General features: G+C 70.3%; 54 protein-coding genes (2 of these 54 only partly in view). 32 read left to right on the top strand and 22 right to left on the bottom strand.

Annotated elements, in window-relative coordinates; all coding sequences use genetic code 11:
- From ACIBHY_RS40710 to ACIBHY_RS40670, 9 genes are all read left to right on the top strand, one after another.
- Nucleotides 1-958, top strand: the 3' portion of a protein-coding gene (locus ACIBHY_RS40710; protein WP_397309534.1) for an AMP-binding protein. It extends 593 nt beyond the left edge of the window; the window shows 958 of its 1551 coding nt (coding positions 594-1551); its start codon lies beyond the left edge, outside the window; it ends in the stop codon at nt 956-958.
- A 14-nt stretch (nt 959-972) separates the two neighbouring features.
- Nucleotides 973-1824: an SDR family NAD(P)-dependent oxidoreductase gene (locus tag ACIBHY_RS40705; protein ID WP_397254244.1), complete on the top strand. Its 852-nt coding sequence runs from the start codon at nt 973-975 to the stop codon at nt 1822-1824.
- 25 nt (nt 1825-1849) lie between these two features.
- Nucleotides 1850-2368 (top strand): cupin domain-containing protein, encoded by a 519-nt coding sequence (locus ACIBHY_RS40700; protein ID WP_397254242.1) that lies wholly within the window; start codon nt 1850-1852, stop codon nt 2366-2368.
- 28 nt (nt 2369-2396) lie between these two features.
- Complete coding sequence (locus ACIBHY_RS40695; protein ID WP_397254241.1) at nt 2397-2969, top strand: TetR/AcrR family transcriptional regulator; 573 nt, start codon at nt 2397-2399, stop codon at nt 2967-2969.
- 146 nt (nt 2970-3115) lie between these two features.
- Nucleotides 3116-3934, top strand: a complete 819-nt coding sequence (locus ACIBHY_RS40690; protein ID WP_397254239.1) for an ABC transporter ATP-binding protein — start codon at nt 3116-3118, stop codon at nt 3932-3934.
- Nucleotides 3931-4692: an ABC transporter permease gene (locus ACIBHY_RS40685; protein ID WP_397254238.1), complete on the top strand. Its 762-nt coding sequence runs from the start codon at nt 3931-3933 to the stop codon at nt 4690-4692. Before ACIBHY_RS40690 ends, ACIBHY_RS40685 begins: the two co-directional genes overlap by 4 nt.
- A 72-nt stretch (nt 4693-4764) precedes the next feature.
- The gene (locus tag ACIBHY_RS40680) at nt 4765-5973 is read left to right on the top strand and encodes a cytochrome P450 (RefSeq protein WP_397254236.1); all 1209 of its coding nucleotides are present in this window, start codon (nt 4765-4767) and stop codon (nt 5971-5973) included.
- Between the two features lies 1 nt (nt 5974).
- A complete protein-coding gene (locus tag ACIBHY_RS40675; protein WP_397254234.1) occupies nt 5975-7309 on the top strand; it encodes a serine hydrolase domain-containing protein in 1335 nt (444 codons plus the stop codon).
- Between the two features lie 24 nt (nt 7310-7333).
- A complete protein-coding gene (locus tag ACIBHY_RS40670; RefSeq protein ID WP_397309533.1) occupies nt 7334-9226 on the top strand; it encodes a CocE/NonD family hydrolase in 1893 nt (630 codons plus the stop codon).
- A gap of 545 nt (nt 9227-9771) precedes the next feature.
- On the opposite strand, the gene ACIBHY_RS40665 is transcribed toward ACIBHY_RS40670, so the two are convergent.
- Nucleotides 9772-10446 carry a GntR family transcriptional regulator gene (locus tag ACIBHY_RS40665; protein ID WP_397254228.1) on the bottom strand — a complete coding sequence of 225 codons (675 nt, stop codon included), beginning with the start codon at nt 10444-10446 and terminating at the stop codon, nt 9772-9774.
- Between the two features lie 240 nt (nt 10447-10686).
- Here ACIBHY_RS40665 and ACIBHY_RS40660 point away from each other — a divergent pair, with 240 nt between their 5' ends.
- The 10 genes from ACIBHY_RS40660 to ACIBHY_RS40615 are packed head-to-tail and all read left to right on the top strand — an operon-like array spanning nt 10687 to nt 20038.
- The gene (locus tag ACIBHY_RS40660) at nt 10687-12336 is read left to right on the top strand and encodes an ABC transporter substrate-binding protein (protein WP_397309532.1); all 1650 of its coding nucleotides are present in this window, start codon (nt 10687-10689) and stop codon (nt 12334-12336) included.
- A 9-nt stretch (nt 12337-12345) separates the two neighbouring features.
- Entirely contained in the window at nt 12346-13308 is a 963-nt protein-coding gene (locus ACIBHY_RS40655) for an ABC transporter permease (RefSeq protein ID WP_397309531.1), read from the top strand.
- A complete protein-coding gene (locus ACIBHY_RS40650) occupies nt 13305-14165 on the top strand; it encodes an ABC transporter permease (RefSeq protein WP_397254222.1) in 861 nt (286 codons plus the stop codon). Before ACIBHY_RS40655 ends, ACIBHY_RS40650 begins: the two co-directional genes overlap by 4 nt.
- Nucleotides 14162-15115: an ABC transporter ATP-binding protein gene (locus ACIBHY_RS40645; protein WP_397254220.1), complete on the top strand. Its 954-nt coding sequence runs from the start codon at nt 14162-14164 to the stop codon at nt 15113-15115. The genes ACIBHY_RS40650 and ACIBHY_RS40645 overlap by 4 nt, the downstream gene beginning before the upstream one ends.
- Nucleotides 15112-15879 carry an ABC transporter ATP-binding protein gene (locus tag ACIBHY_RS40640; RefSeq protein WP_397254218.1) on the top strand — a complete coding sequence of 256 codons (768 nt, stop codon included), beginning with the start codon at nt 15112-15114 and terminating at the stop codon, nt 15877-15879. The genes ACIBHY_RS40645 and ACIBHY_RS40640 overlap by 4 nt, the downstream gene beginning before the upstream one ends.
- 23 nt (nt 15880-15902) lie before the next feature.
- A complete protein-coding gene (locus ACIBHY_RS40635; RefSeq protein WP_397309529.1) occupies nt 15903-16733 on the top strand; it encodes a nitrilase-related carbon-nitrogen hydrolase in 831 nt (276 codons plus the stop codon).
- Nucleotides 16726-17655, top strand: a complete 930-nt coding sequence (locus ACIBHY_RS40630; RefSeq protein ID WP_397254214.1) for an acetamidase/formamidase family protein — start codon at nt 16726-16728, stop codon at nt 17653-17655. The genes ACIBHY_RS40635 and ACIBHY_RS40630 overlap by 8 nt, the downstream gene beginning before the upstream one ends.
- Nucleotides 17656-17666: 11 nt before the next feature.
- Nucleotides 17667-18515 carry a hypothetical protein gene (locus ACIBHY_RS40625; RefSeq protein ID WP_397309528.1) on the top strand — a complete coding sequence of 283 codons (849 nt, stop codon included), beginning with the start codon at nt 17667-17669 and terminating at the stop codon, nt 18513-18515.
- Between the two features lie 48 nt (nt 18516-18563).
- Nucleotides 18564-19127 carry a hypothetical protein gene (locus tag ACIBHY_RS40620; protein ID WP_397309527.1) on the top strand — a complete coding sequence of 188 codons (564 nt, stop codon included), beginning with the start codon at nt 18564-18566 and terminating at the stop codon, nt 19125-19127.
- Nucleotides 19124-20038, top strand: a complete 915-nt coding sequence (locus tag ACIBHY_RS40615; protein ID WP_397309526.1) for a hypothetical protein — start codon at nt 19124-19126, stop codon at nt 20036-20038. Before ACIBHY_RS40620 ends, ACIBHY_RS40615 begins: the two co-directional genes overlap by 4 nt.
- A gap of 277 nt (nt 20039-20315) precedes the next feature.
- Here the strand turns inward: ACIBHY_RS40615 and ACIBHY_RS40610 are convergent, their stop codons facing one another.
- Both ACIBHY_RS40610 and ACIBHY_RS40605 read right to left on the bottom strand, forming a co-directional pair.
- Nucleotides 20316-20591, bottom strand: coding sequence for a hypothetical protein (locus ACIBHY_RS40610; RefSeq protein WP_397309525.1), 276 nt, complete (start codon nt 20589-20591; stop codon nt 20316-20318).
- Nucleotides 20588-20884 (bottom strand): hypothetical protein, encoded by a 297-nt coding sequence (locus tag ACIBHY_RS40605; protein WP_397254205.1) that lies wholly within the window; start codon nt 20882-20884, stop codon nt 20588-20590. Before ACIBHY_RS40605 ends, ACIBHY_RS40610 begins: the two co-directional genes overlap by 4 nt.
- Before the next feature lie 649 nt (nt 20885-21533).
- Here ACIBHY_RS40605 and ACIBHY_RS40600 point away from each other — a divergent pair.
- Both ACIBHY_RS40600 and ACIBHY_RS40595 read left to right on the top strand, forming a co-directional pair.
- The gene (locus tag ACIBHY_RS40600; protein ID WP_397309524.1) at nt 21534-21980 is read left to right on the top strand and encodes a hypothetical protein; all 447 of its coding nucleotides are present in this window, start codon (nt 21534-21536) and stop codon (nt 21978-21980) included.
- 810 nt (nt 21981-22790) lie between these two features.
- A complete protein-coding gene (locus ACIBHY_RS40595) occupies nt 22791-23099 on the top strand; it encodes a DUF6355 family natural product biosynthesis protein (protein ID WP_397309523.1) in 309 nt (102 codons plus the stop codon).
- A gap of 65 nt (nt 23100-23164) precedes the next feature.
- Here ACIBHY_RS40595 and ACIBHY_RS40590 read toward each other — a convergent pair whose 3' ends face one another.
- Nucleotides 23165-23713 carry a hypothetical protein gene (locus tag ACIBHY_RS40590; RefSeq protein ID WP_397254199.1) on the bottom strand — a complete coding sequence of 183 codons (549 nt, stop codon included), beginning with the start codon at nt 23711-23713 and terminating at the stop codon, nt 23165-23167.
- Nucleotides 23714-24146: 433 nt separating this feature from the next.
- Here ACIBHY_RS40590 and ACIBHY_RS40585 point away from each other — a divergent pair, with 433 nt between their 5' ends.
- The 8 genes from ACIBHY_RS40585 (at nt 24147) to ACIBHY_RS40550 (ending at nt 36964) form a co-directional block, all read left to right on the top strand.
- Entirely contained in the window at nt 24147-25943 is a 1797-nt protein-coding gene (locus ACIBHY_RS40585; RefSeq protein ID WP_397309522.1) for a hypothetical protein, read from the top strand.
- A 208-nt stretch (nt 25944-26151) separates the two neighbouring features.
- Nucleotides 26152-26838, top strand: a complete 687-nt coding sequence (locus ACIBHY_RS40580; RefSeq protein WP_397309521.1) for a hypothetical protein — start codon at nt 26152-26154, stop codon at nt 26836-26838.
- Nucleotides 26839-26847: 9 nt separating this feature from the next.
- Nucleotides 26848-27345 (top strand): nucleotide exchange factor GrpE, encoded by a 498-nt coding sequence (grpE, locus tag ACIBHY_RS40575; RefSeq protein ID WP_397309520.1) that lies wholly within the window; start codon nt 26848-26850, stop codon nt 27343-27345.
- A complete protein-coding gene (locus ACIBHY_RS40570; RefSeq protein WP_397309519.1) occupies nt 27346-28929 on the top strand; it encodes an Hsp70 family protein in 1584 nt (527 codons plus the stop codon).
- A gap of 3 nt (nt 28930-28932) precedes the next feature.
- Complete coding sequence (locus tag ACIBHY_RS40565) at nt 28933-31455, top strand: hypothetical protein (RefSeq protein WP_397309518.1); 2523 nt, start codon at nt 28933-28935, stop codon at nt 31453-31455.
- 4 nt (nt 31456-31459) lie between these two features.
- Nucleotides 31460-32620 carry a hypothetical protein gene (locus tag ACIBHY_RS40560; RefSeq protein ID WP_397309517.1) on the top strand — a complete coding sequence of 387 codons (1161 nt, stop codon included), beginning with the start codon at nt 31460-31462 and terminating at the stop codon, nt 32618-32620.
- A 4-nt stretch (nt 32621-32624) separates the two neighbouring features.
- Nucleotides 32625-34856 (top strand): hypothetical protein, encoded by a 2232-nt coding sequence (locus tag ACIBHY_RS40555; RefSeq protein WP_397309516.1) that lies wholly within the window; start codon nt 32625-32627, stop codon nt 34854-34856.
- Nucleotides 34856-36964, top strand: coding sequence for a hypothetical protein (locus ACIBHY_RS40550; protein ID WP_397309515.1), 2109 nt, complete (start codon nt 34856-34858; stop codon nt 36962-36964). The genes ACIBHY_RS40555 and ACIBHY_RS40550 overlap by 1 nt, the downstream gene beginning before the upstream one ends.
- Before the next feature lie 157 nt (nt 36965-37121).
- On the opposite strand, the gene ACIBHY_RS40545 is transcribed toward ACIBHY_RS40550, so the two are convergent.
- From ACIBHY_RS40545 to ACIBHY_RS40530, 4 genes are all read right to left on the bottom strand, one after another.
- Entirely contained in the window at nt 37122-37538 is a 417-nt protein-coding gene (locus ACIBHY_RS40545) for a hypothetical protein (protein WP_397254182.1), read from the bottom strand.
- Nucleotides 37539-37849: 311 nt separating this feature from the next.
- Nucleotides 37850-39148: an FAD-dependent oxidoreductase gene (locus ACIBHY_RS40540; protein ID WP_397309514.1), complete on the bottom strand. Its 1299-nt coding sequence runs from the start codon at nt 39146-39148 to the stop codon at nt 37850-37852.
- A gap of 28 nt (nt 39149-39176) precedes the next feature.
- Nucleotides 39177-39749: a TetR/AcrR family transcriptional regulator gene (locus tag ACIBHY_RS40535; protein WP_397254178.1), complete on the bottom strand. Its 573-nt coding sequence runs from the start codon at nt 39747-39749 to the stop codon at nt 39177-39179.
- A 90-nt stretch (nt 39750-39839) separates the two neighbouring features.
- Nucleotides 39840-40454, bottom strand: a complete 615-nt coding sequence (locus ACIBHY_RS40530) for an MBL fold metallo-hydrolase (protein ID WP_397309513.1) — start codon at nt 40452-40454, stop codon at nt 39840-39842.
- Between the two features lie 238 nt (nt 40455-40692).
- On the opposite strand from ACIBHY_RS40530, the gene ACIBHY_RS40525 reads away from it, so the two are divergent.
- Nucleotides 40693-40926: a DUF4235 domain-containing protein gene (locus tag ACIBHY_RS40525; RefSeq protein WP_397254173.1), complete on the top strand. Its 234-nt coding sequence runs from the start codon at nt 40693-40695 to the stop codon at nt 40924-40926.
- Between the two features lie 230 nt (nt 40927-41156).
- Here ACIBHY_RS40525 and ACIBHY_RS40520 read toward each other — a convergent pair whose 3' ends face one another.
- Genes ACIBHY_RS40520 through ACIBHY_RS40490 form a run of 7 tightly spaced genes read right to left on the bottom strand, consistent with a single transcriptional unit; the run spans nt 41157 to nt 48824 of the window.
- A complete protein-coding gene (locus tag ACIBHY_RS40520) occupies nt 41157-42158 on the bottom strand; it encodes an Lrp/AsnC family transcriptional regulator (protein WP_397254171.1) in 1002 nt (333 codons plus the stop codon).
- Nucleotides 42159-42213: 55 nt separating this feature from the next.
- Complete coding sequence (locus tag ACIBHY_RS40515) at nt 42214-43053, bottom strand: alpha/beta fold hydrolase (protein WP_397309512.1); 840 nt, start codon at nt 43051-43053, stop codon at nt 42214-42216.
- Nucleotides 43054-43062: 9 nt separating this feature from the next.
- Nucleotides 43063-44232, bottom strand: a complete 1170-nt coding sequence (locus ACIBHY_RS40510; protein ID WP_397254167.1) for a M24 family metallopeptidase — start codon at nt 44230-44232, stop codon at nt 43063-43065.
- Nucleotides 44229-45083, bottom strand: a complete 855-nt coding sequence (locus ACIBHY_RS40505; RefSeq protein WP_397254165.1) for an ABC transporter permease — start codon at nt 45081-45083, stop codon at nt 44229-44231. The genes ACIBHY_RS40510 and ACIBHY_RS40505 overlap by 4 nt, the downstream gene beginning before the upstream one ends.
- Nucleotides 45080-46033: an ABC transporter permease gene (locus ACIBHY_RS40500; protein WP_397254163.1), complete on the bottom strand. Its 954-nt coding sequence runs from the start codon at nt 46031-46033 to the stop codon at nt 45080-45082. The genes ACIBHY_RS40505 and ACIBHY_RS40500 overlap by 4 nt, the downstream gene beginning before the upstream one ends.
- A gap of 5 nt (nt 46034-46038) precedes the next feature.
- Complete coding sequence (locus ACIBHY_RS40495) at nt 46039-47616, bottom strand: ABC transporter substrate-binding protein (protein WP_397309511.1); 1578 nt, start codon at nt 47614-47616, stop codon at nt 46039-46041.
- Nucleotides 47616-48824: a dipeptidase gene (locus tag ACIBHY_RS40490; protein WP_379615983.1), complete on the bottom strand. Its 1209-nt coding sequence runs from the start codon at nt 48822-48824 to the stop codon at nt 47616-47618. The genes ACIBHY_RS40495 and ACIBHY_RS40490 overlap by 1 nt, the downstream gene beginning before the upstream one ends.
- A 128-nt stretch (nt 48825-48952) precedes the next feature.
- Between ACIBHY_RS40490 and ACIBHY_RS40485 the strand changes: the two genes are divergently transcribed.
- Together ACIBHY_RS40485 and ACIBHY_RS40480 are read left to right on the top strand one after the other, a co-directional pair.
- On the top strand, nt 48953-49945 hold the full coding sequence (locus tag ACIBHY_RS40485; protein WP_397254159.1) for an ABC transporter ATP-binding protein: 993 nt from the start codon (nt 48953-48955) through the stop codon (nt 49943-49945).
- Nucleotides 49935-50891, top strand: coding sequence for an ABC transporter ATP-binding protein (locus ACIBHY_RS40480; RefSeq protein WP_397309510.1), 957 nt, complete (start codon nt 49935-49937; stop codon nt 50889-50891). The genes ACIBHY_RS40485 and ACIBHY_RS40480 overlap by 11 nt, the downstream gene beginning before the upstream one ends.
- 255 nt (nt 50892-51146) lie before the next feature.
- On the opposite strand, the gene ACIBHY_RS40475 is transcribed toward ACIBHY_RS40480, so the two are convergent.
- The 7 genes from ACIBHY_RS40475 to ACIBHY_RS40445 all read right to left on the bottom strand — a co-directional run.
- Nucleotides 51147-51788 (bottom strand): response regulator, encoded by a 642-nt coding sequence (locus ACIBHY_RS40475; RefSeq protein ID WP_397254153.1) that lies wholly within the window; start codon nt 51786-51788, stop codon nt 51147-51149.
- A complete protein-coding gene (locus tag ACIBHY_RS40470) occupies nt 51785-53047 on the bottom strand; it encodes a sensor histidine kinase (protein ID WP_397309509.1) in 1263 nt (420 codons plus the stop codon). The genes ACIBHY_RS40475 and ACIBHY_RS40470 overlap by 4 nt, the downstream gene beginning before the upstream one ends.
- Before the next feature lie 8 nt (nt 53048-53055).
- A complete protein-coding gene (locus ACIBHY_RS40465) occupies nt 53056-54069 on the bottom strand; it encodes a hypothetical protein (protein WP_397309508.1) in 1014 nt (337 codons plus the stop codon).
- A 113-nt stretch (nt 54070-54182) separates the two neighbouring features.
- Nucleotides 54183-54554, bottom strand: coding sequence for a DoxX family protein (locus ACIBHY_RS40460; RefSeq protein ID WP_397254147.1), 372 nt, complete (start codon nt 54552-54554; stop codon nt 54183-54185).
- A gap of 23 nt (nt 54555-54577) precedes the next feature.
- Nucleotides 54578-55375, bottom strand: a complete 798-nt coding sequence (locus ACIBHY_RS40455; RefSeq protein ID WP_397254145.1) for an ABC transporter permease — start codon at nt 55373-55375, stop codon at nt 54578-54580.
- Nucleotides 55372-56139, bottom strand: coding sequence for an ABC transporter permease (locus tag ACIBHY_RS40450; RefSeq protein ID WP_397309507.1), 768 nt, complete (start codon nt 56137-56139; stop codon nt 55372-55374). The genes ACIBHY_RS40455 and ACIBHY_RS40450 overlap by 4 nt, the downstream gene beginning before the upstream one ends.
- Nucleotides 56129-56793 carry the 3' portion of an ABC transporter ATP-binding protein gene (locus ACIBHY_RS40445; RefSeq protein WP_397309506.1) on the bottom strand. Its footprint extends 253 nt past the window's final position, so 665 of the gene's 918 nt are visible here — the last part of the coding sequence; its start codon lies off the right edge, out of view; its stop codon occupies nt 56129-56131. The genes ACIBHY_RS40450 and ACIBHY_RS40445 overlap by 11 nt, the downstream gene beginning before the upstream one ends.

Genomic DNA, 56793 nt, shown 5'->3' with positions numbered 1-56793 from the left:
GGTGCAGATCGCCGCGGCGCCGCTGACCCACGCCGCCGGCGGGCTCACCTTCCCGCTGCTGCTGCAGGGCGGCACCACCGTGGTGCACCAGGGGGTCGATCCCGGCGCGATCCTGGAGTCGATCGAGCGCGATCGCGTCACACGGCTCTTCCTGCCGCCCACGGCGATCTACGCGCTGCTGGCTCACCCTTCGGTGCGCGAGCACGACTACTCGACGTTGCGCTATTTCCTGTACGGCGCGGCGCCGATGTCGGTCGACCGGCTCCGCGAGGCGCTGGAGGTCTTCGGCCCGGTCATGGCCCAGTTCTACGGGCAGGGGGAGGCGCCGACGATCTGCACCTGGCTCGGGCCCGGCGACCACGCCGAGGCGATCGCCGACCCGGGCAAGGCGGGCCGGCTGGCGAGTTGCGGGCGGCCGTCTCTCGTGGCGCGGGTGGCGATCCTCGACAGCGAGGGGCGTCATCTGCCGCCCGGCCGGACCGGCGAGATCGCGGTGCGGACGGAACTGCGCATGAGCGGCTACCTGGACGCGCCGGAGGCGAGCGCCGAGATCGACCGCGGCGACGGCTGGCAGGGGACCGGCGATGTGGGCCACGCCGACGAGGACGGGTTCGTCTACATCGTGGACCGGCTGCGCGATCTGATCATCACCGGCGGGTTCAACGTGTTCCCGAGCGAGGTCGAGCAGGTGCTGTGGGGGCATCCGGCCGTCGGCGACTGCGCCGTGATCGGGGTGCCCGACGACCGCTGGGGAGAAGCGGTCACCGCGGTCGTGGAGCTCAAGCGCGGCGCGTCCGTGGAGGAGGCGGAGCTCATCGGGCTCTGCCGGGACGCGCTGGGCGGCGTGAAGGCGCCCAAGCGCGTGATCTTCCGAGACCTGCCGCGCAGCCCGGTCGGGAAGGTGCTGAAGAAGGATCTTCGCGCCGAGTACTGGCACGGCAGAACCCGATCCATCTGAGAAAGGAGAGCACCATGGCCGACATCCCAGACACCCTGCCCGCCGAGGCCCGCGGACAAGCCCTCGGCCGGGGACGGCTCGACGGGCGGCGCATCCTCGTGGTCGGCGCCGGCCAGAAGGACTACCGGCTCGACGAGGTGCCACCGGTCGGGAACGGCCGGGCGATCAGCGTGCTGTGCGCCCGTGAAGGCGCGGCGCTGGCGCTCGCCGACATCGACGAGGTCTCCCTGCGCGAGACCGCGCGACTGGTCGAGGCCGAGGGAGCCGTGGCCTGCCTCACGGCCGCCGACGCCAGTGACGAGATCGGCGTCCAGCGCGTCGTGCGGGAGTCGGCGGAACGGCTCGGCGGCCTCGACGGGCTCGTCCTGGTCGTGGGCACCGGGCGCCCCGGTGACCTGCGATCGACGACGGTCGAGGACTGGGACTGGACGTTCGCCACCAACGTCCGCTCGCACTTCCTCGCCGTCAGGCACGCGCTGCCGCTGCTCCGGCCCGGGGCGTCGATCGTGTTCGTGTCCTCGATCGCCGCGTACACGCCGATCCACGAGATCGTCGCCTATCACGCCTCGAAGTCGGCGCTGGAAGGGCTCAAGAACGTCGTCGCGCGGAAGGCGGCGGCGGACGGCGTCCGGGCGAACATCGTGGTCCCGGGCTACATCGACACCGCGGCCGGCCGTTGGGGGTCGGTGATCAGCCCCGAGCGCAGGGCCGCGGTCGAGACGAGGAAGAAGTCGATCCCCCTGCAACGGCAGGGCACGGCGTGGGAAGTGGCCTACCCGACCGTCTTCCTGCTGTCGGACGAGTCCAGCTACGTGACGGGCCAGACGCTCGTCATCGACGGGGGACATCTGTCCCTTCGCGCCTAGAACCTCTACCAGAACAGGCAATGGCATGAACACTCGCAACATCCGCCGGGTCGTCACCGGCTTCGGCACAGGCGGCCGATCCACCGTGGTCGCCGACGGACCGTCCCCCACCGTCATCAGCGCGCCGGCCTTCACCGCGGTCATGGCCTGGCGTGTCGGCTCCACCCCCGCCGATCTCGGACCCGCCGAGACGGTCGACGGCGGCCCGGTGAACATGAACCCGCCACAGCACGGCGCCGTGTGCTGGGTCTGCTACATCGAACCGGACGACGCCTGGACCTCGGGCGAGGCCGGGACCGGCGCGGAGGCGTTCGCCGACACCGAGGGCGGCGCCGACCCCATGCACGTGACCGACGCCGTGGACTTCGTCCAGGTGATCTCGGGGGAGGTGTACGCCGTGCTGGAGGAGACGGAGACCCGGCTGGGCCCGGGTGACGTCCTCATCCAGCGCGGCACCCCGCACGCGTGGAGCAACCGTTCCGGCGAGGTGTGCGTGCTGGCCTGCGTGGCGATCGGCGCGGACGCGGCCACCAGGCCACAGTAGGGTTCTGGCCGGGACGAAGGGGGAGCGGGTGCAGCCCAGCGGCGACAGGCGTGAACTGATCATCCGGCAGGCGGCACGCCTGTTCGTCGCCCAGGGCTACCACGCGACCGGCATGGACGAGATCGGCGAGGCGGCCGGCGTCACCGGGCCCGCGATCTACCGCCACTTCACCGGCAAGGACGACTTGCTGCTGGCGATCGTGGCGGCCGACACCGCACGGGCGGAGGCCGAGGTCCGCGAGGTCTACCAGGAGTCCGGCTCCCCGGAACACCTGCTGCGGGCGCTGGTCGGCAGGCGCGTACGCCGGGCGCTCACCGACGCCCACCTCATGATCGTCGCGGCCCGCGAGGTGGGCAACCTGCCCCCCGGCCCGCGGCTGCCCATGGTCCGCCGCCGGCGCCTGATGCGCGAGGAGTGGGCCCATCTGGTCGCGGAAACGCACCCCGGGCTGCCCGACCCCGAGGTCCGCGCGATGGCCGAGGGCGTCATGGCGCTCATCTCCGGCCTCGTCACCGCCGACGCCGGAGGCGATGAGGACCGGCTCCAGCGCCTGGCGTATGAGGCGGCACTGGCCGCGTTGCGCCCTTGCGGGGACCGCTGACAGCGGGACGAGCTACTCGGTGTTGCTATCTACCGGTAGTCGGTGTTACTTTATACCGGTAGCTAGCGCCACCGAGTAGTTGGCGCGCTGGCCGTGGCGCGTTCCGCCCCCGGCGACCGGCCGTAAATCAGAGAACGGATATCCGGATGACAGTCCATCAGGCCCGAGGGCCCGCGATCCGCGTACAGGGCCTGACGAAGGCCTACAAGGAACTCCAGGTGCTGCGCGGTGTGGACTTCGAGGTGACGCGGGGCAGCATCTTCGCCCTGCTCGGCTCGAACGGGGCGGGCAAGACCACGGTGGTGCGGATCCTGGCCACGCTGCTCAAGGCCGACGGGGGCGCGGCTCACGTGCACGGCTTCGACGTCGCCAAGCAGGCCGCGCAGGTGCGGGAGTCCTTCAGCCTCACCGGGCAGTTCGCCGCGGTGGATGAGATCCTCAGCGGCCGGGAGAACCTGGTGCTGGTCGCCAAGCTGCGCCACCTGGCGAACCCGGGCAAGGTCGCCGACGACCTGCTCGCCCGGTTCTCGCTGATCGAGGCCGGCGCGCGCAAGGTGTCGACGTACTCCGGCGGCATGCGCCGCCGCCTGGACATCGCCATGAGCCTCATCGGCGACCCGCCGGTCATCTTCCTCGACGAGCCGACCACCGGGCTCGACCCCGAAGCCCGCATCGAGGTCTGGCAGGCCGTCAAGGAACTCGCCGACAACGGCACCACCGTCCTGCTCACCACCCAGTACCTGGACGAAGCCGAACAACTCGCCGACCGGATCGCGATCCTGCACCAAGGCCGGATCATCGTCAACGGCACCCTGGCCGAGCTCAAGCAACTGCTGCCGCCCGCCAAGGTCGAGTACATCGAAAAGCAGCCCACCCTCGAAGACGTCTTCCTCGCGCTGGTCGGCGGCGACGGCAAGGACGCCAAGCACCGCGTGTCCGTCCAGACGAACAAGGACCCCCGATGACCAAGCACTTCTTCGGCGACACCACCGTCCTGCTGGGACGATCCCTGCGCCACATCACCCGCAGCCCCGACACCATCGTCACCACCGCGATCATGCCGATCGCCATGATGCTGATGTTCGTCTACGTCTTCGGCGGCGCCATCAAGACCGGCTCCGACTCCTACGTGAACTACATGCTGCCCGGCATCCTGCTCATCACCGTCGCCTCCGGCATCGCCTATACGGCCTTCCGCCTGTTCACCGACATCAAGAGCGGCATCTTCGAACGTTTCCAGTCCATGCCGACCGCGCGCTCGTCGGTGCTGTGGGCACACGTGCTGACCTCGCTGGTCGCCAACTCGGTCTCCCTCGTGGTCGTCCTGCTCGTCGCCCTGCTCATGGGTTTCCGCTCCAGCGCCGCGGTGGGGGCCTGGCTCGCGGTCGCCGGCATCCTGATCCTGTTCACCCTGGCCCTGACCTGGATCGCCATCATCCCCGGTCTCACCGCCAAGACCGTGGACGGCGCGAGCGCGTTCTCCTTCCCGCTCATCTTCCTGCCGTTCCTCAGCTCGGCCTTCGTCCCCACCAGCACGATGCCCGGCCCGGTCCGCTTCTTCGCCGAACACCAGCCGGTGACCTCCATCGTCAACGCCATCCGCGCCCTGCTCACCGAACAGCCGGTCGGCAGCGACATCTGGATCGCCCTGGCCTGGTGCGTCGGCATCCTCGTCGTCGCCTACGGCTTCGCCATGAACACCTACCGCCGCAAGATCGCCTGACAGCCGGAACAAGGAAAACCCTCGCGGCACCCGGCCTTCATCAAACGCGACATATCGCGAGATGGGAACGTCATGAGTGAATCCCTCCCTACCGTCACGACGATGCCGGCGGCCCGTCAGCCCGGCTGTCCCTTCGACCCGCCCAAGGAACTGCTCGACCTCCGCGAGCACGGCCCGATCGCTCGCTACTCCTTCCCCGACGGGCACCAGGGCTGGCTGGTCACCGGGTACGACCTGGTCCGGTCCGTTCTCGCCGACTCGCGGTTCAGCTCGCGCAAGGAGCTGATGCGCCACCACCCGACCATCGACTTCGGCGACATCGAGGTGCCGCCGGCGCCGCCCGGCGAGTTCCTGCTGATGGACGATCCGCAGCACAGCCGCTACCGCAAGCCGCTCGTGGGCAAGTTCACGGTACGGCGGATGCGCCAGCTCACCGAACGGGTCGAGCAGGTCACCGCCGAGCACCTGGACGCGATGGAGAAGGCAGGGCCGCCGGCGGACCTGGTGACCGCCTTCGCCAAGCCGATCCCGGCCGTCATGATCTGCGAGCTGCTGGGCGTGCCGTACGAGGACCGGGGCTCCTTTCAGGAGAACATCGACACGTTCATGAGCGGGGAGACCGGCGACGAGGAACTGATCGCGGCCTACACCGCGGTGCAGATCTACCTCGCCGAACTGGTGGCCGCCAAGCGCGCGCACCCCACCGACGACATCCTCAGCGAGCTCACCGACAGCGACCTCACCGACGAGGAGCTGAAGGGGATGAGCCTGATCCTCCTGGCGGCCGGGCTCGACACCACCACGAACATGCTCGCGCTGGGCACCTTCGCCCTGCTGCGCAACCCGGCCCAGCTCGCCGCGCTGCGCGCCGGCCCCGAGCTCGTCGACAGCGCCGTCGAGGAACTGATGCGCTACCTCAGCGTCGCCAAGGGCTTCGGGAGGGTCGCGCTGGAGGACGTCGAGCTCGGCGGCCAGACCATCGAGGCCGGGACGACGGTCCTCCTGTCCTACAACGCCGCCAACCGGGACCCCGCGCGCTTCTCCGACCCTCACCTACTCGACCTCCGCCGGCAGGACGGCGGGCACCTGGGCTTCGGCCACGGCATCCACCAGTGCCTCGGCCAGCAGTTGGCCCGCGTCGAGATGCGGGTCGCGTTCACCGCGCTGGTCAGGCGCTTTCCCACGCTGCGGCTGGCCGTACCGGCTGACGAGGTTGCTCTTCGGCCGGAGACCGCCGACATCTACGGCGTCAAGAGCCTCCCGGTCACCTGGGACGCCTGAAATGACGAGCAGCAGCGACCTCACGACCTCTCCCGAGGACGGCCCGTCCCGCCGTTCGGTGCTCGGCGCGCTGGGCGCCGTCCCGCTGGCGGCCGGTGGCCTCGTGGCCGGGGCGAGCACCGGCCCGATCCCCCATGCGGGGCTGCGCAGACTGCGTGACGTTCTGGCGGGGCATGTCGAGTCCGGGAGGATTCCGGGGCTCGTCGCCCTGGTCAGCCACGGTGGGCAGACGCACGTCGAGGCGATGGGAACCATGCGCGCCGAAGGCGGCGCGCCGATGCGCCGGGACACGATCTTCCGGATGGCCTCCACGACCAAGCCGGTGGCGATGGCGCCGATGATGGTTCTGCTCGACGAGTGCAAGGTGCGGCTTGACGACCCGGTGGATCGATGGCTGCCGGAACTCGCCGACCGGCAGGTGCTGAAGCGGCCCGACGGCCCCCTGAACGAGACCGTTCCGGCACAGCGGCCGATCACCGTGCGGGACCTGATGACCGCCACGTTCGGTCTCGGCATCGATCCAACGGTGCTGAGCTTTCCGATCACGGCCGCGATCTTCGAGCGGGGTCTCTACCCGCAGGAGGGCGTGCCGATCCTTGAGCCGGACGAGTGGATGCGCCGCCTGGGCACGCTTCCGCTGATCTATCAGCCCGGAGAGCACTGGCAGTACAACATCAGCCACGATGTCCTCGGCGTGCTGGTCGCGAGGGTCGCGGGCAAGCCGTTCGAGACGTTTCTGCGCGAGCGCGTCCTCGACCCGCTGGGCATGAAGGACACCGGGTTCCACGTGCCCGCGGGCAAGATCGGCCGGCTTCCGCCCCTCTACGCGCCCGATCCGAAGACGGGAAAGCTCAACGTCTGGGACGAGGCGGCGGGCGGAAGGGTGAGCAAGCCTCCGGTCTTCCCGTCCGGCGGCGGTGGGCTGGTCTCCACCGTCGACGACTACCACGCCTACTTCCGGATGCTGCTCAACGGCGGGACGCACGCCGGCCGGCGCATCCTGTCCCGGCCCGCCGTCGAGATGATGACCACCAACCGCATGACGCCCGAGGAGACGGCGCTCCGGACCGCCCTGGCCAAGAAGTTCGTCCATGCGTCCTTCGGCCAGGGGCAGCACGGCGGCTGGGGTTTCGGGATGGCGGTGCGCACCTACCGCGCCGACTACGCCTCCGTCGGCCAGTTCGGCTGGGACGGCGGAGCCGGGACCTCGACCTACGGCGACCCGGACAAGCAGCTCATCGGCATCCTGCTCACCCAGGTCGGCACGACCAACCCGGACTCGACCCGAGCCATCCTCGACTTCTGGAACACGCTCTACCAGGTGATCGAGCACTGACCATCAACCCCAAAGGAAAGACGCATGTCCAGCACGCGACGGCGAGGGTTCCTCGCCACGGTCACGCTCGCGACCACACTCGTGATCGCCGGCGCTCCCGCCGCATCCGCGGCGGCGAAACCGGAGATCAAGGTCTCCGGCGGCACCACACAGCCGGTCTTCTCCTACGAGGACGCCATCCGTGAGCACGTCCGGGTGCGGTCCTCGGTGGACAGCGACGGCGACGGCAAGAAGGACCTGGTCCGGGTGGACATCATCCGGCCGAAGGAGTCCGGTTCCGGGCTCAAGGTTCCGGTGATCATGCAGGAAAGCCCGTACTACGACAACCCCGGCGTCGGCTTCGAGATCGAGAAGAAGAAGTACGACGCTGATGGGAACGTGACGAAGTTCCCGATGTACTACGACAACTACTTCGTGCCGCGCGGGTACGCGTTCGTGTCCGTCGACATGATCGGCACCAGGCTGTCCGACGGCTGCCCGATGTCCTACGGCGCCTCCGACGTGCTCGGCGGCAAGGCGGTCGTCGACTGGCTCAACGGCCGGGCGACCGCCTACGACGCCAAGGGCGATCCGGTCAAGGCCACCTGGACCACCGGGCGTACCGGGATGATCGGCCACTCCTACGAGGGGGCGCTCGGCGTCGGCGTGGCCGGTACCGGCGTGGAGGGGCTGGAGACGATCGTGCCGCTCTCGGCCTACACGAGCGGATACGAGAACGGCCACGTCAACGGCGTCCTCACCTGGTTCAGCGGCGGGGCGAGGTGGCAGTCCGAGCATGTCGACAAGGATCCGGCGGAGAAGTGTGAGGCCGCGCGTCGGAAAATGGACGCCGAATCCGGCGATGAGACCGGCAACTACACCCCCTATTGGGATGAACGCAACTACCGGACCGGGCCGATCTCGAAGGCGCGCAACGTCCGCGCCAGCGTCTTCGCGGTGATGGGCACGCAGGACCGCAACGTGGTGGGCAGCCAGTTCTCCGAGTGGTGGAGCGCGTTGCCCCGCGACGTACGGCGCAAGGCGTGGGTGACCCAGTACGGGCACATCGACCCGTTCTGGGCCCGTCGCGAGGTGTGGCTCACCACCCTCAACAAGTGGTTCGACCACGAACTGATGGGCGTCTCCAACGACATCATGCGCCGGCCGCGCGTCGACGTGCAGCTCGGCCCCGACCGGTGGATCAGCCAGGCCGACTGGCCGGCGCCGGCGCGGGAGACGACCCTGCGACCGCGGCGGGACGGCTCACTGGGCCGCGAATCCTCGACCGGAACCGGCGCCTACGTCGACCTCGCCAAGACCGAGATCGCGATGGCCGCCGACCCCGCCACCGCCAACCCGAACCGGCTGGCCTACCTGACCCCGCCGCTGAAGAAGGCGATGAGAGTGTCCGGAACGCCGACGGTGAGCCTGCGCCTCAAGCTGGACAAGCCGACCGCCAACCTGGGCGTCCTGCTGGTCGACTACGGTCAGGACACCCGGATCAACCACCGCGAACGCGGCGCGACGTCCGGGGAAGGCCTCAAGATCATCGGTGGCGAGGACTGCGTCGGCCAGAGCACGGCCGATGACGACGGCTGCTACTTCAAGGCCGCCGACAACACGGCGGTCTCCGGCTTCCACGTGGTCACCCGCGGCGTCCTGGACGCGCAGAACCACAAGTCGCTCAGCCGCCAGACGCCGTTGACGCCGGGCAAGCCGTACCAGATCACCTGGAAGATGCTGCCGCAGGACTACGAGTTCAAGGCAGGACACCGGCTCGGCCTGGTCCTGACCGGAGCCAACGACGACTTCAACCTCGACACCTCCGGCAACGGCTCCGGAACCGACGTCGAACCCGGCACCGGGGCCCGGGTCACCGTCGATCTGGCCGGCACGTCGGTGTCGCTGCCGCTGGTCACCGGCACGTCCGTCAAGTGACGGCAAGACGTGACGCCTACGGCCGCGACCGCAGGCGTCACGTCCTGTGCCCCGGGCAAGAACCAACCCGGTGCCGCGCGCATCTGATCAGGCATGAGTGAGATCGATGTCGAGCGGGCGGCGGGCCTCTCCGCGCAAGACGTCCAAGCCGTCCGCGATCGCCTTCTCCAGGCGTGACCTTCCCCGACGGGCTCGGGAGGTACGGCAGGTGCGCCACCCTGCCCGATTGCCGGCTTCCCCTCGAACCCCGTGATCGTCCGCTGGATGCCGTGCGGGACGGCGAAGTCGAGGAAGGTGGTCGGGCGGTAGGCCTGGGCGGGTGCGAGTACTCCCGGCTTGGCGGGGTCGGCGATGAGGCGGCGGGCGCTTTCGACGGCGATCACCGCCGTCGTGCCGTAGGCGCCGGGGCCCTGGACGACCCCGGCAACACGATCGCCTGGCAGGTCGGCTCCAGCTCGCGGTACACCTTCACCCATGCCTTCAGACGCCAGTGCGGGTCACCGCCGGGAAGCCACCGGCGCCACGCCGGTCGAAGGGGCGCCGGGTCACGCCTCCAGGGGTGCCGGTTTCAGCAGTTCCTCGCCGCGCCGCAGGGAACGCAGCCAGTTGGCGCGGGCCGCTTCGGCCGCGGCCTTGGCGTCGCCGGCGCGTAGTGCGGCGAGCAGGACGCGGTGTTCCTCGTAGGCTTCCTCGTGAACGGGGACGTAGCCCCATATATGGCGCTCTATCCGGCGTAGCTGCTCGTCGAGTGATTCGAGCAGCTCGATCAGTACCGGGTTGCCGGCTCTTCGGTAGTAGACCCGGTGGAACTCCTCGTCGAGGGCGCTGAGCCGGTCGGGCGCCGTGGTGCGGGCCATCGAGTCGAGCAGGCCCTGCATGAGGTTCAGATCGGCTTCGGTCATCAGCGGGGTGGCCAGCTCGGCGGCCAGCGCGTCGAGTGGCGCGCCGGCCTGGAACAGGTGTGGCGCCCGGTCGAGGGGCAGCCCGGCGACCCGGGTCATCCGGCTGGCGCTGGCCTCGATGAGTCCTTCCTGGCCGAGCCTGATGAGCGCCTCGCGTACCGGCGTGCGGCTCACGCCGAGGAACTGGGCGATCTCGACGTCGCGTACGACCTCGTGGGGCTGCAGGACTGCGTTGAGTATCCAGCTGCGCAGCTCCTCGTAGGCGAACTGCTGAGCGCTCGTGTAGCGCCTTGCTGACTTCACTAGCGGGAGGGGCACCGCTCAAATATATCGGCTACCGCCTCCGGCCGCGATCCCTGGGGCAAATGAACGCGATGAGCGGTTGATAACAGGGGTCTTGTCCTAATTTGGCTGACCGATATACTGGCCGCCATTCCGCGACGAACCCCGGTGATCCCCCAGGTCGGCACGGCCACCGCCGGGGCGCGGCCTGGTCCACGCCCGCGAACCCGCGTGCGGCCAGAGCCTCGCGTGGGCACGGAGAAAGAAGGCAAGACGGTGAAACCTCAGACTCGGATCGCCGCGTTGTCCCTGGTCGGTCTGCTGGCCGCGGGGTGCTCCAGTGGTCAGGGCACGGCTTCCCCCGCCGCGGGGAAGGGGGGCGGCGTGCTGCGGATCGGCACCACGTTCACCTGTAACTCGATCAACCCGTTCGCGTCCACGGGGACGACCTGCGCGATGATCTTCCGGTACAACTACCCGTTCCTTGTCCAGTACATCAGTTCCGGCGCCGTGGAAGGCGACCTGGCGACGAAGTGGACCACCTCACCCGACGGCCTCACGTGGACGTTCGACCTGCGTCCGGGCGCGAAGTGGTCGGACGGCAAGCCCCTCACCGCCGCCGACGTGGCCTTCACCATCAACACGATCGTGAAATACCGCAAGGGCGCGACCGCCTCGGAAGCCGCGTCGGTGAAGAACGTCAAGAACGCCTCCGCCACCAGCCCGACCCAGGTGGCCGTCACCTACGACAAGCCGACCGCCAACGTGCTCGGCCGCCTGGTGAAGATCCCCGTGCTCCCCGCCCACGTGTGGCAGCAGTACGCCACCGGCGACGGGATGCGGCTCAAGCAGACCCCGAACGCCGCGCCGCTGGTCGCCGGTGGACCGTTCCGGCTGGCCAAGTACACCAAGGACCAGATCGCGCTCATGGAGCCCAACCCCCACTGGTACGGCGACAAGCCCAAGCCGGCCGGCTTCGGCCTGCAGTTCTTCAGCAGCCCCGACGCCATGGTGAACGCGCTCAAGACCAACAGGATCGACTACGCGGCGCCGTTGCCCATCACCGCGGCCAAGCCCGTCGAGCAGGCGGGATTCACCGTGACCCGGCAGCCCGGCTTCCGCATGCACAACCTGATCATCAACCAGTCACCCCACCAGAAGGCCCACCCCGAGCTGCGCGAGCCGAAGGTGCGTGAGGCGTTCGAGGCCGCGGTCGACAGGAAGCGCATCATCGAGGTCGCCTACCTCGGCTTCGGCACGCCCGGCAGCTCCATCATCCCGCCGGTGAGCGGCGACTGGTACGACCCGTCGGTCAAGCCCGACGCCTTCGACCTCACCCGCGCGGCCGCCCTGCTCGACGAGGCCGGATACAAGCCGGGTCCGGACGGCATCCGCGTCGCCGGAGGCGCGACCATGTCGTACGAGGTGATCATCCCCGACGTCGAGGGCGGCGAGGGAGAGCGCGCCCTGCAGATCGTCACCGAGGACTTCAAGAAGATCGGCGTCCAGCTCAAGCCGCGACCCGCCGACAACGCCACCGCCTTCGACCAGATGACCGGCACGGACAAGAAGTACGACCAGTACACCGTCGCGCAGTGGGGCTGGATCGCCCAGCGCGACCCCGACTTCCTGCTCAACGCCATGACCTGCGACCAGTGGGGCAGCTGGAACGACAGCGCCTACTGCGACAAGAAGTACGACGAGATGTACGAGCGGCAGGCGGGCACGGTCGAGGACGGGGCGCGCAAGAAGCTCGTCTGGGAGATGCAGAAGACGGTCAAGGACGCCCGGCCGTACGTCGTCACGCACTACGACGACGTCGTCGAGGCCCACACCAAGAGCTGGAGCGGGTTCGCCACCTCCGCGCTCGGCATTCTCGACTCGCAGTCCCGTTTCGGCCTGTTGTCGTCGAGTTCCGGATCCTGAGGATCGCCCGTGTCGCGTACCAGCCATCTGATCAGGCGCCTGCTGGCGGCCCTGGTAACCGTCTACGCGGTGGTGACGCTGAACTTCCTGCTCTTCCGCGTGCTGCCGGGGGACGCCGTGGCGAACATGTCACGTGTCCCCGGCGGCTCGCCGGAGCTGACCGCCGCGCTGCGCCGGCAGTTCGGTCTCGACCTGCCGCTCTGGGACCAGTACTGGATCTATCTCGGCCGCCTGGCGAGCGGTGACCTCGGCGTCTCCTTCGCCACGCAGGAACCGGTCGGCGTCCGCCTGGCCGAGGCGTTCGCCAACACGCTGCCCCTGGTCACCGTCGGGCTGCTGCTGGCCCTGGTGCTCGGCCTGGTCAGTGGCGCGCTGGCGGCCTGGTACCGGGGCGGATGGGTGGACAAACTCAGCACCAACACCGCGATCGCCTTCTACTCGGTCCCGACGCACTTCCTCGGGCTGCTGCTGATCATGATGTTCGGCGGCTACCTGCCCGCGCAGGGGATGCGCGACGAGTTCCTGGTCGACCCGACGGGGGCCGAACTCGTGGCCGACCTGGTCAAGCACATGACGCTGCCGGCCATGACGATCGCGCTCATCGTGTTCGGCCAGTACACGCTCGTGGTGCGCTCCTCGATGATGGAGACGCTCGGCGACGACCACGTGCTGACCGCGCGGGCGCTCGGCGCCGGACCCGTCCGCATGCTGGCCAGGCACGTGCTGCCCAACGCCATGCTCCCCATCACCACCCTCGTCGCGCTCTCACTCGGCGGCCTCATCGGCGGCTCGATCCTGGTGGAGAGCGTGTTCTCCTGGCCGGGCGTCGGCCGGGCCATGTACGAAGCGGTGGTCCAGCGCGACTACCCGATGCTGCAGGGAGTCTTCCTCGTGCTCACCGTCTCCGTGATCACCCTCAACCTGCTGGCCGACCTGCTCTACGTCCGGCTCGACCCGCGGGTGGCCCGATGAGACGCCTGCGCGCCAACCCCAGGGCCACCGCGGGCGTGGCCGTCCTGCTGCTGCTCACCGCCGTCGCCCTGCTGGCGGGATGGCTCGCACCGTACGGCCCGGCGGAGCAGGTGGGCCCCGTCTTCGGCCCGCCGGAACCCGCCCACCCGCTGGGTCTGGACGACGGCGGCCACGACGTCCTCAGCCTTCTGCTGTACGGCACCCGCCCCACGCTGTTCGTCGGCGCGGCGGCGGCCCTGGTCGCCATCCTGGTCGGCGGCGTCATCGGCGTGGTGGCCGGATACTTCGGCGGCTGGATCGACGGTCTGCTCATGAGAATCACCGACTACGCCATCGTGATCCCGGCCCTGCCGCTGGGCATCGTCATCGCGGCGGTGTGGGGCAGCAGCATCGGCCATCTCGTGGTCGTGATCGCGCTGCTGCTGTGGACGACCACCGCCCGCGTCATCAGGGCGGAGACCGCCTCCCTCAGGAACCGGCCCGCCATCCAGCGCGTTCTCGGGCTCGGCGCGAGCCATCTCCGCGTCATCGTCCGCTTCCTGGTGCCGCAGCTCGCGCCGCTGCTCAGCGCCATGGCCGCGCTCACCATCGCGCTGGCCGTCTTCACCGAGACCGCGCTCACCTTTCTCGGCCTCGGCGACCCCGACACCGTCACCTGGGGGACCATGATCCGCTTCGCGTTCCAGCGGACGGCGATGACGCAGGGCGCCTGGTGGGCCTTCGCGCCGCCCGGCGTCGCCATCTCGCTCGTCGTCATGTGCTGCTACTGGGTGTCCCAGTCGATCGAGGACACCCTCAACCCCAGGCTCAAGGTCGCGCACGCGTCCCGGACGTACTTCCAGGTGGTGAACAGATGAGCCTGCTCGGCATCCGCGACCTGGAGGTCGCCTTCTCCACCGGCGGCGCGGAGGTACGCGCGGTGCGCTCGGTCAGTCTCGACCTCGCCCCGGGCGAGCGGATCGCCCTCGTCGGCGAGTCGGGCTGCGGCAAGACCACGACCATGCTGGCCATGATGGGCCTGCTGCCCGCGAGCGCCACCGTCTCCGGGCAGGTGCTGCTCGACGGCACGGACATCCTGGCCGGCGGCGAGAGCACGATGCGGCCGCACCGCTGGACCGACATCGCGATGGTCTTCCAGGGCGCGATGAACGCGCTCAACCCGGTCCGCCGGGTGGGCGCCCAGATCGTCGAGGCGGTCCGCATCAACGGCGGCTCCCGGCAGGAGGGGAAGCTGCGCGCCCGCGAGGTGCTCGACCTGGTCGGCCTGCCGCAGGACGCCGTCTCCCGCTACCCGCACGAGCTGTCGGGCGGCCAGCGGCAGCGGGCGGTCATCGCGCTCGCGCTGTCGTGCCGGCCCAGGATCCTGCTGGCCGACGAGCCGACCACCGCGCTCGACGTGATCGTGCAGGACCAGATCGTCACCCTGCTGAAGGAGCTGAGCGACTCGCTCGGGCTGGCCGTCGTGCTCGTCACCCACGACCTGGCGCTGGTCCCTCGCCTGTGCGACCGGGCCGCCGTGATGTACGCGGGCTCGGTCGTGGAGAACGCGCCGTGCGCCGACATCGTACGCGGCCCGCGCCATCCGTACACCAGGCGCCTGGTCGAGGCGACCCCCGACCTGGCCGGCGAGCGCCCGCTGACCTCCATCCCCGGCGCGCCGCCCAGGCTCGACGGGCCGCTGCCCGGCTGCGCCTTCCAGCCTCGCTGCGGGGAGGCGCTGGAGCGGTGCGCGACCGCCGCGCCGCCGCTGCTCCCACTGGCCGGCGGCAGATCCTGCGCCTGTCATCTGACGGAGGTGCCCGCGTGAGTCTCGTCGCCGACGACGTCGTCGTCACCTACGGCCGCAAGGGGCGGGCCCCGGCACTGGACGGGGTCGGTCTCACCCTCGGCAAGGGGTCCATCGTCGCGCTGGTCGGCGAGTCGGGCTCGGGCAAGAGCACGCTGGCCCGCTGCTTCGTCCGCATGCAGGAGCCGGCCGCGGGCCGGGTCAGCCTGGACGGCACCGACCTGCTCACCCTGCGGGGCAGGCGGCTCAAGGACTTCCGGCGCCGTGTCCAGATGATCTACCAGGACCCCTACGAGTCGCTGATCCCACGCCAGCGGGTCAGCGACATCGTCGCCGAGGGCCTGGCCATCCACGGCGTCCCGAAGGGCGAACGGGACGAACGGGTTCGCGAGGCGCTGATGGCGGTCGGGCTCACCCCGGTCGAGTCCTTCCTCGACCGCAGGCCGTTCGAGCTGTCCGGCGGGCAGCGACAGCGGGTCGCCATCGCCGGGAGCCTCGTGCTGGAACCCGCCTACCTGATCGCCGACGAGCCGGTCTCGATGCTGGACGTCTCGGTCAGAGCGGGCGTGCTCAGCCTGTTCGGCGAACTGCGCCGCACCAGGGAACTGGGCATTCTGCTCATCACCCACGACCTTGCCACCGCCGTCCACGTCGCCGACCGGATCGTGGTCATGCACCGGGGAAAGATCGTGGAGGAGGGCCCGGCCAGGCAGGTGACGGCGGAACCCGCCCACGACTACACCCGTGCGCTCCTCGCGGCCACGCCGGACCTCGGCCGCCCGTGAAGCCACGTCAAGAACGGAGATCCATGCGCATCGCCATGGCCCAGATGTCCTCGGGGGACGACCGGGCCGACAACCTCCGCCGGATGGCGGCCACGATCGACCGGGTGGCCGGTGAGGGGGCGGAGCTCGTCCTGTTCCCCGAGGCGTGCTCCTACCGGGGCGCGCTCGCGGCCGAGCACGTCGAGGACAGGACGGGGCCCACCCTGTCGCTGCTGTCGGAGAAGGCGGCAGGGCACGGGATCGCCGTCCTGGCCGGGGGGCTCTGGCTCGCCTCCGGTGATCCCGGCCGGCCGTACAACGCCTGCGTCTTCGTCGGTCCCGGCGGCGAGCCCGCCGCGGAGTACCGCAAGGTGCACCTGTTCCGGCTGCGGGCCGCCGAGGTGAACGAGGACGAGGGCGCCTACACCACCCCCGGCGAGCACCTGGTCAACGTCTCCTACCGAGGGTTCAGCTTCGGTCTGTCGATCTGTTACGACCTGCGCTTCCCCGAGCTGTACCGGGCGCTGGCACGCTCGGGCGCCGACGTGCTGTGCGTGCCGTCGAACTTCTCCGCCGTCACCGGCGCCGTCCACTGGGAGCCCCTGCTGCGCGCGCGGGCCATCGAGAACCTCTGCTACGTGCTGGCCCCGGCCCAGGAGGGCGTCAGCCCCGACGGGTTCGTCACCCACGGCCACAGCCTGGCCGCCGACCCCTGGGGCCGCGTGCTCGCGTGCGCCCGGGACGGTGCGGGGCCGCTCATGGTCGAGCTCGACCGCGGCGCGCTCGACCAGGCGCGCGGCGCGCTCAACGCGCCGAACGAAACCGTTCCTTCCGTGTACGGCGGGCCGGTCGCGCAGGAGCGGGTCCATGGGTGAGACGGTGAAGGCGGTGCGGGTTCCGGCGGGTCCACGCCGGTTCGCCTACGACAGCGGCGTGCCCGCCGTGGCCGAGGTCGACAGCGGGACCAGCCTGGTCTTCGAGACTCTCGACTGCTTTTCCAACCTGCTGACCTCGCCCGAGCAGCGCTTCCGCACCGAGGCCGAGCTGATCGAGCTGGTCGGCGCGTTCAACCCGGTCGCCGGGCCCGTGGCCGTCCGCGGCGCCGTACCCGGGGACGCGCTGGCGGTCACCGTCGAGCGTGTCAGCCTCGGCGCGCAGGCCGTGACGGTGCTCCACGCCGATCCCGAGCTCGACCTGCCGTCCGGTGACACCCGCGTCTGCCCCGTCGAGGGCGACACGGTGTGGTTCCCGACCTCGCGGGGGCGCCTGGCGCTGCCGGCCAGGCCCATGATCGGCACCCTCGGCGTGGCCCCCGCGGGTCCCGCGTTCCCGTCGCTGCTGTCGAACGCCCGCTGCGGCGGCAACATGGACTGCCAGGCGCTGCGACCGGGAAGCGTGCTCGTGCTCCCGGTCGAGGTGCCGGGCGGGCTGGTGTCACTCGGGGACGTGCACGCGCTCATGGGCGACGCCGAGATCACCGGCACCGCGCTGGAGGCCCCGGCCGAGGTCACCGTGACGGTCGAGCTGCTGCCGGGGCTGGGCCGGGCGATGGCCGGGCCGTACCTCGACGAGCCCCATCGGATCGGCGTCGTGGGCTGTGCCCACGGCGTGAGCGTCGACCACAACCTGCGCTCGGCGATGACCGAGCTCCGGCGCAGGCTGGTCGAGGAGTGCGGCTACCTTCCCGGCGAGGCCTACGAACTGCTCGGCGCGGTCGCCGAGGTCACCGTGAACCAGTGCGTGCACGGCGGCTGGTCGTCGGTCCACGCGGCCGTACCTCGCTACGTCACTTCCTGATACGAGGGATCATGCACCAATCGCGCAAACTCTCCGTGTGGGACATAGGCCGTACCCCGCTGTACGCGTGCCAGTACGACCAGCGCTTCTCCTACTGCCTGTACGTCCCGGACGACTACGCGCCGGAGGGGGACAAGGTCTACTCCCTCGTCGTGCTCGTCCACGGCACCGAACGGGACGTCCAGTCGTACCGGGACAGCTTCGTGGACTTCGGCGGGGCCAACGACTGCATCGTGCTCGCCCCGCTGTTCCCCGCGGGCATCCCCGACCCCGGCGAGCTCGACGGCTACAAGTATCTCGAACACCGGGGCATCCGCTTCGACGAGATCCTGCTGTCCATGGTCGAGGAGATCTCCGCCTGCTACCGGGTCGAGGGGGCCAGGTTCCTGCTGTTCGGCTACTCGGGCGGCGGACAGTTCGCGCACCGGTTCGTCTACCTGCATCCGGAGCGGGTCCGCGCGGCCTCGATCGGCGCGCCGGGCGCGGTGACCCTGCTCGACGAGGATCTGCCATGGCCCGCGGGCTTCGCCGGGGCCGAGGCGGCGCTGGGCAGGAACGTGGATCCGGCCGCGCTCAGCGGTACGGCCATGCACCTGGTGATCGGCGCCGACGACACGGGAACCCAGTCGAACAGCGTGCCCGCGGGCCATCCCGCCTGGATCCCCGGCGTCAACGACGAGGGGGTCCCGCGCACCGCACGGCTGCGGGCGCTGCGGCGCAGCCTGGAACGACACGGCATCCCGGTGCGTTACGACGTCGTGCCGGGCGTCGGCCACTACGGTCCCGGCGTGGTGAGCAAGGTGAAGGACTTCTTCACCCACGTGCTCACCGTCGACGCCGAGCACGGGGTGACCTCTTGAACACAGGCCGCTCACAAAAGGTCACGAACGGTAGCGGACAATGGCTCTATGACACGACTGAGCGCGAACCTGCCGGCCCTCCTGGTTTGCCTGGTGCTGGTCAGTTGTGGTGCGCCCGTCGGGCGGGAGGCCGAGCCGCCCGCCGGGAGCGCGAACCCCACCAGGGAGGAGGCCGAGCCGCCCGCCGGTGGCGTGAACCCCACCAGGGAGGAGGCCGAGGCGCCTGGCGCCCCTACCGGTGGGGGAGGCGATGCGGAGGCGTACGGGGCCCCGATCGAGATCCCCGCGAAAGCGGATGATTCTGGCAAAACTCTCGATTACATGATGAAGGTGATCAAGGACGGCATACGGCGGCAGTGCCCTCGGCACAACCTGTGCGTCAAGGTGAGGGTCGAGGCGCGCGACAGGGGTTCTCTCTCGGCCTGTCGGTTCGACCAGACGGAGCCCAAGCAGGGGAGCAAGGTCAGGCAGGGCTCCACCGTCGTGATCATCACCGGCAGAGAGCCGTGCTCGACGCCGTCGACCTCTGACACCGGCGACTCGTCCCCGCCGGCCGTTCAGTCTCCCGCCCCAAGTTCACCCGACGTTCCAGAGCCGACGGTCAGCCCGTGACGAAGGGCTCGCCAGGATCCGGCCCCGCCGCCGATGAGACGGCGAGCTGGCTCGGGATCGACTCCCCGATCATCAGAGTCCTCGGGGCGGTCGTGGCTCCCGCCACCGCGCTCACCGCGATCTTCTTCTACTTCGGCTGGTCCCGCGCGTTCTGGTTCTACGACTACCTCGGCGTGGACTCGACACTGCTGGGCCTGACCACCCAGGACTACGTGTTCCTCAGCGTGGACGGCCTGTTCGTGCCGCTGGTCACGGCCGCCTGCGTCGGGCTGGCCGTACTCGTCCTCCGGTGGGCGCGGACCCGGCTGGGCATCCGCGTCACCCCCGCCCCCAGGGTGCTGATCCCGTTGATGGTCACGGCGGGGCTCTTGCTGTTCCTCAACGGAGTCTCCCGCATCTTCGGCGAAACGATCTTCAACAGGCAGCTGGCGGTCGCTCCGCTGAGCCTGGCCGCCGGGGTGCTGCTTCTGGTGTACGCGCCCCGGCTGACCCAGATCGCCCGCCCGCGCTGGGTCACCATCCTGGAACTGGCGACCGTGCTGGTGCTGGTCGGCATGAGCCTCTTCTGGGCCGCCAACGACTACTCCGCCGCCGTCGGCCGTTCCCGGGCCCGCGAGTTCGTCTCCCAGCTCCCGAGAGCGCCGGCGGTCGTGGTCTACAGCGCCCACGGCCTGAGCCTGCAGCACGTGCCCGGTATCCGGCGGTCCCGCTGCGGGGACCCTGACTCCGCCTACCGGTTCCGATACGACGGCCTGAAGCTCGTGCTGCGCGCCGGCGAGCAGTATCTGCTGGTCCCGGCGGACTGGTCACGCGCGGAAGGCGTCGCCCTGCTGCTTTCCCAGAGCGACACGCTCCGCTTCGAGTTCAGCCCGGCCTCCGCCCGCGCCGCCACCCGGCCACCGTCCTGCTGACCCGGCGACGCGCGTCAAGCCTGAGCGACGCAGATGCCGGGCGGACCGGCACGCACGCTCGCGGCCTGGACCTCGGAGTCCAGCCGGGGCACGGGTGCCGGCCGGGACCTGAGGACGGCCCGAAGCGGGTCGGGTGGGTGTACCTCGGGTAGTGCTCCATCCGGCCGGGGGGCTCCAGGGGACGCCCTTGACGTGCGACGCCGGGTTGAGCAGGCGGGCGTTCGTGTCGTACCCGCCGGCGTCGAAGTCGCCGAGGTCGCGGGCCGCGCCGCCCGGCTCAGCAGGAGCTGCCGAGCACCCGCCCGTCGAGGATCGAGGCCATCCGGCAGGAGAAGGTCGCCGGTGGGTTCATCACTCCGGACAGCAGGGTGACGGTGGCGGGCCCGGTTCCCGACGGGCCGGTGCATCCGCCCGCCATGATGTTCATGGTGCTGGCCAGGGGGTTGAAGTAGTAGATGCCCCAGTCGCACACGTAGGCCCGTTCGGCGGGCGGCGGTGTGGGCGCTCCCGCCGAGATCGTGGCGGCGGCGAGGGCCGCGATCAACGTCTTCACGGCGTCGCCTCCGGCCGGCAGCCGTCGGCTCCGAGGAAGCCGTTCCAGGAGAAGGCGGAGTGGCAGCGGTAGGTGCCCGCGTCCCGTCCGAACCGGAGCACGACGATGACATCGGCGCCGCCCCAGCCGTCGCAGGGGTTGGCCGAGATGTGGCCGCCGTACTGCCCCTGGGTGAGCGTGCCGCTGAAGCAGGTGTGGGTGCCCGCGGCGTGGGCGGTTCCGGCGAGGAGCGGTGAGGCGGCGAGGGCCGCCGCGGCCAGGGCGGCGACGGCGGCGCGCCGGATGAGTGGCACGGTGTTCCCTCCTAGGTATGCTGCGGTTTCCGCCCCACACGCTAGGAAGGCCGCCCGGCACCGCCCAGAGGCATGCGTCACCGGTTGGCATGGATATTTCCCCGCCGGCCACTCATGTCATCACACCCCGGGAATTCGCCCAGGCCCGGGCGGTGCTGACCGCGGATCGCGACTCCCGATGCGAGACGACCTGGATCTCTACGGCGACCTCGACCCGCCTGAGTGGCCGGGTGAGTAGGTAGCGGTCGTCGTCAGAAGGCCACCGGCCGGATCGTCGCTCTCCGATCGCCTTCAGCGCGGGCCGCGCCTGCCGAAGGCGGGCCACCGTCCGGCCGCCCGCCCCGGGCCCTCTGCCATCGCGCTGCGTCTCCGGTCCGGAGGGCGTTGGTGAGCCGTGGCCGCCTATTTCTCTCGTGCGTTCTGACTGGTTGCCGGGCGTCAGATCGTGCACGTTCTCCGGAATGAGTTGCCCAACTGGAAGACCGGCCGATCCCTTTCTTGAGTCGTATTCTTCCGCGCCATGAATGGCGGCTCCACGTCGCGCGTGTCTGAGCTGCGCCGGAGCGCCGCTTGACACTGCGCTGCCTGCGGCAGAGTGTAGAGGTGAAACAGTTATCCACTGAGACCGAAGGAAAAGAAAATGAGAGCGATGTCCGTGATCATGGCCACATTACTTTCGGCGGGAACCGTGGTCGGCGGCTCAGGCGCGGCCGTGGCGAAGATCGCGGAAGACCGTGCTGTGCCATGGGGAAGCGTGTCCGCCACATGTAGCATCGCCGGCAAACGAGGAAGCATCAGAGCTTATTATCAAATCCTTCGGACAAAGGACTACTTCAACCGATTCAACTGGCATCTGAGCGGTGGCGGCCTCGGGAACAGAAGCAATATCGAAATACGAGTGGTGCACAATCGAGCGCACGCGCCTGACAGAATCCTCTTCGATTGGAACTCGTCGGACAGCGTGCGTAAGGGGTCAGGTGGTATTTCGAAGACCGTGCGTGTGCTGCGCCGAGACCGGATCTACATCACCGCCCGGTTCGTCTTCGATCGCTGGGGACCTGATGTGCGGTGCAAGGCACGATCGAAAGACATCTAGGGCGACAGCACTCCACACGGAAAAGCACGTCGCGGTTGCACAGCGGAATGTCCCGGCTCTGCTGGCGTGAGCACGTCTCGAAGTCGCGGACGGATGCTGCGAGACGACCGCCATTGCTTCTAGGGCAACGCGCACTTGAGCCTGTCTTACGTCAAACAGCCTGCTTGTCCTGACGTGCCGCGCCTACCCGGCCTTCCCACGGGCGAGTGAGTCGACGAACGTCTCGGCTTCGACGGGGCTGAGCTGCGTCTGGTCGCGTACGACGAAGACGACCGCTGGAGACGGATCATGAGAATCCGACGCCCGGGGACCGGCGACACGCAGCCGAGATCGGGAGCGCGCCATGCCGCGGTGCCGGCACCGCGCGGTCACGGGGACCAGGCCTGGGTGACCGCGCGGCCTCACGCCTACAGCGGCCAGCGAACTTCTCATGAGCGACTCCGGAATCGCATCGGCTTGCCGGACGTCAGATATTCGTCACGCGGTCCCCGGGCGGATGTCGTCAAGCATCTGTGGTCATCGCCGCACTCACCATCGGCCCCGCCGACGGCCGTCTGAACCCCGCGGACCAGCAGGCCCCTCCTGCCTGTCCGAGGGTGGCCGCACGGTGGTCGACTTCGGCCGAGTCTGTCCGAGGACCTGTTGGACACCTCCGCCACCCGGCTTTGCTCATGCCATGCAGCGGTGATCGAACGGACACCCCACCGCAAGCAGAGGTGCGGCGAATCGCCCACCTGCCGACGCACTCTCACGCGCCTGAGCCACGGCGCCGGCACCCCTCACACACCGATCACGAGTAGGAGAACTCCCGTGCGCACTCAGCTCAAGGCGGCCCTGCTGGCCGCGACCGCCATGCTGGCCCTCGGCCCCGCCACCATCTCGCTCCCCGCCGCGGCCACCACCGGCACACCGGCGACCGCACTCCAAGCACCCGTGTGCGGCCACTTCACCAACGCGGGAACGGAGTATTACCGCAACTGCCGGAACGTGAGCGAAAGGATCTGGGTGACCAGGCGATTCAGTCGTAACGAGCACTACTGCGTCCAGCCGGGAACGCAGGTGCAGCTGGGCAACTTCGCGAACGTCTACGGCGTCTATCACGACGGCTGGAACTGCTGACGGTTCAGATCGTCCGATCCGGTGCTCACGGTCCCCGTGAGCACCGGGCCGGTCGGGGCCGCGGGTCAGTATCGGATCCAGAGCGAGCTGGTCCGGTCGTTCATGCGGTCGCCGACGTAACCCACGTTGGGCCCGTCGCCCGTGCCGTCGAACCAGTACTGCCCGTCGCCGTTCAGGTTGTAGCCGTCGTGGATGGTCACGGAACGGCAGTTGCTGTACGTGTAGAAGCCGGAGATTTCGTTGTCCCAGATGAGGTTCGGCCGCAGGCGGTAGCCGGACGAGTCGCAGGGCCCCTCCTCCGCCGACACGATGATGCGCGTGATGTTCGGCGGGTTGTTGTGCGCGTTCCAGAACCACTCCATGAGCAGCACGTCGGGCGCGGCCGCCGCCGTGAAGGCCGGCGAGGCCGGGTCGTCGCTGCACGTCTCCGACTTCACCGGCGAGAAGCCCCCGTCGACCGACTTGCCGACCTTGACCACGCAGAACTTCCCGTCGTGCGCACCGGCTGCCGTGGCGGCCCCGGTCGTGAGACCTGTGATGAGCAGGGCCGAGGCGATCACCGCCGACAGCCTGCGGGCCCCGGCGGCGGCATTTCCCCGTAAGTTGCGGTTCACGATGTCCTCCCTGATCGGATTGCTGTTCGGACCTCCCCGTCGTGAGCGCTGGCACGGGTCGCGAAGGCCTTTCAGTTCCGATCTAGCACGGAGGAGTTTGATCGGGCTCAGAGCCGAGCGCCCGATCAATCAATGGTGAACAACCGGCTCGTTCCTGACGAGCCCGCCTCATCTTTGGGTCACTCTGACCAAAAAATGACGAACCCCTTCAGGTCATGATGACCTTTTGTTACGGTGGGAAGCCTCCTGAGAGAGGCGTGACCCTCATGAGGCAACACTCACGACCGCCGGCGGCACGCTGATGCCGACCCGGTGGACGGCACATTCGCGGGTCCTTCCGTTACGGGCCGCGAGGCGTGCGGCGGTGACGGTCCGGCGTTCTGAGCTGGGACGAGAGGCCGCGGCCGGGCTGCGGCCCAGGGGGATATACGGCATGCTCAGGGAGCGCGCGCCGCTCTCGCTGATTCTCTACGCGGCGGCCCGGGACGGGCGGCTGGTGTGGCACGGGCCTGAGGCCTTCGCGCTCCTGGAGCCCCCGTACGGCTCCCGCGCCCGGGGCCGCCCGGCGGGCCTGAGCAGGATCGCCGATCGGCACTGGGAACTGCTGACGATGATGGTTCCCCCGGCGGCACTTCTGGGGCTGTCCTTGCTGCTGGTGGCGTTCCGTCAATGGTCCCCGGTGGCGTTGTGGGCGGCCCTTCTGGTGGTCCTGCTGGCGATGTTGCACGTGAGCGTGCTGATGACCGCGATGGTCGTCACGATCCTCGTCCGGTGGGCGGCGGGGCTTCCGCTGCGCCGGGAGCGGGAGTGGCGGGCGGCGGGGGATCTGCGGTTCCTGCACTGGTCCATGCCGTTGTTCCACTGTGCGGACCCCGAGGAGGCGCCGATCTTGCTGGAGCGTGCCAAGGAACGGCTGAGGGACCTGGTCAGGGCCCAGGTGGTCCAGGCCACGGAGGACGTGGCGGCGCGGACGCGCACGGTGGAGGTCAACGAACTGCTGTTGTGCCTGCCGGGTGGCGCGACGAGCGCCGCGGCCCGCGATGAGGTGGTCAGGGCGAGCGTGAACGCCGCGGCGCCCGGCGGCACCGGGGTGCGGTTCATGGCCACCGGGTCGCGACCGGCCATCAGGCTGGCCAAGCCGTTCGAGTCGGGGTCATTTCTCGGCCTGTACCTGGTGGGGCTCGCCGTGATCGTGCTGGCCGAGGCGGTGCTGGTGGCGGATGCGGAGCGGGACGCGTGCGGGACGGACTGCGCGGGCCGCCCGGCCGGCTATCCGGAGGCGGTGCGATGGCTGGCCTGGCGGCTGATCGGCGGCAATCCCGCGGATCTGATCCCGGTCACGGCGCAGGCGTGGACGGTGGGCTGGCTGACCACGATCGCCGCGTGGATGGTCCCGCTGATCCTGCTCGTCACGGCCGTGCGGATGGCGGCGGCGCACAAGGAACGGATGGCACGATTCGTGGAGAGGATGAATCCCGTGCTGGGTACGACGACGGTTCTCGTCATGGTGGCCACTCCGGTGGAGAGACAGGCCATGCTGGAGGCGATCGGCCAGGTCACGGGTGAGGCGCCGCGGCGCCGTAACCTGCACTGGCACACCGCGTTCGAGCTGGGGGTGGTGGGCGGCGCCCAGGTGCTGCTCGCGCAGACCCGGCCCGGTTCGACGGAGCCCGGCGCCGCGACGCTCACCGCGCAGTCCCTCATCGACCAGCTCGACCCGGACTACCTGCTCCTCACCGGCATCTGCTACGGCCTGGTGACGAAGAAGCAGAAGCTCGGCGACATCCTGGTCTGCACCCAGCTGCGGGTCATGGATCACAAGAAGATCGCCGAGCCGGCGCTGGGCAGGCCGGTCGAGCGCCTGCGTGGCGACCGGGTCACGCCGTCGGTGACGTTGCTGGACAAGTGTCAGAACGCCCGCCTGACGCAGGAGGGGCCGGCGGTGCACTTCGGTCCGCTGCTGTCGGGCAACGTCCTGCTGGACTCGCCCACCGAGCGCCTGCGCATGATCGAGGCCGAGCCGGAGGCGATCGGCGGCGAGATGGAAGGGCTGGGGGTCTACGCGGCGGCGGCCAAGGACAAGGTCGACTGGATCGTCGTGAAGGCCATCGCGGACTGGGGGATGGACAAGGACGACACGTGGCAGCCGATCGCCGCCAGGAACGCCGCCCAGTTCATCGTCGACGTTCTGCAGACCGGCGGCCTGAATCATCCACCTATATCACGATAAATCCGGGCAAAATATAGCGCGATAAACGCCACCCGGCATATATGGATCTCATTCCGATAACCGTGGTTGCCAATGCGAATAACTGGCATATTCTACTGATCCTTGGCACGTTCCAAAGGAGGCGAAGCGGATGGATCGCCCAAGGCTGCCGGGCAATTCCACCGGGTCCCTTCCGGGCAGGCCGGCCGGCTCCGGCCGGTTAGCCGGCGTGGCGATCGCCGCCGTCCTGCTCCTGGCACTCGGCGCCGCCGGAGTGATCTGGTACCTGAACAGCCGCCAGGACACGCTGGCCGAGGCGGCGCTGGCCGGCGCCAGGCAGACGCCGGGCATCGTCTGCCTGGACGTGGCCGGTGACTTCTCCACCTCGATGAACGACAACATCGAGACCAGGGACGAGGCGCTGGCGCTGCTGCGGCCGTTCATGACACGTGAGATGCGCCCCGACGACCTGCTGACGACGGCCAAGTTCGCCAGTACGGCGGCGCTCACCCTGGCCCCCACCCGCGCCGAGAACCTGGCCGGTGCGGCCGAATCCGATGCCGGCGTCGAACAGAACGACCACACCTTCCTGGCGCCCGCGATCAAGGCCCTCGACCGCGGCCATCGCCAGGCCCGCGCGAAATGCGCGCGGCGGATCCTGGTCGCGGTCACCGATGGCGAGGTAGCCGACCAGGATTCCGACCTCGTGCCTTTGCTTCAACATTATGACCGCGTCTATTTGGCTATTCCCGATGAGGCAGCCGATTACCGGCCGGCCGAATTCTCGCATGCGCAACGAGCCTCTGTCGTTTCCGAGGGATTCGACGGCGCCGGCGCCCTGAGCCTGCTGTACGGCAAAGCGCTGGCGGCGGCCACCGGCCAGAAACTCATTCGGAAGACCCCGCCTCCCCCTTGAGGAGCGTCCATGGATCAGGAGAACACCTCGGACGTGGCGGCCGCCCTGGCCGCCCTCACCGAGGAGATCAAGCGCGAGCACGACCGCGCCGCCCACCGCGAAGAGATCATCGACCGGCTGCAGGAGGACAACCAGCGGCTTCGCCACAGCCTGCTCCAGGAGGCGCTGCTGCCGATACGCGCCGGCCTCTATCGCCTGCACGACCAGGTGAGCCGCGAAGTGGCGCGGCTGCGCGCCGATCCGCAGGCCGACGGTCACCACGGCGCGCTGATGGCGGCCATCGCCGCGGAAGTGGCCGAGGTGCTGGCCCGTACGGGAGTCGAGCTGATGGAGGTCGAGGCCGGCCAGCCGTACGACCGAGCCAGGCATCGCGCGATCGACGTGGCCGACGGCCCGGACGGCCTGGTGGTGGCGGTGGCGGCGGCCGGTTTCGAGCAGGACGGGCGCACCGTCCGCAAGGCCGACGTGGTGCTCGGCAGGGCGCCGCTCCAGGAGGAGGACAGGTAGATGGCGGTTTACGGAATCGATCTCGGCACCACCTACTCGTGCATCGCGGGCATCAACGAGGCCGGACGGGCCGAGGTGTACCGCAACCAGGACGGCGCGGACACCACGCCCTCCGTGGTCTACTTCGAGACCCCGGGCAACATCGTGGTGGGGCAGGCCGCCAAGGACAGCGCCGTCATCGAGCCCAAGCTGGTGGTCAGCCGGATAAAGCGCGACATGGGGCAGGCCGTCCCCCGGCCGATGCACGGCCGTGACTACAGTCCCGAGGAGATCTCGGCGTTCGTGCTGCGCAAGCTGGCCGAGGACGTGCAGGCGGACGTCGGTCAGGCGGTCTCCGACGTCGTCATCACCGTGCCCGCCTACTTCGGCGCGGCCGAGCGCGACGCCACGCGCAAGGCCGGGAAGATCGCCGGGCTCAACGTCATCGACATCATCTCCGAGCCGATCGCCGCCGCGATCACCTACGGCGTGCTCAACCCTTCCGAGGACTGCCACATCCTCGTCTACGACCTCGGCGGCGGCACCTTCGACACCACCGTCATCACCCTGCGCGGTGGCAACATCGAGGTGGTCTGCACGGACGGCGACCACAGCCTCGGCGGGGCGGACTGGGACGACGTCCTGGTGGAGTACCTGGCCGAGCGGTTCCGGCAGGAACACCCGGACGTGAGCGATCCGCTGGAGAGCGACACGACGGAGCAGGACTTGTGCAAGATCGCGGAGGATCTGAAGAAGACGCTCTCCAGCAAGCTCAAGCACACCGCCCGCGTGATGCACGAAGGCCGCGTGACCACGATCGAGCTGACCCGTGAGTCGTTCGAGGCACTGACGCGGCACCTGATCGACCGCACCGTCTCCATCACCCACCGCACCATCGCGACCGCGCGCGACAAGGGGGCCGCCTCCTTCGACCACGTGGTCCTGGTCGGCGGCTCCTCCAGGATGCCCGTGGTCGCCGAGACCATCCAGAAGGAGTTCGGGATGGAGGCCAAGCCGAAGGACCCGGACCTCGCCGTGGCCAAGGGCGCGGCGCTGTACGCCTTCGAGGAGACGTACCGGCGGCTGATCAGCTCGGGGCAGCAGGCCGAGGCGGAGGCCATGGCCCTGGGGGCGGGCCTGTCCACCACCCAGCAGCAGCAGATCAAGGACCGCACGATCAAGACGGTCGCCTCGCGCTCCTTCGGCATCATCACCACGAACCCGCACAACCGCCAGGACTACGTCGCCCACCTCGTCCACGCCAACGACCCCCTGCCCGCCGCGGTGACCAAGGGGTTCGCCACCCTCGACGACAACCAGGACGCCGTGGCCATCCAGGTGATGGAGCAGGCGGGCAGCAGCGAGTCGAGGAACGTCGAGGACAACAGCGAGATCGGCGCGGGCGACCTGCGCATCCCGCCCGGCAAGCCGGCCGGCTTCCCCATCGAGGTGACCTTCTCCCTGGACACCTCCGGGCTCCTCCACGTCACCGCGCGGGAGAACGAACGCGGCCAGCAGCTCGACCTGGACATCCAGATCGGCGGCATGTCCGAGGAGGAGGCCGCCGCCTCCCGCGACTCCCTGGCCGAGATCAACGTGAGCTGACCCATGCCCTTCGAAGAGAGCGGCTACCTCCGGCAGGTGCTCGAACCCGCCCGCCTGTCGGGCGGCGTGCCCCCGCCCGACCTGCGCGAGCGCTACCAGCTGAACGAGTCCATGAGCGCCGCCGAGGTCACCGCGACCGTACGGCAGGTGCGGCAGTGCTGGCGGCGCTCACGCGGGCAGCTGAAGTACCGCAAGCTGATCGACGCGCTGGAGGCCGAGCACGGCAGCAGGTTCAGCGCGATCTTCCAGGCGGCGGCGGAGGGCGACCTCGGCCCGTTACGGGCGGAGATCGAGCAGTCGGCGGAGCGGGCCGGAAAGCGTCTGAGCGACCTGCGGCGGCGCCTGGACGACGCCGCGGGGAAGCTGCGCCTGCTGCCTCCCGACGTCGTGGCCGGGATCGCCAGGTCCGTCGGGCTCGGCGAGGGGGAGGCCAGGCGTCAGGCCGGGGAGCTGGGCATCGAGATCCGCGAGCCGGACCAACTGCCGCAGGCCCCGCCGTACGCCGCCTACGCCAAGGTGCGCGAGGCGCTCGACACGATGATCCAGCCGAACCTGGCCGTGTACGTCTTCGGCGAAGAGGCCGCCGCCATCAAGGTGCTGGGCCGGATGCCGGAGATCATGAGCAGGGTCGAGCGCCTGGAGCAGGAGGCGCACTCCCGGACGCGCGGGCCGTGGACGGTGGGCGCGGAAACCGTGCTGACCGCGCTGCGTCACGTCACCGACGCGGCCGACCTGGTGCGCTTCGACGTGATCACGCGGCTGCGCGAGCGCGTGCGCGAGCATCCCTACGACGACACGCTCATGCGGTACGCCACCGACGAGCTCAGGCTGGACGAGGGAGACGCCAAAGCGCTGATCTTCGCCATCCGCCAGGAGAGCGGTGTCCTGGGCGGGCCGGGGAGCAGGCTGCGCGAGCTGGTCGAGGCGGGCCAGATCCAGGCGGCCGCCGAGTTCGCCGAGGCGCTGCCTCCGGAGGCGCTGGCCGATGAGGCGGCCGAGCTGGCCATGGACGTGCGTGTCCGGCTGGCCAACGCGATCCGCCTCCGGGACGCCGCCCGCTCCGAACACGATCCGGATCAGGCCTGGATCATGCTGGAGCAAGCTCTCGGCCGGGTGCCCGACCTGGCCGGGGCGACGGCCATGCTCGCCGGGCTCGCCCCGCACCCTCCTGCCGGTGTGCGGGCGGCCGTCAGCGAACGGGCCGTGGTGATCACCTGGCAGCCGTCCGCGTCCCGCGCGGGGGAGATCTCGTACGAGGTGCTGCGCGACGGCTTGACCTGTGCCGAGACCGGACGGGTCAGTGCCCGCGACGAGAACCCGCCGGTGAACACGCCGGTGACGTACGCGGTCGTGGCCAGACGCGGGCAGGCCGCCTCCACCCCCGTGGCCGCGCTTCCGCTGACCCTTCGCCCGGAGCCGGACGAGGTGCGCCTGTCCGGCTCCGACGGTGTCGTCACCGGCAGCTGGCGATCCCCGGCCGAGGCCGTGCGCGTGATGGTCACCCGCGACGGCAGGCCGGTTCAGGCAGAGGGCTCGGGCTTCCGCGAGCGCGGGCTGCGCGATGGCGCGACGTACGAGTACGTGATCGCCGCCGTCTACCAGGACGGACCCAGACAGGTCACCACGCCCGGCGTACGCCGCTCGGTGGTCCCGGCGGCCCGCCCCGAGCCGGTCGCGCGCTTCACGCTCGAATCCGCGCCCGGCGCTCCGGGCGAGGTGCTGATCCGCTGCGCGGAGCCGGCGGCCGGGGTGGTGGAGTTCTTGGCGCTGGCCGCCGAGCCGCGCTGGCCGTACGAGACGGAGGTGCGCCTGGAGGAGATCCGGGCGGCGGGCAGGACGCTGCCCGCCCGGCCCGTGCGTGGCGGGTACGTGGTGTGCCCCGGGGACGGCTCGCAGTTTCTGCTGGCCGTCACCGTCGCGGGTGACCGCGCCGTCGTCGGGGCCTGCCGTGAGCACGTCAATCTGGGCGCGCCCCAGCGGGTGAGCGCCGTCCGCCGGGGGACGGCGGTTCTCATCGGGCTGGAGTGGCCGCCGGACGTCCCGGAGATCGAGGTGCGCTGGAGTTCTCGCCGGTTGCTGGTGAGCGCCGCGGCCTACCGCAGCCAGGGCGGCATCCGGCTGGAGATCCCCGAACAGGAGGCGCCCGCCATCGAGCTCGTGCCGACGACCGTCGTGAAGGGGACGCGCGTGCACGGCCCCGCGGTGCCGGCGCCCCTCGCCTCGGCTCCGCCGGTCCGCTACGACCTGCGCAGACAGGGCTGGCCGTGGCGACGGGAGCTCCAGGTCGAGGTGACCTCCGACGTCCCGGCGCGGCTGGAGCGGCTCGTGCTGGTCATCAAGGCGGGGCGGATCCAGCCCGCCTCCGCCGCCGAGGGGCGGGTGGTCGGGGAGTGGTCGGCCGTCACCACCCCGGCACTGCTGACGGTGCCCTGTCCACGACAGCGCCGGCCGTACTGGCTGCGCTGTTTCGCCGAAGGGCCGGTCGAGCTCGTCGATCCGCCCGTCCGTGTTCTGAAGGCGGGATGAGCCCGTGATCACGTGCCCCTACTGCTTCACCAAGGTGGCCCCCGGCCGCATCGCCTTCCGTTGCCTGGGCGTCGGCGGGCGGGCGAAAGGGTGCGCGCCCCAGCCCGACACGGTGCTCGGCGCGTTCCGCGGCGGGGCCAACGCCCCCGCGCTGCCGCCGGTCTTCACCGCCAGGCGCGCGGGCCGGCGCGCCACCTGCCCCTCCTGTTCCCGCGAGTCGGCCTGGCGGGTCTGCCCGTCCTGCCACAACCGGCTGCCGGCGGAGTACTGTGCGAACCCGGGCAAGATCGTCGCGCTGGTGGGCGCCAAGCACGCGGGCAAGAGCACCTACATCGCCGTGCTCGTCCACGAGCTGATGAACAGGGTGGGGGAGGAACTGCACTCCTCGATCGTGCCCTGCGACGACCGCACGATCGAGCGCTACAAGCAGGACTTCGCCGGTCCCCTGTACGGCGAGCGCAAGCTGCTGCTCAGCACCCAGTCCGCGTCGGCCAGTCCGCGTGACCCGCTGGTCTACCTGTTCACCCGCACGGTGGGGCGGCTGCGGCGGCGTACGGCCTCGCTGACCCTGGTCCTGTTCGACACCGCGGGCGAGGACCTGCGCCAGCGCGAGATGAGTGAGTTGCACCTGCGCTATCTGAGCGCGGCCGACGCCGTCATCTTCCTGCTCGATCCCCTGGAGTTGCCGGGCGCTCACGCCGCGCTCACCGGCGCGGCCAGGGCGCGCTCGGGCACGCTCGCGAGCGACCTGATGAGCGACCAGATGGACGTGGTGGCCCGGGTGACGGAGCTGCTGCGCGGCAAGAGCGGCAAGCTGACGATCCCGGCCGCGGTCGCCCTCAGCAAGATCGACGAGTTGCGGGAGTCCATGGAACGCCAGTCGGCGCTCCACCGCGCCCGCGAGCCGATCGGCGCCCTCGACCTGGACGACAGGGACGCCGTCGACGAGCAGGTCCGATCGTTGCTGCACCAGTGGGAGGCGGGAATGATCGACCGCTACCTGGAGCAGCACTACACCACCTACGCGTTGTTCGGCCTGTCGGCGCTCGGCTCCGTGCCGGAGGGCGAGGCCGTCGCCCGCAGCGGCATCCGGCCCTACCGGGTCGAGGACCCGTTGCTGTGGCTGCTGTACCGCTTCAAAATGCTCAACGGCGTCCGGAGGTAGCCCGATGGCCTGGCAACTCCACTACACCTCGGCAGAGAACGGGCCGTCAGGACGGGCCGGGTTCCAGATCGTCGCCCGGAGCCCGGGCCTTCCTCCCGAGCTCGACGCCCAGGTGACCCCGTACTTCACCTATCGCCCGCCGCCCACCACCCCGACCGCGCCCACCGGCGAGGAAATCGCGGCCATGCCCATCGCCATGTCCTACGGCCCGGCCGGCGACCGACTCACCCTGACCCGCTGCGCCTACCTCGGGCAGGACTACTCGGGCCGCTACGGCAACTTCCTCGGCCAGGCCGTCGTGGCCGACGAGGTCGAGCTGGTGGGCGTGCGGCCCGTCGAGTTCTGGCAGGCGTCCCTGTGGGCCGGGCGTCCCGCGCCGTCAGGCGCCGAGCTGCCCCACCTGGACGATCTGCTGCCGGGCACGGCGCTGGACCCCGAGTCGCTGGGGGAGTGGCTGAACGAGCACGGCGGGCTCGCCTACGAGTGGCTCGGCGTCCTGCTTGAGCTGGTACGGCGCAGCCTTTCCACCGGCCACGGCCGGATCGTCCTGGTGCACCCCGACGCCGGCGAGATCGTCCGATGGATCGCGGTGATCTCCTACTCGCTGCCCTGGGAGACGGTGCTCCGCCTGTCGTTCGTCACCTACAGCGGCGATCCGGCCGCCAACGCCCAGCTCATCGTCGGCACCACGCCGGACGTGTGGATCCCCGCGGACCTGGACGCCACGGTGCTCCAGCTGACCGGGCCGCCGGAGCCGATCGAGGCGGGCCGCTTCTCCACGACGATGCGCGAGTTGTGGCGTGCCGCCGACTTCGGCGGTATCGACGAGCTCGCGGACTTCGGCCCGGCCGACCCGGAAACGGCGGCGGCCGTGGTCGCGCTCTGCCTGGCGGGCGCCACCCTGTCCGCCGAGGAGCAGTCGGCGGTCGCCGCACTGGCAGCCGGCGGCCTTCCCGACTGGGTGTGGCCGCTGCTGGGCCGGCGGGCCGATCTGCTCGATCACCCGCTCGCCCGGACGGTCGCGGCCCATGGACCCGCGGAGGCGGCGGCGCCGTGCGCGGCCCGTTGCGCCGTCCTGGCGTTGCGCGAGCCGAGCCTGCAGCCGCCGGGCCCGCTGACCGAGGCGTTCCGGCATCGGGTGAGCGAGGTGGCGCGGGCCGAGCTGACGAGCTCGCGCGACCTCGCGCACCTGGTCGGCGTGCTGCGGGTGGCCAGGGAGTGCGCGTTGTCCCTGCCCGGCGCTGAGGTGGAGGTGGCGGTCGCCGGGCTGGCCCGGATGGGGGTGGGCGACGGGCAGGCGTTGCTGGAACGCGTGCCGTACGGCTGGCACGAAGCGGTCTTCGCCGGGCTGCTGGCGGGGCTGGAGGCGGCGCCTCGCCGCACGCGTGAGGCGGCGCTGACGCCGGAGTTCTGCCGGGATCTGGCGGGCCGGGACCTGAGCGCGGCGCCGTCGCTCGCGGCGGCCGTGCTGGCCTGGCAGGTGAGCGCGGGCGAGCTGGACCGGGCCGAGGCGAGCGTGCGGATCCTGTCCCTGGGCGGTGACGGACAGTCGGCGGAGCGGGAGGCGTCGCTGGCGGCGATCTGGAGCGCCGAGCCCACCGCCGCCGAACTGCACCGGCTGCTGCAGGCCCTGGGCAAGCGGCTGGAGGACTTCTACACGCTGGCGGAGCTGCCCGGACGCTTCTTCGTGCGCGCCGGGCTGAAGGACAAGGACGTCAGGGAGGTCGCCGCCCTGACCTCGCGGGCCGGCCTGCGCGGAAGCACCGCCGACGACGCCCACGCGGTGCTGCTGGCCGTGGGAATGGCCGCGGAACGGCCGTTCGCCCGCCTGCTCGCCGACGTCGAGCGGCTGAGCGAGCTGTCGGTGTACGCGCCGCTGCGGGAGCAGGTGCTGAAGTGGGCCGCCAAGCAACTGGCGAGGCACCCGACCGAGGTCCGGATCGACCTGCTGCGGCGCGGCTCGGACCGGGTCAGGCACTGGCTGCTCGCCGTCTGGCTCAACCCCAAGGCCGATCGCGGGGAACAGGCCGCCCTGCTGGAGATCGCCATCCGCCTGCACCGGCACAAGCTGGTGATCGGCGTCCTGGAGGAGTGGGCGCGAGCGCTGGTCAACAGCCGCTCCCGGTTCGGGGCGCTGGAGAGCCGGTTCAAAGCCGACCGCGACCTGTGGGCGGGGGTGCAGCGCCTCGTGGAGCCGCGCCGCCGTACCCTCCTCCCCTGGTGGGGAGGCCGCTGATGTGGGGGTTCCTCTTCCTGGCCGCCCTGTGGCTGGCGGCCGTCATGCTGGCCGTCTTCGTGGCCGTCATGATCTTTCCGGTCGTCCTGCTCGCCGGTACGGTGATCGCCGTCGGCATCCATCTGCTGTACGTGCACGCCACCCTCTTCCCCGACCATGCCGACGGCCCCTCGCCGGTGATGCGGCCCGACGGCAGCGCCGGTCGCGACCCCGCCTACCGGCACTACCTGGTCGGCCAGGTGTGGAAGGACTGGCGGGCGATCGTACGCGGGACCATGCCACGCGTCGTCGCGCGGGCCGAGAAGGCGGTGAGCACCGCCACCCGCGTGCTGGTCGGCGGGGAGCAGGCCTGGTTCCTGTTCCCCCTCTGGATCGGCGTCGTCGCCGGGATCGTGGCGGCCTTCGTGCCCGCCGGGCTGATCGCCCTGTTCGTCGTCGCGATGTACCTCGTGGCGATCGTGCTCGGCCTGCTGGGCTGGCTGGCCTGCGTCGCGGTCCTGCGCGCCCTTGAACAGGTCTTCATGGTGATCCGCCGCATCCTGCAGACCTGCCCCTATCCGGGCTGCTACGCGCGGTTCACCTTGCCGGTGTACGCCTGCTCCACCTGCGGGGCACGGCACGCGCGGCTGACGCCCGACACCAACGGCGCCGCCCGGCACGTGTGCCGGTGCGGAACGCGCCTGCCGACGACCATCCTGCTCGGCCGCTACCGCCTCCAGGCCCTCTGCCCGGTCTGTGACCGGCAGCTGCCCACCAGGGTGGGCAGGGTCAGGATCGAGCCGCTGCCCTTCGCCGGTGGGCCGGACGCGGGCAAGACGACGTTCATGGCGCTGGCCGTGGACGCCGTGCACAGCGCGGTGAACACCGCCGGAGGCAGCGTACTGTTCGCCCAGAAGAGCGACGAGCAGGCCTTCAGAAACCTGCGGAGGGAGCTGTCCGCGGGCCGGGTCAGCAAGACCCTGCCTGATCTGCCCAAGGCGGTGATGCTGGACGTGGCGCTGCCCGGAGGGACGGGCGGCAAGCGCATTCTCTACCTGTTCGACCCCTCGGGCGAGCACTACACCGGCGCCAGCAAGATCGAGGAAATGCGCTACCTCTCGCACGGCGAGGCGCTCATCCTGATCATCGATCCGTTCGCGCTGCCGGAGGTCCAGGACCACCTCCTGGAGAGCGAACGCAAGGCGCTCACCGCCAAGGGCGTCATGTTGTCGCGAGAAGACCCGGCCGACACCTTCAACCGGCTGCGCAATGAGCTGGCCGGCCGCGCCGATGGCGGCAAGCAGCGCCGGGTCGCGGTCGTCCTCACCAAGGCCGACCTGCTGAAGCAGACCACCTCCGGCCGCGGGATCGAAGAAGTGCGGGCGTGGCTCACGCTCATGGGGCTCGGCAATCTGGTCCGTGAACTCGACCACCAGGGCGCTCAGGTCCGCTACCTGTCCTCGGGGCTGCCGCCGGACTCGGGCCGGATCGCCGAGATGCTCGGCTGGCTGACCGGCCTGCGGCTCAGCGCCGACCTCGGTGACGCCTCCGCCCAGGAGCTGACCACGGGCGACGCCCGCCGTCCCTGGGAGGTCAGACCGCGACTGGAGGGCCGGCCGCCGCTCAGCTATCTCGTCTTCCGCCGCGCCCTCGCCGTCGCCACGATCGCCGCCTCGATGCTCATGGTGCTCGTCTTCAGCGTCCAGCTCCTGGCGCAGTGGCTTCCGAGCAGCAGGCCGGTACGGCTGGGCAGCACGTCGGCCGTCGAGTCCGGTACCCCGATCCCGATCACCAAGTCGATGGCGGGACGGTGGGGCGGAACCGTCCAGCAAGGTTCGGGGCGGTATCGGGTGCGACTCACCCTCACCAGGGGAGCGCTGCCGGGAAGCCGGGCGGGCACCGTTTCCTACCCCAAACTCGGCTGCTCCGGCACCCTCACCCGCGAGCCCGACCGGGGTGTGGCCGGCTGGATCGTGGTACGCGAGAACATCACCGACGACCCGAAGAGCTCCTGCGTGCGCATCGGATGGATCAGCCTGGAGCGCCACTCCGGTACGACCCTCGCCTACCGCTGGTACGGCACCGCCGACCTGACGGCCCCCGAAGCCACCGCCGCCCTCACGAAGTAGGCAAGCCGCCGCACACGGGAGGCTCCCGGCCGATCGTCACCGCCTCCGTGCCGAGCCGGTCGTGGCCGCGCAGGCCGCCACCGGTGGCAGCGGCCTGCGCTTGTGTCCCCGCACCCGCGTCAGGGCCTAAATGCGAGAGCGGCGCACGAAATCGTGGTCAATTAGCGGGCGAAAGCGGCTGAATGTCGACTACCTGTGTGCCCCAGGGACAGAAGCGGTCGCCGGACAGCGTGCCGTTTTCCACATCGGACGGTTTGCCGTCGCAAAGTTCCATCGATATGTCGACGAACTCCACGTCGCTGGGATCCAAGTGCCAGCTCCACCCGACATTGACATCGGTCCCCGTCAGGATCTTTCCATTGATGTGCTGACGGTTTCCCTGGCCGGACAGGTTGCGGTATGCCGCCTCGACGTCGTTGGGCTCCACGAGGCGCACGCGGAAGCTCTCCCCGCCCGTGTTGATGGTCGCCACGTACTGCGCGGCCGCGGTTCCGGCCTGAACCGGGCTGCCGGCGGCGATAAGACCGACGGCGCTGACCGCGACTGCGGCAGCCATGCGAACAGCGTTGAACATGGATTCTCCAATCTTCTGGCTCGGCAGTGAGTAAAGGGATATCGCCCGTCCATCTAACGATGAGATTTACTGGATGTGAATGCCCGGGAGCATGACAAAGATCACAACGCTCAGCGGGTTTGCAAAAGCACGAACGGCGATCGCAACGGAATGTACCCGACCTGTTTCAGAAGACGCGTTTCGCCCGTACTCCAGAATTCTCCGACCAGACGCTGTAGGGGAGGCTCATGGCCGGGCGAACTCGTGGGGCCGGGACCGCCTCAGTGGGCTGATCAAGGAATCTCCGGCCCGGCCGCGCACCTGGTGAGGAGTCAGTCCGAGAAGATCGCTCGGCGCAGTGGAGGGAGTACGCCGCACAGCCGGAAGAACGTCCGTGCGATGGCCCGGACCGCGCGGCTGCGCAGCGTGGCCAGGCGCAGGTACATGGTCGCGGCTCGCACGGCGGCGAAGCCGTTCCTCAGCATCGTGCGCTCGTACCCGGCGACGGCGGGGAGCAGGTCGTCCTCACCCCGGCCGATCGCGATCAACGCGCGGCGCAGCGCGTTGGCGTCGTACAGCGCGGCGTTGCCGCCGAGCCCGCCGACCGGTGGCATGGAGTGGATGGCATCGCCCAGCACGGTCACGTTCGTGGTCGGCCACGGCTTCACCCGCTCGGCGGTGGCGAAGTCGAAGCGCTCGATGGTGCCGGCGGGTGTCTGGGCGATCAGCTCGCGCAGGCCGGGATGCCAGCCGGTCAGGCGAGAGGCGACGAGCTCGCGCAGCCGTCGCCCGCGCCCGGCCGCGGGGGCGTCGAGGAGTACGCGCTTATGGGCGACGTAGGCCCACATGACGTAGTCGTCGTCCTTGGCGTTCTGGACGAGGAGATCCGGGTCCAGGCCGATGGCCCGCATCTGGTCGCCGATACGCTCGATCGTGGCCCGATCGGTCTCCCTGCGGCGGAACACCGCCGTGAACAGGAAGTCCCGTTTCGGCAGGAACATGTTCTTCCCGCTGATCACCTCCTCGGGCAGCCACGACGCGCCTTTACCGAGCGGGAGTTTGCCGCCGATCCCGACGCCGGGTGCGGGGGAGCGCCGCGCGTGCGGCAGCAGTTGCCGGCGTACGCGCGAGTTGGCGCCATCCGCGCCGACCAGCAGGTCACCCGTGGCGGTGGTGTCGTCGGCGAAAAGGGCGGTGACGGTGCCGTCGGCGTTGTGCCGGTAGCCGGTGAACTCCTTGCCGAAGTGGACGATGTCGTCCAGTCCGGCAAGTAGCAGCCGCCGCAACGTGATCCGGCTGACCGCGTGCGTCTGGTCGGACGGGTCACGCTCCGCGGGCGGGGCGTCCTCGCGCATCAGCAGCCGCATCCGCTCGGTGAACACCCCCATCCCGGGGCCGGGATCACCGGCGGTGGCCACCAGGATGTGCCAGAGGTGCGCGGGAAGGCAGTCGTGCAGCGCCCGGCTGCCGACCGGTTCGATGTTGAGCCGGTATCCCTGTAACCGGGCATCGGGCGCGGCGTCGCGTTCGTGGACCGTGACGTCGATCCCGGCGGCGTGCAGGCCCTGGGCCAGGCACAGGCCGCCGATGCCGGCGCCGACGATGACGACGCGGAGCGGATGTGCGGACATGAGGTTCCTCCTGAGAGGGCAGGCTGGGTCAGGCGCGGATCAGCAGCCGGTCGAGAAGGTTGAGGACGTCGCCGGCGTGGCCGGACGCAAGGCTCGCCCCCTTGACGGTGGCGATGACCAACTCCGCTCCCGTCGCCGGGCCGACGCCCGGGGCCAGCACTCCGGCAGCGGCGGCATCGCTCAGCAGGGCGCGCAGCGAGTTCCGCCAGCCCTCCTCCCGGCCGGCGATGATCTCCTGCAGCTGGGGATCGCGCCGGGCCCGCAGATCCAGCTCGCGCAGGACGATGTGGAGCTCGGGCTGGTCGATGATCTTCTGGCGGAGCGTGGCCAGGTGCTGCCGCAGGCGCTCCACCGGGCCGCCGTCCGGCGGTGTGGTCGACCAGAACTGCCGGGTGGCGTGGTCCACGACCGCCACCACCAGATCCTGCTTGGTGGGGAAGTGGTGATGGATCGAGGAGTGGTCGATGCCCACCCGGGCGGCCACGTCCCGCAGTCGCAACCGCTCGAACCCGCCTTCGGCCAGACATTGATACGCCGCCTGCACCAGCGCGTTCCAACGTTCCGGACCGGCGGGCGGCCTGCCTCGTCGCGTCGCCGTCATGTCCACCTCAATTAATTCACCAACCAGTTGGTGAATTAATATCAAGCGTGTGATGGCACGTCAACGATTCTTCTCGTTCAGCGGCTCGATCTAGAGATCGACTGCGTCGCCCGCCGAGATGCGGGCGTAGTCGGTCTCCTCCTCGAGCCACCCGTCGAAGTACTCCAGACCGATCTCGCTGAGCTGGATGTCGTGGATCGGGAACGCGCGGGCCGGCCGTACGGCACGGACGAAGGTGATGGCCTCGCCGATCTTCAGCCAGGGGCCGGCCGCCGGGACCAGCAGGGTGTCGACCTCGTCCGTGGGGACGAACAGGGAGTCGCCCGGGTGGTAGAGGCCGTCCACGATGTACCCGAGGTTCGGGCAGCCGGGCAGTCCGTCGATGACCTCGGCGTGCACGCCGCCCACGGCCTTCACGGTGAAGCCGGCGGCGGTGAAGCTCTCGCCCGCGGCGACCGCGACGGATCCCTCGCCGAGCTCGGCGGCCAGCGCCGCATGGGTGTGCACGGTCAGCGCCGGATCGCCCGCACGGGCGGCCTTGAGCGCCTCGACGTCGATGTGGTCGGGGTGCTCGTGGGAGATGAGGACGGCCGTGGCTCCGGACAGAGCCGCCTCCGCGTCGGAGAAGGTGCCCGGATCGATCACCAGCACCCGATCGCCGTCCTGGACGCGCACACACGCGTGCCCGAAATGCGTAAGCCTCACCGGATCACCCTATCGACCACCCCCGGCGTCGACGCCAGGATCGGGCTTCAGGTGCCGGAGGCGTCACAGGCGGCACATGCCGCGGGCGTCGTGCACCGCGACGTCAACCCGGCCGACATCCTCCTGGCCGACGCCGGCCGGCACCCGGTGCTGGCCGACGTCTGCCTGGCGCTTCGTCGCGGGGGATCCGGTACGGCCGGCCGACTAAGCCTGATCTGGCTGGGTAAGCGAGACCGTCATGAAACAGGTCATCGCGAAGCCGGCACGGATCGCCGGCGGTGTGCTCGGCGGTCTGGTCGCCGGCACGGTGTTCAAGCATGCGTGGAAGCTCGCCTCCGGCAAGGACGAACCGCCCGAGGCGGACTCGACCCGCTACGGCTGGGGCGAGGTGCTGGTGGCCGCGGCGCTGCAGGGAGCGATCTTCGGCGTGGTGAGGGCGGTCATCGAGCGAGCGGCGGCGCGGGACGACTGAACCGCAAGATCGGCGCGCGACGGCCGGCGGTGGTGCCCGTGGTCCACACCTGCACGAAACTGTCAAACCTGGCAGCAGCCGTCGCATCCACCTGAACCCACGAACGCCTGCCGGGGACCTGTCCATGACGTTCAGCCAAGGGCGAAGGGCGGGCGCCGGGCCGGGTTCGTTCACCTGGCCGCACGGCAGCCGCGGGGATACGAGCAGGTCGGCCGGTGAGGCACACGCGGCTAGCCGGGTGTGTCGGCGAGGGCCGCCTCGACGCGGGCCTCTGCCCATGGCCACATCAGGTAGCCGCGCTTGACCGCCAGCACCTGCACGTTCGCCGTCCACGACTGGATGCCGGGGATGGAGGCGAGGGTCCGCGAGGTGAAGTGGTGGATGTCGGCGGTGGTCGGCATGATCACCTCGCACATCAGCGACGCCTGCCCCAGCGTCGCCGTGATGAGCCGGACTCCGCGCTCGGCGTTGAGCCGTTCGGCGACGCTGTCCAGCATGGCCGGCTCGACCGACAGCCAGAAGAGGATCTCCGCCTCGAATCCCAGCGCGGCCGCCGGGATGAAGGTCGCCACGGTCGCGCAGCCCCGTTCGAGCATCGCCTCCAGCCGCCGCCTGGCCGTGCTCTCGCTGATGCCGAGGCCGTCGGCGATCGACTGAAAGCCGGCGCGGCCGTCGACGCGGGTGGCCGCGAGGATGCCGCGGTCGACCTCGTCGAGGTGGCCGGGCTCGCACGACTGCGGTTTCGGCGGTACGGCCAGCGTCTTGTCGGCCTGGTCCAGCAGTTGCAGGCTCCAGTCGTAGGTCACCTTGTAGGTGTGCAGGACCAGGTCGGCGCTGCTGTTGAGCGTGCCCGGGATGTGGTGGACGTAGTCGACGAGCATGGAGTACAGGTCGCGGGCCTTGGGCGCGACGAGCTCGAAGACGATGTCGTGGGCGCCGGTGACGATGGCGACGAACCGGATGTCGGGGTTGCGTGCCAGCAGCCCCGCCACCTGGAGCTGGCTGCCGGGGGCGCAGCTGACGCGCACCATGAAGACGTGCACCGGGCCGTCGTGCTCCAGGTTCGGCACGACCGCCACGCGGACGGCCCCGGAGGCGAACAGCTGCTGGGCACGCCGGGCCACCGTGGTGGTCGAGGTGCCGATCACCTGCGCGATGTCGGTCCAGCTGGCTCTGCCGTTCACGTGCAGTGCCGCGAGGATCCTGCGGTCGAGCTCGTCGAGATCATTCATCGGAGGCATCATCGCGCGTTCACCGCCCCGCGGGCACCTTCTGGCTGAGGCGAGTTCACCGGGCGCCGAGCGCCTTGCCCAGGAACGCGCGGACGGTCGCCTCCCACAGCTCGGCCTCCTCGACCTGGGGGGAGTGCCCGGAGTGTTCGAAGACGCGCAGTTCGGCGCCGGGTATCAGCGCGGCGATGGTCTCGCTGCACGAGACGGGGGTGATCCAGTCATGGCGGCCCACGGTGACGAGGGCGGGCGCGGTGATGCCCGGCAGCAGGTGCTTGATGTCGTAGTTCGGCTGGTTGTGGGCGAAGGCGTAGTTGTGGGTGCGGTAGTGGTACGGCGTGGCCTCGGCCCGCGCGCGCACGGCGGCCGGGTCGTAGTCGTGGTCGTACAGCGGCAGGATCTCCAGCCAGCACTCGCGCAGGTCGGCGTCGTCGCGCACGGTGCCCGCCATGATCCGGTCGAGTTTGGCCCGGTCGATGCTGACGCGCGCGGAGGCGGCGGCGTTGCGGGTGGCGAGCTCCTGGTTGGCGTTGTCGGCCGAGGTGTCGCGCAGCACCATGGCGCTGACGCGCGAGGGGTGCCTGGCCGCGTACTCCATCGCGATGAACCCGCCGTAGGAGCCGCCCGCGATCACGATCCGCTCGGCGCCCGCCCACGCGCGCAGCGCCTCGACGTCGGCGACCCACTGCTCATGCGTGTACGGCCCGGCCTCGCCGCTGGCCCCCGAGCCGCGGGCGTCGAAGACCACGACCCGGTAGGTGTCGGCCAGCCGGCCGAAGCTGGAGCGCGGCTCGGCCAGCGAGCCGAGTCCCGGCGCGCCGTGATGCGCGATGATCGTGTGCTCCCCGTCCCCGAGCACCTCGACGTTGAGCGGGTTTCCGTTGATCTCGACGAACACGTGACTCCTTCAGATGACGACGTCGGACAGCTCGCGCGGGTACGAGGTGAGGCGGCGCGGCGCCCCCTCGGTGACCAGCACGGTGTCCGAGATGCGGTACCCGGCGTGCCCCGGCACGTAGATCCCGGGCTCGCTGGACAGGATCATGCCGGGGGCCAGCACGGTCGGGTCGCCGTCCTCCAGCCAGGGCGGCTCGTGGAAGCCGAGGCCGATGCCGTGGCCCTGGCGGTGCCTGAGGTGGTCGCCCAGCCCGGCGTCCCGGATCACCGACAGGCAGCGCCCGTTGGCCTGCGCGCAGGTGCCGCCCGCGAGCAGCGCCTGGGTGCCGACCTCCTGGGCCTCGCGGACGGTCTCGTAGTAGAGGATCTGCTCGGCGGTGGGCTCGCCGATCACGAAGGTGCGCTCGCTCTCGACGAACCGGCCGCCGACGGCGCAGCCGAGCGAGAGCATGAAGGTCTCACCGCGGCGCAGCCGCTCGCCGCCGGGCAGGCGGTGGGGCTGGGCGGAGTTGGGGCCGCCGTAGACGAGGCCGCCGGTGAGCATGGGCACGACGACGACGTCGGTGTGCTCGGCGTACATGAGGCGGGAGCCGTACCCGATGACGTGGGCGGCCAGTTCGGTCTCCGCGGGCAGCTCGCCGCCGGCGGCCAGGGCGTCGCGCACCAGCTCCACGCCCGCCGCGATCATCGCGTCGGCGATCCTGGCGGCCTCCTCGTGCAGGACGACCTCCTCGGGCAGCTTGCGCTGCCGTACCGGGCCGAGCACGTCGGCCGGCCGCCAGCGGGTGCCGGGGAAGGCCCGCGCGAGCGCGTCGGCGCGGCCGACGCTCGTGGAGGACGCGTACGCGGCCGCACCGGGCGCGGGCACCTGGGCGGCCAGCACCTCGAACGGCGAGCGCACGCCGGGAAACTCCGGGTAGACCGCGATCTCGGCCTGCGCTCCCTGGTCGGCGGCGTACTCGCGCTCCAGGTCGGGCACCAGCAGCACCGCGGGGCCGTCGAGCGGCAGCCAGCAGGCGACGGGCCGCTCGTTCGGGAAGTGCGTGAACCCGGTCAGGTAGGCGACGTCGAGCGGGTCGTCGAGCAGCAGGGCGTCCAGGCCCAGGTCGTACATGGCGGTCCTGACCCGCTCGCGCGCCGTGTCGTAGAAGGAGACGGGCAGGCGCTGGGAGAAGCTCATGAGGCGCTCCGGTGGTTACGCGCGTCGTTGTAGGCCACCGACAGCAGCGTGGTCGACAGGACGAGCAGGAGGATGGCGAGAGAGGGGAAGAGCGTGGTCCACCACGCGGAGGCCAGCGCGCCCGACTGCTGCGCCTTGTGCAGAATGGTTCCCCAGGACCAGCTGTTCGGGTCGCCCAGACCGAGGAAGGAGAGCCCGGCCTCGGCGAGCACCGCCCGCGAGGTGGTCAGCACCACGGAGACGCCGACCACGGGGACGACCCCGGGCACCAGGTGCTTGCGCACGATCCAGAACGCCGACCCGCCGATCACCTTCGCCGCCGAGACGAACGGCATGGGCACGATCGCCATCGCCGACGAGCGCACCACGCGGGCCACCTCGGGCCAGCTGAACAGCGCGATCACCACGACCAGCGTCCGCACGCTGGGCCCGGCCAGCGCCGCCACCAGGATCATCAGCGGCAGCACGGGCAGCGACAACGACAGGTCGACCAGCACGCCGAGCGGGGTGTCGAGGCGGCGGAAGTAGGCGGCGCAGATGCCGACCACCAGGCCGATCACGATGGCGAGCACGGAGGCGCTGAGGCCGACCGCCATGCTCACCCTGGTGCCCCAGATGACCTGGGCGAAGACGTCCTGGCCGATGTCGTCGGTGCCGAACCAGTGCTCGGCGGAGGGCGGCTGGAAGGTGTCCTCGCCGTACCCCTCGGGGAAGGGCGCGATGAGCGGCGCGCACAGCGCGATGACCGCCAGCGCGAGCAGGATCGCGGCGCTGGCCAGGCCGAGCGGGTTGCTTCGGAAGGCGGTCCAGGTCCGCCGGCGGGGAGTGAGGTCGGTGACGACGGCCGTCATGAGGTGCGCACCCGGGGGTCGAGGATTCCGTAGGCCACGTCGGTCAGCAGGTTCGCGGCCACCACGGCCGCCGCCAGCAGCACGAACGCGCCCTGGAGGACGGGGAAGTCGAGCTGGCCGACCGCCTCGTAGATGGCCCGGCCGATGCCGGGATAGGCGTAGATCGTCTCGGTCAGCACGGCGCCGCCGACGAGCGTGCCGAGCTGGAGGCCGGCGATGGTGGTGGTCGGCAGCAGCGCGTTGCGCAGGGCGTGCTTCCACACCACCGCGCGCGGTCTGACCCCCTTGGCCTTGGCCAGCGCGACGTAGTCCTCGCCGAGCGCCTCGATGAGCGTCGAGCGCATGGTCAGCACGTAGCCGCCGAGCTGGATCAGGACCAGCGACAGGCAGGGCAGTACCAGATGGTGAAGCATGCTGAGCCAGGCGGCCGGGCCGGTGGCGTCGAGGTCGACGGCGCCGCCGATCGGGAACCAGCCGAGCGTGACGCCCATGACGTACATGAGGAAGATGCCGACGCTCGGCACGAACAACGACTGGGCGGTGATGCCGGTCAGCTGGATCACGCGGTCCACCCAGCCCTTGGCCCGGGTGGCGGCCAGCACGCCCAGCGGGATGCCGAGCACGATCGTCACCAGCATCGCCGAGCCGGTGAGGATCAGCGTCCACGGCAGCCGGTCCATGAGCACCGTGGTGACCGGGATCGACTGCCTGAAGGACATCCCGAGGTTGCCCTGGACGAGCTGGGCCAGATAGTTGAGGTACTGCACACCGAGCGGCTGGTCCAGGCCGAAGTCGGCCAGCAGCTTGGCGCGCAGTTCCTCGGTCATGTTCGGGTCGGCCACGGCCAGCACGGGATCGCCGGGCAGCAGGCGCACCAGGAAGAAGGTCACGGTGACCGCGAACCACAGGGTGAGCAGGCCGCGCAGCAGCCGGGTGACGACGAACCGCATCGGGATCAGCTCGCCGGCTTCACTGCGGCCAGCGAGAGCGGGTTGACGATGGACAGCAGCTCGCTGGGCATCGGCTTGAACCCGGTCCACTTGATCGAATGGGCGATGTTGAAGGTCTCCACGTACAGGACGTTGTCGTAGACCTGGTCATGGATGATCTTCGCGGCCTCCTGGATGGGCGCCTTGGCCTCCTGCCGGGTCAGCGCGCGCTGGCCCTCGTCGATCAGCTTGTCCAGCTTGGGGTCGCTGACCTGGGCGTAGTTGATGAACCCGCCGGTCTTGAAGGCCAGGCCGAGGTTGGCGGGAGGGTTGTCCATGATCGCCCAGGAGCCGGCGTAGATGTCGAAGTCGCGCTTGAGGGTCTTGTCCAGGTAGGTGTTGCGCTCCAGGCCCTGCAGCTTGATCTCGATCCCGGCCTGCTTGGCCGCGTCCCTGACCATGGGCGCCCAGCGGGCGATGTTCGGGTCGGCCTGGTCGTAGATCATGCTCAGGCTCAGGTTCGTGACTCCGGCCTCCTGCAGGAGCTGCTTGGACTTGGCCGGGTCGAAGGCGTACTCCGTCACGCTCGGGTCGGCGTAGTCGGGCTGGGAGGGGGTGAGCACGCTGGAGTTGGCCGACTTGGCGTAGCCCTTGAGGGCGATCTTCCTGATCGCCTCGTAGTCCACGGCGTGGGCCAGCGCCTGACGGACGCGTACGTCGTCCATGGGCTTGCGCTTGGTGTTGTACTGCAGGTGCGCCCAGCCGAGCGAGGGCACCTGCACCAGCCCGAGCTTCGGGTCGTTCTTCAGGTCGGCGGCCGTCGAGGGCGGCAGCACGTTGCCGATCAGGTCGATCTCGCCGTTGCGCAGCGCCAGCACCTCGGTGTTGACGTCGGGGAAGACCCGGAAGACGATCTCCTTCACGGTCGGCTGTCCCGGCCCGAAGGGCGCCACGCGCTCCATGATGTAGCGCTGCCCGCGCTCGACCTTGGTCAGCTTGTACGGCCCCGCGCTCACCCAGTTGGCGTCGTTGGCGAACTTCTGCACGCTGGGCGCCTTCTCGAAGACGTGCTTGGGCACGATCGGCAGCCAGAAGCCGACGTTGTCCAGGAAGGTGCCGTCCGGCCGGCTGAGCGTGAACCTGACCTCGGTCGGGGAGACCGCCTCCGCCTTCTCCATGGCGGTGATGAGCCCGGCGACCACGCCGAACTTCTCCTTCTGCACGGCCGTCACGGCGAACACCACGTCGTCGGCGGTGACCGGCTTGCCGTCCGACCACTTCATGTCGTCGCGCAGCCTGACCGTGGCGGTCTTGCCGTCCTCGGAGTAGGACCACTCGGTGGCCAGGTACGGGATGCGCTTGCCCGCCTCGTCCATCTGCGTCAGGTGCGGGTACATCAGGTTCGTCACCCACGAGTCGGTACGGCTGTTGCCGACCAGCGGGTTGTAGTTGACCACGTCGGCGGTGGTGCCGATGGTCAGGCGGTCACCCGTCGCCGGCGCCTGGGATCCGCCCTGGCCGGTGGAGCCGGGCACGCTGGGGGTGCTGCACGCGGTGAGCAGGGCGATCGCGGCCGCGGCCGCCAGGAGGAATCCACGTCGCATCAGATCCAGACCTCCTCAAGGACGCGCATGACGTTCCCGCCGACCACCTTGGTGATCTCCTCGTCGGAGTAACCGTGGGTGACCAGCCAGCCGATGATGTTCCAGAAGCACTCGGTCGGGTTCTCCAGGCCGTCGACGTACTCGACCTTGGGGTAGGTCGTGCCCGCGTGCGCCTCGTTGATCGACAGGTGCTGGGCGAAGGCGTCGTGCAGCCCGACGTGGTCGCCGAAGAGGGTGTCGGGGCCGAAGGCCACGTGGTCGATGCCGACCAGGTCCACGCAGTAGGTGAAGTGGTCCATGACCGACTCCAGCGAGTGCCTGGGGTGGTCGGGCGAGAGCGTGGTGTGGGGGGCCGCCTCCAGGCCGATGACGCCGCCGCGCTCGGCCGCCGCCTTGATGACCGAGTCCGGCTTCATCCGGTTGGTCGGCCAGACGGAGCGGGCGCCGGCGTGGGTGATCAGGATCGGCTTGGTGGAGTGGCTGATGGTGTCGAGTGAGGTCTGGTCGCCGGAGTGGGAGACGTCGATGGCGATGCCGAGCTTGTTCATGCGGCGCACGGCCCGCTCGCCGAAGGTGGTCAGGCCGCCGTCACGGCGTTCCTTCAGGCCGCTGCCCAGGGTGTTGGCCTCGCTGTAGGCGATGCCCATCTGCCGTACGCCGAAGCCGTACAGCATGTCGATCCGGTCCACCTCGTTCTCGATCATGGTCGCCGCCTCCAGGGCGAGCACCAGGCCCATCCGGCCGCTCTCGTGCGCCTCGCGCACGTGGGCCAGGCGCTCGACCTTGAGGAGGTAGTCCTGGTGGGCGAGGTCGGACAGGCGCATGCCGATGTCCGCCACCACGTCGGTCCACTTCCAGCCGGCCTGGCTGGTGATGCAGCAGGTGCCGTCCATGAGGTTGTCGAACACGACCGTAATGCCGGAGTGGGCCAGACCCTTGTATCCGGTGTGGTGGCGCGCCGTCCGGTTGTAGTCGACGGTCTGGCCGATGTCCTCGGGGAAGACCGAGGGGTGGTCGTGCAGGGAGACGACGAGGCTGTCGGTCAGCAGGCGGCGTACGCGTGTCTCCTGTTCCGCGCTCAGCTCCAGCCCCTGGTAGGCCGGGACGCGGCCGAGCTCGGGTGCGAGGTCGAAGACCCGGTAATCGGGACCCGCCTCCAGATATTCGTACGAACGGTAGCCGGTGTACCCCTTTGCCGCTTCTAGCACCCTTTGTCTCCTCTCGGCATTTTTCTTGGAGCTTGCCAGAATCATTCATAGAGGTCAATACTGAAGGTGTTTTCGTGCATGAAGCGTCGTTGACATGCAAAGTTTCGTCACTGGACAGAGGAGGCGTTGTGAGCGACACGGTTCTTGAGGTGCGTGACCTCCAGGTCACGTTCACCGCCTCGGGACGCCTGCTCCCCGCGGTGCGCGGCGTCGACCTGGTGATCGAGCGCGGCCAGACCCTCGCCCTGCTGGGCGAGTCCGGATCGGGAAAATCCGTCACGGCCAAGGCGATCATGGGGTTGCTCGACCACCCCGGGGTCCAGGTCGGCTCGCGGGTGGCCCGCCTCGGAGAGCACGACCTGCTGACCATGAGCGCCGAGCAACGGCGCGCGCTGCGCGGCAACGACATGACGATGGTCTTCCAGGACGCGCTGTCCGCGCTCAACCCCGTCCTGAGCATCGGCGACCAACTCGGCGAGCTGTTCCGGGTCCACGTCGGCGCCACGCGCGCCGAAGCCAGGGCACGCTCGATCGAAATGCTGGAGCTCGTCGGCATCCCCGCCCCCGGCAAGCGGATCGACGACTACCCCCACCAGTTCTCCGGCGGCATGCGCCAGCGCATCCTCATCGCCATGGCCGTCGCCCTCGAACCCGACCTGATCATCGCCGACGAGCCCACCACCGCCCTCGACGTGACCGTCCAGGCGCAGATCCTCGAGCTCATCGAACGGCTGCGCCGCGAGCTCGGCACCGCCGTCCTGCTCATCACCCACGACCTCGGCGTAGCCGCCGAGGTCAGCGACCGCGTCGCGGTCATGTACGCCGGGCGGATCGTGGAGACCGGCGACGTCTACGAGCTGTTCGAACGGCCCGCGCACCCCTACACCCGGGCCCTGCTCGGCGCCATCCCCGACCTGGAACGCCCCGCCAGCGAGCTGCGCGCCATCCCCGGCCAGCCGCCCAGCCCGTCCTCGCTGCCCGCCGGCTGCGCCTTCGCGCCCCGCTGCGACCGGGTCACCGCGCTGTGCACCGGGACCCGCCCGGAGCTCACCCTCCTGGACGGCGGCTCCGACCGGGCCGCCGCCTGTCACCACACCAAGGAGCTGCTCGATGTCGGCTGAGCCCGTGCTGCGCGCGGTGAACCTGCACAAGACCTACCGCGGCGGCCTGCTGTCCAAGGGCGGCGCCGTACACGCGGTGTCAGGGGTGAGCCTGGAGCTGCACGCCGGTGAGACGCTCGGCATCGTCGGCGAGTCGGGATGCGGCAAGTCCACGCTGGCCAGGATGCTCGTCGGGCTGGAGAAGCCCGACAGCGGCGAGGTCACCTTCCGCGGCCGCCCCTTCCCCGCCCGCGACGTGCGGCGCAGCGTCCAGATGGTCTTCCAGGACCCGCTCACCTCGCTCAACCCGCGCATGACCGTCCAGGACCTCGTCGCCGAGCCCCTGCAGGTGCACCGGCTGGCCGGCGGAGCCTCCGGCAGGCGGGCGCGGGTCGGCGAGCTGCTCGACCTCGTCGGCCTCGACCCCGACCGCATGAACCGTTTCCCCCACGAGTTCTCCGGCGGCCAGCGTCAGCGCATCGGCATCGCCCGCGCGCTGGCCACGGAGCCCGACGTCATCGTCTGCGACGAGCCCGTCTCCGCGCTCGACATGTCCGTCCAGGCGCAGGTCGTGAACCTCCTCGCCGAGCTCCAGCGCACCCTCGGCGTGGCGCTGGTCTTCATCGCCCACGACCTCGCCGTCGTCAGGCACGTCTCGCACCGCGTCGGCGTGATGTACCTCGGCCGCGTGGCCGAGATCGGGCCCGCCGCCAAGGTGTACGGCACGCCGGCACACCCCTACACCAGCGCCCTGCTGTCGGCCGCGCCGGTGCCCCGGCCGACGTTGAGGGGGCGTAAGCGCATCATGCTCGGCGGCGACCCGCCCAGCCCCGTCGCGCCGCCGCCCGGATGCCGCTTCCACACCCGCTGCTGGAAGGCCACCGACGAGTGCTCAAGCCGGGAACCCGTCCTGGAACCCGCCGGCGACCACTTCGCCGCCTGCCACCACGCCACCCGGCCCGCCTAGAAGATCTCGGCCTCTATGGCCTGGGCGTGTTCGCGAGAGGGCGACCTCAACCCCCGGGGCTCGAGCGGAAGGTTTCTGATCTTCATCGTCTCGCCGCAGACGATCTCGTTCGCCCGGCTCGCGAAGTCGAGCGGACCGGGTTGCTCATCATGACCGCGGCGGTCGTCACGCTGATCGTGCTCCAGCTCGGTACGGCCGACGGCTCCGCGAGAAGCCGGGACACGAGTACGGCTCTGACCCAGGCCGGGCCTCCGCTCAGCGCTCGCCCGGGGTGACGACGCCCGATTCGTAGGCCAGAACCACCGCCTGGACCCGGTCGCGCAGTCCAAGCTTGGTCAGGATGCGCCCCACGTGGGTCTTGACCGTGGTCTCCGACAGGAACAACCTGACCCCGATCTCGGCGTTGGACGCGCCACTGGCCAGGTTGAGGAAGACTTCACGCTCGCGCTCGGTGAGGACCTTGAGCACGGCCTCCGGGTCGGTGTCGGTCTTCGCGACGAGCCGTCCGATGAGCCGCCGGGTCGTGGCGGGCGCGATGATCGAGTCGCCGCGGTGCACGTGCCGGATCGCGGCGATGATCTCCTCTCCCGGCGCGTCCTTCAGCATGAACCCGCTCGCACCGGCCCGCAGCGCGGCCAGGGCGTGCTCGTCGAGGTCGAACGTGGTCAGCGCCAGCACCTTCGGCGGGTCGTTCAGCCGCTGGATCTCCCGGGTGGCGGTGACACCGTCCATCCGGGGCATGCGGATGTCCATCACCACCACGTCGACGCGCCGCGACTCCAGCGCCTTCAGGGCCGCCAGGCCGTCGGCGGCCTCGGCGGCCACCTCCATGTCGGGCTGGGACCTGACGACCATGGTCAGGCCGTTGCGCAGCAGCTCCTGATCGTCGACGATCATGATCCTGATGATGGGAGACTCCTCGGCTCATAGGGCACGGTGGCCGACAGGACGAAGCCGGCGCCGGTGCGTCTACCGGCCTCCAGGGTGCCTCCCACCATGCCGAGCCGTTCGCGCATCCCGGTCAGCCCGACGCCGGCCCCTTCGGCGGGCGGGCCGTCGCCATCGTCGGTGATGGTGATGTGCAGTCCGTCCGGGCGCCACGCCAGCGTCAGGTCGGCCGCGGCCGTCGCCCCCGCGTGCTTGATCACGTTGGTCAGCCCCTCTTGGACGACGCGATAGGCGGTCAGGTCCGCCGCGGGTCGCAGCGGGTGGGCGTCCCCGATCTCGTGTACGGCGACGCGTACCCCTGTATCGCGCACGTGGCCGAGCAGGTCGGGCAGGTCGCCGAGGCCCGGTTGCGGAGCGGTGCCGCCGTCGGCGCGCAGCACGCCCAGGAGCCCGCGCATGTCGCGCAGGGCCTCGCGCCCGACCCCGGCGATGGTGGCGAACACCTCCGCCCTGGGCGCGTCCGGAGCCGACAGCCTGCCACCCTCCGCCTGACTGACCATGACGGCGAGCGAGTGGGACACCACGTCGTGCATCTCGCGGCTGATGCGGTCGCGCTCGGACCGCGCCGCCTCCTCCCGCTCCCGCGCACGGTCGGCCTCGGCCCGCTCGGCCTTGGCTCGCAGCTCGGACAGGAACAACACCCGCATCCGGCTGAGGCGGCCCAGCGACCACAGGCACGCCGTCACGGCGACCAGGCCGGCCGACAGCCCGATCCGCCAGGCGGCCAGCTCGGAGGAACCGGACGATCCACCCCACGAGGCCGGATTCCACAGCCGCGCCAGAAGCAGGCCCACACCCGCCAGGGCGACGGCCAGGCAGACCAGGCCGGGCAGCAGGCCGAGCCGGCCGGCCGCCGTGTAGAGCAGCAGCCCGAAGACCAGCGTGCTCGGCAGCAGCACCGCCGGATAGTAGGCGCCGCCCGGATCGTGCAGCGGCGGCAGCGCCACCAGCAGCAGCATCACCGCCGCGGCCAGCCCGTACGCCGCCAGCGGGCGCAGGCGGCGCGCGACGACGCAACCATGCAGCACCAGGACGCAGAGACCCGCGAGCAGGCGGAGCGGCAGGGGACTGTCCGAGGCCTGGAGCAGGCCCCACGAGACCAGGCCGAGCGGCAGGAGGAGCAGGACGGCGAGCACGGCATCGGCGCTCACCTGATGCCGGTTGAGAAGGGAGTCCACCGCGGCGCCGGTGGACCGGGACTCTGGCACGCCCACCATTATGGTCGGAGCGCGTGAGCGGGGTGCCGGCGGCGTGCGAGGTAGGCCAGCGCGGCCACCGCCAGGGCCACACCCCACAGTGGCCACAACATCTCCGGAAGCCAGGCGCCCAGCTCGTCGGCGGCGCCCGCCGGGCCGACCTGCTCGCCGGTGAGCTTCTTGCGCGCGTACATCAGTCCGGCGGAGGTGATGGGGAGGGCAGCGGCCAGAGCCGCGCAGACCGGGAGCCGCGCCGGAATCGGACGCCCGCGCAGGAACGGCACCCAGCGCGGCCAGTTCTCACCCCACGGCCGTACCAAGCCGACGGTCAGGAACGCGCCGAGGAGACCGAGCGTGCTGAGACCGGCGCCGATCGGGGTGATCTCGGCGATGTGGGCCAGGAACTGGTCGCTGATGCCGACGGGCACGCCCAGAAGCCAGCCGAAACGGGTGACGGCGTAGACGACGGGGACGGCGACCGCGACGGCGGTCGCGTACCGCCCGATCCGCAGCGCTCCGGCGCCGCCGCCGGGCCGGCCGAACCCTCCGATCAGCGCGCGTGTCCCCAGAAACATCAGGCTGACGCCGGCCGCCATCAGAATGAGCAGGTTGACGGTCGGCCACGTCAGCATGGTCGCGATCATCGAGAACTCGGCCTGACCGGCGAGCGCGGCGACCAGCATCACCGGCAGGTAGCCGGCGGTCATCATGACGCGCACGTCCGGCAGGAGGACCGCCAGGCCGACGCCGGCCACGACGGCCACGACGGCGAGGGCCCGGTGGAGCGGACCTCTGGTGGCGAGCACGGCCACGGCGCCCGCCACCAGCGCCGACATCGCCAGCAGCCCCCCGCCGGCCGCCGCCGGAAGGGGATCGAGCAGGGTGTCGCCCGCCCCCGCACGGCCGGCGTCGAACGGATATCCGGGCCCGCCGAAGGCCCAGAGCAGGCCGAGGGCCAGATAGCTCACGGACCAGACGACGAGGATCAGGACCGGCACGATCGTCCGGCGGCTTCCTGGAGGAAAGGTGTTCACCCGCCCCAATCTGCCGCCGCGGCGATGCCCCGCACATCGTCACCGGGTCTCACCCGCCTCCTCCGGAGGTCGCGAGGCCGTCGTCCCGGCGGAGGACCTCTCAGTTCGGTAGGTCAGAGAGGGTAGGGGCCGAATCGGCCCCACGCGACGAACGCGGCCATCGCCAGGAGCACCAGATTGACGGCGAGGGCCGCCGGCTCCTTGCGCCGCGTGTGCGTGGCGGCGGCGCCGAGCATGGTGAGGGCCAGGCCGACGGCGGCCGCCGGGGTCAGGATCGGGACGACGCCGGTGACGGAGGGCAGGATCAGACCGAGGGCGCCGAGCAGTTCGGCCGCGCCGATCAGGCGGATCCGGAGCAGGGGGAAGTCGTCCACCCAGGGCGCCATGGGGCGTAGCTTCTCCTTCGGCTGGGTGGCATGCATGATCCCGGCCAGTCCGAAGACGGCGGCCAGCACGGCCTGCAGTACCCACAAGAACACATTCACGTCGGTTGCTCTCTTTCTTTCTGTCAGTAGCGGCCGAGGGTGCCGCGGCGCCGGGCGAGGTGTTCGAGCCGGTTGAACAGGATCACCCCGGCGGACACGATGAGCAGCGGCTGGGCGAGCAGCCAGGACAGTCCCCAGCCGGTGGGCAGGGCGGCGAGTGAGTGTCCGCCGAGCAGGATGTCGCGCATCGCCTCGATGCCCGGCGCGATGGGGACGATCAGGCGGCTGAGGAAGGCGATCGGGTCGGGCATGGCGGTGAGGGGGACCAGGGTGCCGCCGGCGATGGCGTAGAGGGCGACGGACAGCTGAGTGATGATCTCGATGCGTTTGAACACCAGGGTCAGGCCGCACAGGATGAGCGCGAGTCCGCAGGTGCCCAGCACGATGGCGGTCAGCGGCACGATCACCTGCGCGTCGAAGGGCACTCGCCCGCCCTGGACGACGATGGCGGTGGCCCCGGTGGCCAGGACCGCCAGCGCGGTGGGCGCGGCGGAGATCACGGCGGCGACCTGCCGGCCGAGGATGCTCGCGGCCGAGGGCAGCGGGGTCAGATACGTCTGCTCCAGTACGCCGGACTGGATGTCGCCCAGGTAGCTCCAGAACACCCGGTTGACCTGCTCGTGGATGAAGGTCAGCGCCACCATGCCGAGCAAAACCGGCAGCAGCAGGTACGCGTGCAGCTGGCCTCGTCCCATGAAGAGCACGACGAGCAGATAGAACAGCGGAAAGGTGATCATCTGGATCAGGCCTTCGCGCCATCCGGCGAGCAGGTTGAGCAGGCCTTTGCGGACTTCGGCGGCGAACCCGCGGGCGAAGATCAAGACGACTCCAGGGCTCGGCGGTGGTTGCGCGCGAACAGCAGGCCGGCGACGGCGGTGAGAACAAGGGTGTGGGCGATCAGCCAGGGCAGGGTGCCGCCGCTCCAGAGCCGGGACAACGTGCGGCCCTCGAACAGCGTCTGGGTGAGCGCCTCGACGCCGAGCGTGGTGGGCAGGGCTCTGGCCGCCGTGGCCAGCCACTCCGGGTACAGGGAGAGCGGCAGGAACGAGCCGTTGAGCAGCAGCACCAGCGAGGAGAACAACGACTGCAGGGCGCCGATCATCGGGGACACCAAGGCGAGGGCGGCCAGCAGGAACGTGAAGGCCAACGCGTTGATCCCCAGGAGCGCTGCGGGCAGGATCGCCGCCCAGCGCACGGGGATCGTGATCCCGGCGACCAGCATCGGGACGATGGCGGCGACGGCGGCCACGGCCAGTCCGAACAACGACGCGGTGATCAGCCGGCCGAGCATGGGCAGCCAGGGCGGCGCCGTGGCCATCTGGGCCTGGGCGAAGGTGCCCGCGCGCTTCTCCTCGATGAGGTCGGCCACCATCACCAGGCCGGCGTACTGCAGGAACCAGTAGCCGCCGATCGCGACCAAGGTCTGCGGCAGCAGGTCCTGCCGGAGTTCGCCCTGGCCCAGGACGAACTGCAGGCCGAGGTACATCATGGTGCTGATCAGCAGCGTGATCACATGTCCGGCCGGGTGGGCGAGCTGGACGCGCAGGCCCTTGCCGATCTCCGCGCGCAGGATGTCAAGCGACATGGGACGGCTCGTTCACCAAGGCGAGGAACACGTCCTGCAGGTCGGGCTGGACCTGGGTGAGCGATTCGAGAACGGCTCCGTGCGCGCGCAGCCGCTCGACCACGTCGTAGATCTCGCGCGGACCGCCCACCCGCGCGCTGATGGTGGTGACGCCATCACGGGTGACGGCGTCGAAGCCCGGCGGCGCCGCGCCCTCCAGGCGGATTTCGTAGCGGTCGCGTTCGCGGAAGCGTGCCAGCAGGTCGCGCGTGGGCAGGTCGGCCACGAGCCTGCCCTGGCGTATCACGGCCACCCGGTCGCACAGTTCCTGGGCCACGTCGAGCTGGTGCGTGGTGAGCAGGACGGTGGTGCCCAGCTCGCGGGCTTGCTCGGCGATCCAGTTCTTGACGGTGCGTACGGCCTCGACGTCCAGGCCGAGCGTCGGCTCGTCCAGCAGCACGATCGGCGGGCCGGCGATCAGGGCGGCGGCGATCGCGACCTTCTGCTGCATGCCGCGGGAGAAGCCGCCGACCTTCTCGTGGCACCGCTCCCACAGGCCCAGATCGGTCAGCAGGTCCGTGGCCCGTTCGGCGACCCGGGACTTGCGCAGGCCCTTGAGCCGTCCGAAGTACATCAGGTTCTGCCAGGCCGACAGGCTCCAGTAGACGTTGCGCG

Origin of the sequence: Nonomuraea sp. NPDC050547, from assembly GCF_044457345.1 — a bacterium.
Classification (GTDB): domain Bacteria; phylum Actinomycetota; class Actinomycetes; order Streptosporangiales; family Streptosporangiaceae; genus Nonomuraea.
This window is presented reverse-complemented; position numbering and strand designations above follow the sequence as displayed.

What these genes read in the sequence shown, in the direction of transcription:
- ACIBHY_RS40510 (WP_397254167.1), bottom strand. Translation starts at nt 44,232, where the DNA reads ATGAGCTTCTCCCAGCGCCTGCCCGTCTCCTTCTACGACACGGCGCGC.
- ACIBHY_RS40670 (WP_397309533.1), top strand. Translation starts at nt 7,334, where the DNA reads ATGTCCAGCACGCGACGGCGAGGGTTCCTCGCCACGGTCACGCTCGCG.
- ACIBHY_RS40520 (WP_397254171.1), bottom strand. Translation starts at nt 42,158, where the DNA reads ATGAATGATCTCGACGAGCTCGACCGCAGGATCCTCGCGGCACTGCAC.
- ACIBHY_RS40685 (WP_397254238.1), top strand. Translation starts at nt 3,931, where the DNA reads ATGACCAAGCACTTCTTCGGCGACACCACCGTCCTGCTGGGACGATCC.
- ACIBHY_RS40625 (WP_397309528.1), top strand. Translation starts at nt 17,667, where the DNA reads ATGCACCAATCGCGCAAACTCTCCGTGTGGGACATAGGCCGTACCCCG.
- ACIBHY_RS40645 (WP_397254220.1), top strand. Translation starts at nt 14,162, where the DNA reads ATGAGCCTGCTCGGCATCCGCGACCTGGAGGTCGCCTTCTCCACCGGC.
- ACIBHY_RS40555 (WP_397309516.1), top strand. Translation starts at nt 32,625, where the DNA reads ATGGCCTGGCAACTCCACTACACCTCGGCAGAGAACGGGCCGTCAGGA.
- ACIBHY_RS40480 (WP_397309510.1), top strand. Translation starts at nt 49,935, where the DNA reads ATGTCGGCTGAGCCCGTGCTGCGCGCGGTGAACCTGCACAAGACCTAC.
- ACIBHY_RS40690 (WP_397254239.1), top strand. Translation starts at nt 3,116, where the DNA reads ATGACAGTCCATCAGGCCCGAGGGCCCGCGATCCGCGTACAGGGCCTG.
- ACIBHY_RS40505 (WP_397254165.1), bottom strand. Translation starts at nt 45,083, where the DNA reads ATGACGGCCGTCGTCACCGACCTCACTCCCCGCCGGCGGACCTGGACC.
- ACIBHY_RS40550 (WP_397309515.1), top strand. Translation starts at nt 34,856, where the DNA reads ATGTGGGGGTTCCTCTTCCTGGCCGCCCTGTGGCTGGCGGCCGTCATG.
- ACIBHY_RS40545 (WP_397254182.1), bottom strand. Translation starts at nt 37,538, where the DNA reads ATGTTCAACGCTGTTCGCATGGCTGCCGCAGTCGCGGTCAGCGCCGTC.
- grpE (WP_397309520.1), top strand. Translation starts at nt 26,848, where the DNA reads ATGGATCAGGAGAACACCTCGGACGTGGCGGCCGCCCTGGCCGCCCTC.
- ACIBHY_RS40500 (WP_397254163.1), bottom strand. Translation starts at nt 46,033, where the DNA reads ATGCGGTTCGTCGTCACCCGGCTGCTGCGCGGCCTGCTCACCCTGTGG.
- ACIBHY_RS40570 (WP_397309519.1), top strand. Translation starts at nt 27,346, where the DNA reads ATGGCGGTTTACGGAATCGATCTCGGCACCACCTACTCGTGCATCGCG.
- ACIBHY_RS40535 (WP_397254178.1), bottom strand. Translation starts at nt 39,749, where the DNA reads ATGACGGCGACGCGACGAGGCAGGCCGCCCGCCGGTCCGGAACGTTGG.
- ACIBHY_RS40495 (WP_397309511.1), bottom strand. Translation starts at nt 47,616, where the DNA reads ATGCGACGTGGATTCCTCCTGGCGGCCGCGGCCGCGATCGCCCTGCTC.
- ACIBHY_RS40620 (WP_397309527.1), top strand. Translation starts at nt 18,564, where the DNA reads ATGACACGACTGAGCGCGAACCTGCCGGCCCTCCTGGTTTGCCTGGTG.
- ACIBHY_RS40705 (WP_397254244.1), top strand. Translation starts at nt 973, where the DNA reads ATGGCCGACATCCCAGACACCCTGCCCGCCGAGGCCCGCGGACAAGCC.
- ACIBHY_RS40565 (WP_397309518.1), top strand. Translation starts at nt 28,933, where the DNA reads ATGCCCTTCGAAGAGAGCGGCTACCTCCGGCAGGTGCTCGAACCCGCC.
- ACIBHY_RS40450 (WP_397309507.1), bottom strand. Translation starts at nt 56,139, where the DNA reads ATGTCGCTTGACATCCTGCGCGCGGAGATCGGCAAGGGCCTGCGCGTC.
- ACIBHY_RS40680 (WP_397254236.1), top strand. Translation starts at nt 4,765, where the DNA reads ATGAGTGAATCCCTCCCTACCGTCACGACGATGCCGGCGGCCCGTCAG.
- ACIBHY_RS40635 (WP_397309529.1), top strand. Translation starts at nt 15,903, where the DNA reads ATGCGCATCGCCATGGCCCAGATGTCCTCGGGGGACGACCGGGCCGAC.
- ACIBHY_RS40600 (WP_397309524.1), top strand. Translation starts at nt 21,534, where the DNA reads ATGTCCGTGATCATGGCCACATTACTTTCGGCGGGAACCGTGGTCGGC.
- ACIBHY_RS40475 (WP_397254153.1), bottom strand. Translation starts at nt 51,788, where the DNA reads ATGATCGTCGACGATCAGGAGCTGCTGCGCAACGGCCTGACCATGGTC.
- ACIBHY_RS40525 (WP_397254173.1), top strand. Translation starts at nt 40,693, where the DNA reads ATGAAACAGGTCATCGCGAAGCCGGCACGGATCGCCGGCGGTGTGCTC.
- ACIBHY_RS40585 (WP_397309522.1), top strand. Translation starts at nt 24,147, where the DNA reads ATGCTCAGGGAGCGCGCGCCGCTCTCGCTGATTCTCTACGCGGCGGCC.
- ACIBHY_RS40650 (WP_397254222.1), top strand. Translation starts at nt 13,305, where the DNA reads ATGAGACGCCTGCGCGCCAACCCCAGGGCCACCGCGGGCGTGGCCGTC.
- ACIBHY_RS40540 (WP_397309514.1), bottom strand. Translation starts at nt 39,148, where the DNA reads ATGTCCGCACATCCGCTCCGCGTCGTCATCGTCGGCGCCGGCATCGGC.
- ACIBHY_RS40630 (WP_397254214.1), top strand. Translation starts at nt 16,726, where the DNA reads ATGGGTGAGACGGTGAAGGCGGTGCGGGTTCCGGCGGGTCCACGCCGG.
- ACIBHY_RS40675 (WP_397254234.1), top strand. Translation starts at nt 5,975, where the DNA reads ATGACGAGCAGCAGCGACCTCACGACCTCTCCCGAGGACGGCCCGTCC.
- ACIBHY_RS40700 (WP_397254242.1), top strand. Translation starts at nt 1,850, where the DNA reads ATGAACACTCGCAACATCCGCCGGGTCGTCACCGGCTTCGGCACAGGC.